Here is a 56833-nt window from a genome sequence, read left to right as displayed (position 1 = left end):
TTGCTGGATGATCTGGCCACCGCCCTGGTGCTGGGCCTGCCTTTCCTGGCCGGGCTTTACCTGCTAGCCCGCCCGCTCAACTGGCGTATCGGCCGCCCGCTGGCGCATCTGCTGCTGCTGGTGCTGACCGGGGTTGCGGTGTTCAGCGCGGTGGCGGAAATCTTTTTCTGGAACGAGTTCAACAGCCGCTTCAACGGCATTGCGGTTTACTACCTGATCTTCCCCAAGGAAGTGATCGGCAATATCCGCGAAAGCTTCGACCTGCGGATCTATCTGCCGCCGATCATCCTGGTAGCGGCGTTGATCTATCTGCTGATGCGCCCACGCCTGCGCGCAGCCCTGGCCATGCCGCCGGTGCGCGGAGAATGGAAAGCCGCCTTACGGGCCGGCGCGCTGGCAAGCCTGCTGGCCCTGCCCGCCATGGCACTGGGGCCATTCGAACCGGCGGTGGAGCGTAATGTGAACGAGCTGGCCGTGAACGGCATACACAGCCTGCTGCGTGCCGCGCTGACCAACGACAGCAAATACGATGGCGTTTATGCCGGCATGCCGGAAGCCGAAGCCCTGCCGCTGGTGAAGGCCATGGTGCGGCAAGACAACACCACGCCGCTGGTGCCGGCCGATGCACGCAGCCTGCTGCGCCGCGTGGATAACAGCCAAGGGCGCGATCTGGCGGCGGCCAAAAAGCTGAACGTGGTGCTGATCCTGGAAGAGAGCTTCGGCTCGGTCTATTTCGAGGATGTGTTCCAGGACAAGCAGCGCGATTACGCCCGCACGGTTTCACCCAACTGGCACCGGCTGGCCGAACAGGGTCTTCTGTTCACCAATATCTATGCCACCGGCGACCGCACAGTGCGTGCGCTGGAAGCCGTGTTCACCTCGTTTGCACCGATCCCCGGCATTTCCACGGCGCGCCGCGCAGGATCGGAAGACATGCATTCGCTGCCCTTTCAGTTGAAGGCGCAAGGCTATCGCTCGCAATTCCTGTATGGCGGCCCCACCAACTTCGACAATATGGGGCATTTCTGGCAGAGCATCGGCTTCGACAGCGTGCTGGGCCAGAACGACATCAAGGATCGCGGCTTCAAGACGATCTGGGGTGTGGCCGACGAATATCTGTTCAAGGAAGCGCTGGACCGGATCGACGCCATGGCCGGACAGCCGGGGCCGTTCCTGTTTTCCATGCTGACCGTGACCAACCACCGGCCTTTCCTTTATCCCGAGGGCCGCATCGCGCAGAAGCCATCGCCCAACGAACGCGATAATTCCGCCGCCTATGCCGATTGGGCGCTGGGGCAATTCATCGACGCGGCGCGCAGCAAACCCTGGTTCGACGATACGCTGTTCGTGATGATCGGCGACCATGGCCCGAAAGTATGGGGCGCGGCGCAGATTCCGGTGCAGGCCTTCCGCGTGCCGCTGCTGTTCCTGGCGCCCAAGCATCTGCCGGCGGCGCGCAATCCGATGCTGGGGTCCAGCCTGGATGTCACGCCCACCATCATGGGGCTGCTGGGCCTGAGCTTCGACAGCCCGTTCTTCGGCGTGGATCTGCGTCATGTGCCCGAAGGCGGCGGCCGCATCGCCATGGCGCATAATTTCGACGTGGCGGTGGGCGATGGCAAACATGCCGTGGTGCTTACGCCCAAGGGCGATCTGCGCGGCTACAGCATGCAGGTGGGCGCCCATCAGCTGGAGCCGGCCAAGGATGTGCCGGAGCTGATCCGCAAACAGGCCGTGGCGATGACGCAGACCGCGCATCGCATGTTCTACGCCCACCAATATCACGAAAAATAAACCAGCCGGTTAAATCTGCTTGGCGTGTTGCTCGGCCAGTTCCAGCAGGGCCGGAGCGCGTTGCGCCACATCGCCGATAATGGTTTCGGCCACCAGCAGGCGTTTGCGCGCCTCCTCATCCAGCAGATGGCTCATATCCAGCCGGTCGATGCGAGCAACGGTTTCCTTCAATTCCCACAGCGTGGCGAGAAACACCCGCTGCGCCCCCATCGGCAGGGTGGCGGCGATTTCCAGGGCCGGAAACACCCGCAGGATCACATCGATCTTCATCTTCAGCAGGCCGGCCACCAGGTTCGTATGGTACTCGGCCAGTTGGGCATGGGCCTTGGGATCGGCATGGGCCATGCGGTTTTCGATCAGCACCAACACGCCTTCGATCTCGGTGAGCGATTCCCGGTATTCGTAATAGGGTTCGAAAGAGGATTTGGTGATGCGCTCGATGGCGCCCTCGGCCTTCTTGGCCGCGCGTTTGGTCTGCCGGTCCATGGCCTGCAACAGGGCCTCGATCTCGGCCTTGCTGTATGTCTTTTCGCCTATCCGCGTCATGCTGGAAATCTATTCCGCCGCGCGGGTGAAATCCAGATCGGCGGCATTGGCGCCGCACACAAGAACCCCGACTTTTTCGCCCGCCGCCGGCCGATAGGCACCGTTCAGCAGCGCAGCCAGGGCGGTGGCGCCGCCTGGTTCGATCACCAGCCGCAACGCATCCCACAGCGCGCGCTGGGCGGCGGCAATGGCGCTATCGGGCAGCACCAGGCTTTGCGCCACATAACGCTGGGCCAGCGGAAACATCAGCGCCCCCACCTGCTTGGCGCCCAGCGAATCAGCGGCCAGCCCGCTCACCGCCACATCCACCGGCCGGCCGGCAGCCAGGGCCGCATGCAGGCTGGGGGCGTTTTCCGGTTCCACGGCGATCAGCTTCACCCGCCCGGCATACCAGGCAGCAATGCCGCCGATCAGCCCGCCGCCGCCCACCGCCACCAGCAGAGTATCGAGATCCGGCACCTGCTGTTCGAATTCCAACGCCACGCCGCCCTGGCCCAGCAGGGTTTCCGGCTGATCATAGGCATGCACCGGCAGCGCGCCGCTTTGCGCCATCCAGGCTTCGGAAGCCGCCAGCGCATCGGCATAACGCTCGCCCACCACCCGCAAATCGGCGCCGTATTCTTTGATCCGGCGCATCTTGATCGGCGAGGACACCGTGGGCACGAAAATCGTGGCCTTGATGCCCAGCCGCTTTGCCGCATAGGCCACGGCGGCGCCGTGATTGCCGCCCGAGGCAGCCACCACGCCGGCCGGGCCTATCGGGCGTCCCGGTTGATTGGCCAACAGATTGGCGAAGGCGCCGCGCGCCTTGAATGAGCCGGAATGCTGCAGGGCCTCCAGCTTCAGATCGAGGCGGCAGGATGATGGCAGGCCGAAATCCGCCGGATCGACCCGGATCACCGGGGTGCGGCGCAGATGGGCGCGGCTGCGGGCGGCGGTTTCGGCAATGGCGGCAGAATCTATCTGTGTCATGTCCCCACTTGAACGGAAGCCAAGACGCCGATCAAGGGCGGCGCCTGCGGCATTTCTGCCCGCCCGGGTATTGGACCCCAGCGCCCGAAGGCTATATCCTGGCGCCATGCGCGATTTCGTTCATATCCTGATCCCGTTTTTCATGGTGGCCACCTTCCTGGTGCTCTGCGTGGGAATCTTCGCGCTGTTTCGCGGCGGGCGGTTCAATCGCTCCTATTCCAACCTGCTGATGCGCTGGCGCATCCTGCTGCAATTCATCGCCATCATTCTGATCGCGATTGCCGGCCTGCTGCTGGGCCGCTGACCGGAGAGCATTGCCATGGTTAAGCTTGACCGCATCTATACGCGCGGCGGCGACAAGGGCCAGACCTCGCTGGGCGATGGCGAACGGGTGGCGAAATACGATATCCGCGTGGAAGCCTATGGCACCGCCGACGAAGCCAATGCCGCCCTGGGCCTGGCCCGCCTGCATACCAATACGCCAGCGCTTGCCGAACTGGACGCCATGCTGCTGCGGATCCAGAACGACCTGTTCGACCTGGGCGCCGACCTGGCCACACCGGAGCAGGAAAACCCGAAATATCCGCCCCTGCGCGTGGTGCAGGCCCAGGTGGACCGCCTGGAAACCGAGATCGACGCGATGAATGCCGCCATTCCGCCTCTCACGTCTTTCATCCTGCCCGGCGGCAGCCCGGCCGCCGCCTATCTGCATCTGGCCCGCACCCAGGCGCGCCGCGCCGAACGCCTGGCCGTGCAGCTGGCCGAGCGCGAAACCATCAATCCCGTTGTGGTGCGCTACCTCAACCGGCTGTCGGATCACCTGTTCGTGGCCGCCCGCCATGCCAACGGCAATGGCGCCGACGACGTGCTCTGGGTGCCCGGCAAGAACCGTTAACCGTCTCGGCAATTTCTGCCGAAACAGTGTTTCAGGCCTCCGCCCGGCAATTTCTGCCGACATGACCCGCCGGAAATATTTCAACTGAAACAATGCACTAAGTCGGATTTTCGACTTGGCACACCGCTTGCTAATCACTGGCCAAAGGATTTGGTTCTAGCCAGGAGACGAGCAATGTCCATCAGTGGTGCCCTGCAAACCGCGATCACCGGCCTCAACGGGCAGTCGACCGCCATCGGGTTCATTTCCGATAACGTGGCGAATGCGACCACCAACGGCTACAAGAAGGTGGAATCGCGCTTTTCCACGCTGGTCACGCAATCCAGCGCTCAGGCCAACACGCACTCGCCGGGCGGCGCGCTGAACCAGCCGTTCTTCGCCAACAACGCCCAGGGCGCCATCCAGCAGGTCAGCTCCACCACCTCGATCGCGGTCAGCGGCGGCGGTTTCATCCCGGTGTCGAAGAAGATCGGCATCGACGACACCACCGGCCTGCCGGAATTCGAAACCACCTCCTACTACACCCGCGTGGGCGATTTCATCCAGAACGAGGATGGCTATCTGGTCAACTCGTCGGGCTACTTCCTGCGCGGCTATGCATTGACCGAAGACACCGCCACCGGCGCGCTGACCATGTCTGGCACCGCCACCGAAGTGCGCGTCTCCAATCTGCTGGATAGCCCGGTGGCCACCAGCCAGATCGAATATTCCGCCAACCTGCCGGCCAACGTGCTGGACAATGCCGGCGCCCTGCCGGCAACGCTGGCGGCCAACTCAATCCAGGTATTTGACAGCCTGGGCAATGCCCGCACGCTGGACCTGGTGTGGAGCCGCACCGCCGCCAATAACTGGGAATTGACCATCAACACGCTGGATGATACCGGCGCCACCCTCACCTTCGGCCCCGCCGCCGTCACCTTCGGCGATCTGGGCGGTGTGGTGGGCGCGGGCGTGCCCGGCACCATCGGCACCATCACCAGCGGCGGCGGCCTCACCGCGCCGGCCACCCAGGCCGATGGCGAAAATGCCGCCATGACCTTCGCGGTGGATTTCTTCGCCGACGGCACCACCCAGAACCTGACCCTGGATCTGGGCGCGTTCAATACCACCATCGGCACCACGCAATTTGCCGGCACCAGCCTGGCGCTGAACGATTTCAGCCAGAACGGCGTGCCGCGCGGCAATTTCAAGAGCCTGGCGATCGATACCAATGGCCAGGTCTCGGTGACCTTCGATAACGGCAACGTGCGGCCCTTCTACCAGCTGCAGCTCGCCAAGTTCCGCGATCCGACCGAACTGGACCGCGTGGACGGCAACGCCTTCCTGGAAACCCCCGGCTCCGGCTCCGCCGTGATGACCGATGTGGGCGGCAGCGGCGTGGGCAACCTGGTTTCCGCCGCCATCGAACAGTCCAACGTGGATATCGCCGAGGAGTTCTCCAAGATGATCGTGGCGCAGCGTGCCTATTCGGCCAATGCCCGCCTGATCACCGTGGCCGACGAACTGCTGCAGGAAACCATCAACATCCGCCGGTAAGCCGGAACACCGGCGGCGCCTGAGGCGCCGCCGCGAAAGGAAAAGCCGCCATGTCGCTCTCCGCCGCCCTTTCCACCTCGGTCTCCGCGCTCGCTGCGTTCCAGACCCAGACCCGGCTGCTCTCGGCCAACGTGGGCAATGCGCAGAACGAGAATTATACCCGCAAGGTTGCCACGCTCACCACGCCTGGCATCGACGGCCTGCCGGGCGCGCCGCTGATCTCCACCATCACCCGCGTGGCGGCCAAGGATGTACAACAGGATCATTATAATGCCCTGTCCGATTACGGCCGGCTGAAGACCGCCACCGATCTGACCCAGGGCCTGGCCGATATCATCGACGCCACCAACACCGATGGCAGCCAGCCTGAACTGGCCGCCCTGCTGTCGCGCTTCGAGGATTCTTGGAAGACCCTGGAAGCCAACCCGGAAAGCGCCGCTGCGGCGGAAAACGCGATCCGTCGCGGCCAGGATCTGGTGCTGAAGATCAATCAGCTGAATGCCCGCCAGACCGAGCTGCGCACCCGCGCCGACGAGCAGGCCGAAGCTGCCGTGCAGACCATCAACACCGCTTCGGTGGAAATCCAGAAGCTGAACGTGCAGATCACCGCAGCATTGGGCGCCGGCCAGCCGACCGGCGACCTGGAGGATTTGCGCGACCAGCAGGTGCGCCGTATCGCCGACCTGGTGGATGTGCGCGTACTCACCAACGATCGCGGCGAATTGAGCGTCTACACCACCGGCGGCATCCAGATCTCCGGCACGGTGGCGCAGCAATTCACCTATAACCGTTCGTCCACCACCACGGCCGGCACCATCACCTATCAGGGTTCCACCAATTCGCTGAACTCCGGCATCCTGAATGGCAGCTTGCGGGCCGCGCTGGATTATCTGGACCCCACCGATGCGGCGCTGAACAGCACCGATCCCAATGTGGGCACGCTGGCGAAATACGCCAACCAGCTGGATGCCTTCGCCTATAATCTCGTCACCCTGGTGAACAACGCCTATGCCGGCGCGGAAAACCGCGTGCCCGCGCCCACACCGGCGGAAGGCACCGAGTTCTTCACCGCCTTCACCGCCGCCGAAACCGGCTTCGAGGCGCAATCGCTCACCATCAACGCCGATCTGCTGACCGGTGCCGCCAGCCTGAAGGTTCTGGCCGCCGGCCCGATTCAGCAGGCGATGCGCACCACCTTGATCACCGCCGCCGACATCAACCGTTCCGGCGTGACCGACAATACCGGCGGCGCGCAATCCAACGGCCTGGCGATCAACAACGTGAACCTGTTCGGCCTGGTGGACGGCATCATGGCCTACACGGCCCGCGCCACCGATGTGAACCAGGTGAACCGCGATTCCGCCGAACGCGTGGAACACACGCTGGATCAGAAATACCGCAACCTCACCGGTGTCGATATCGATACCGAACTCGCGACCCTGCAGGTGCTGCAGAACAATTATGCCGCCATGGCGAATGTTCTGAACGCCATCACCCGCATGTTCGACGAAGTCATCACGATCGGGAGGTAAACCATGGTTGCCGCAATCGGTTCCACCCAGCTCGCGCGCATCTTCGACCAGACGCGCCAGATTCGCCAATTGAACCTGCAACTGACCATGCAGCAGGGCCAGCTTTCCTCGGGCCGTTTTGCCAACGGCCTGATCGGCGTGGCCCCGCGCGCCCAGGAACTGGGCGACCTGAAGGCCGAGTTGAAGACCGTGGAAACCTACCAGAGCGGCGTGCTTTCGGCACAGAACCGTGTGCGCCTCTATGGCTTGTCGCTGGAGCAGATCATCAACACGGCGACCGACGCCAAGGATCTGATGATCAAGAATCGCGACAGCTTCTTCGCCTCCACCTCGGCGCCAGCGGCGCAGGCCAATGTGCTGCTCGATCGGATCGGCACCCTGCTGCAGACCAAGGACAACGACCGCTTCATCTATGGCGGCCGCAATTTCCAGATCAATCCGATCAACGGCCAGCTTTCGGCCAATGCGCTGCTGGGCCAGAACTATACCGCCGGCGCGGTGCCCGGCGCCTATACCAACATCACCGAAGCCGACCCGGTGGCCAACCAGGTGGAATATCTGAACTTCCCCTCCACCGACGATGGCGAGAATTTCCAGATCAAGGACAATTACTATTTCGACCGCACCGGCTATGCCCCGGTAGACGATCCGGCCACCCCGGACGTGGATGAAAGCACCACGGGCGCCGCCGAAACGGAATTCGTCGGCCTGTTCGTGGACGACAACGAACGGGTGGAATACGGCCAGACCGCCGCCGATCCGGCCTTCCAGCGCGTGGTGGATGCCATCGTGCGCTTCCGCTCGGCAATCCAGGATATCGGCGATAATCAGCTCTACACCCAGCGCGTGGACGATGCCATCGCCCATCTGGAAACCGCCATCGGCCAGTTGAAGAACGTCGCCTCGGCCAACGGCCATGTGGAACAGCGCCTGAAGGAAGTGCAGTTGCGCCACGACCGCAGCAAGGATGTGCTGAAAACCCGCATCGGCGGCATCGAGAATGTGGACGTGGCCGAAACCGCCACCCTGATCAAGTCGCTGCAGACCTCGCTGGAAGCCAGCTACACCATTACCCGCGACAGCCTGCAGCTCTCGCTGGTGAACTACCTGCGCTAAACCGTTGCCCGGATAACCCAGGCTCTGGCTTTGGCTCTGGCTTTGGCGCCGGCTCTGGCTCTGGCTCTGGCGGGGTTGATAAATAAGGCGGTTATCCTATAGTCCCGGGCCAATCGAAGGGTCCGGGGTCATGGATATCTATCTGCACAACACATTGTCGCGCACCAAAGAGAAATTCGTGCCGGTGCAAGCCGGCCGGGTGACGATGTATGTCTGCGGCCCCACCGTGTATAATTTCGCCCATATCGGCAATGCCCGCCCGGCCGTGGTGTTCGACGTGCTGCGCCGGTTTCTGGCCAGCGAATACGCCGAAGTGGTCTATGTGCGCAACGTCACCGACGTGGACGACAAGATCAACGCCGCCGCCAAGGCCGAGGGCGTGCCGATCGGCGTGATCACCGAGCGCTATCTCGCCGCCTATCATGCCGACATGCAGGCGCTGGGCGTGCCGCCGCCGGGCATCGAGCCGAAGGTGACCGGCCACATCCCGCAGATCATCGAGATGATCCAGCGGCTGATCGCCAATGGCCATGCCTACGAGGCGGAAAGCCATGTGCTGTTCAACGTGCCGTCCTATCCGGACTATGGCCGGCTTTCCGGCCGCAACCGCGACGAGATGATTGCCGGCGCCCGGGTGGACGTGGCGCCCTACAAGCGCGACGCAGCGGATTTCGTGCTGTGGAAACCCTCGCCCGAGGGTGTGCCGGGCTGGGACAGCCCCTGGGGTTTCGGCCGGCCGGGCTGGCATATCGAATGCTCGGCGATGATCGATGCCAATCTGGGTTCCGGCCCGGTCGACATCCATGGCGGCGGCCATGACCTGATCTTCCCGCATCATGAAAACGAGATTGCACAAAGCACCTGCGCCAATAGCGGCCGGCTGGGCGGCCAGCCCTTCTGCCGCTATTGGATGCATAACGGCTTCGTCAACGTGGATGCCGAGAAGATGTCGAAATCGCTGGGCAATGTGCTGCTGGTGCGCGACCTGCGCGACCAGGCGCCCGGCGAGGCGATCCGGCTTGCCCTGCTCTCGGCGCATTATCGTCAGCCGCTGGATTGGAGCGATGTCGGCCTGCGCGATGCCAAAGCGCAGCTCGACCGGCTGTATCGCGCATTGGAGACATTGCAGGATGTGCAGGCCGCAGACCTGCCGGCACCGGATTCATTCCGCGCCGCGCTGGCCGACGATCTGAACACGCCCAAGGCGCTGGCCGAACTGCATGCGCTGGCCAATGCCGTGAACAAGGCGATAGACCCGGATGAGCGCGGCCGCCTGAAAGGCCAGATGCTGGCCGCAGGCAAGCTGCTGGGCCTGCTGGAGCAAAATCCGGTCAGTTGGTTCAAGGGCGATGAGGATAGCGGCGAAGCCGTCGAGATCGAAGCCGCCATCGAACGCCGTAAGGCAGCCCGCGCGGCGAAGAACTGGGCCGAAAGCGACCGCATCCGCGATGAACTCGCGGCCCGCGGCATCCTGCTGGAAGACAAAGCCGGCATCACCACATGGCGGCGAGCGCCATGACGGCCACGAGCCAGAGCGTTGCCGAGGCCCAGGCCGAAATCATCGAGGATTTCGGCCTGTTCGACGATTGGATGGATCGCTATCGCTTCCTGATCGATCTGGGCCGCGCGCTGCCGCCTTATCCGGACGCGCTGCGTACCGATGAATGGCGGGTGAAAGGCTGTATCAACAAGGCCTGGCTGCATGGCGAGGCCCGCGATGGCAAAGTGTATTACCAGGCCAGCAGCGAAAGCGAGATCGTGGCCGGACTGATCGCCCTGCTGCTGAAGGTCTATTCCGGCCGCAGCCCGGCCGAGATCGTGAACAACCCGCCCGACTTCCTGGAAAAGATCGGCGTGTGGGAGAATATCACCTCCAACCGCATCAATGGCCTGAAGGGCATGATCGGCCTGATCCAGGGCGTGGCCAAGGCGGCGCTTTAAAGCGCGGCAATCAGGATTGTTTCGCCTCGATCTGGTCGATTGCCTTCACGGTGGCTTCAAACGGCAGCAGCACGGCATTGTGGCGCGCCTTGTGGTCGCGCACCGGGCTCAGCACTTCCAGGTCGGTGAAGGCGCCGCCGGCGAAATCCGGCCCGGGCGGCGGGGCGCCCTCCTTCAGCATGGCGCGCATGCGGGCCAGCAGATCGCGCAGGGTGGCGGCATCCTGGCCCACCACATGGCGACCGAAAATCGAGGCCGCAGCCTGGCCCAGCGCACAGGCTTTCACCAATTGGCCATAGCCCACCACCCGGCCGCCTTCCATCTTGATATCCACGGTGATCCGGCTGCCGCAGAGCGGACTGTGATGCGTCACCGTGGCATCGGGCGCCGGCAGGCGCTCGGTCTGGCCAATATGTGCCGCAAAATCAAGGATTTTTTCGTTATAGAGGGCATTCAGCATGGGGGCGCTCCGCCCCGCTGCGACAGGTTGCCGGGCAGGTGGGTTGCCGGGCGGGGATACCAACGATATATAACGGCCCGAATTCATAGGACAACAGGCGCCTGCCGGTTCCGGATTTTCCGGTCTGGCCCGGTTGCCGGGAGAAAGCCCCATGTTCGCCAAGCGCGTGAGTATCGAGCAGGTAGAGGAAGGCCATGAATTGGCCCCGAAATTCGATACGGATGGCCTGCTGCCCTGCGTGACCACCCAGGCCGATACCGGCGAGGTGCTGATGCTGGGCTACATGAATGCCGAGGCGCTGAAGCGCACCATCGCCACCGGCGAAGCGCATTATTACAGCCGCAGCCGCAAGACGCTGTGGCACAAGGGCGCCACCTCGGGCCTGGTGCAGCAGGTGGTGGAGATGCGCATCGACGACGACCAGGATGCAGTCTGGCTGCGCGTGCGCATTCCGGGCGACGCTTCCTGCCATGTCGGCTACCGTTCCTGCTTCTACCGTTCGGTGCCCACCGGCCAGGGCGAAACCGAAAGCCCGGTGGCGCTGAATTACGAAGAGCAGGAAAAGACCTTCGATCCGAAGGCGGTTTATGGCGACGCGCCCAACCCGACCATTCTCTGAAACCGCCAGCCCGGTTTTCCGATCTTCAAAATCCCAGCATCTCGCGGGGATAGAATAGCAGCCGGTCGCCGGGCCGGATGCCGGTCTGGTCCTGCGCCAGATCGAGCACGCCATCGCTGCCGGTAAGCGAACCGATCACGGCCGCACCATCCAGCGGATATTTACGGGCCAGCCAGCCGCCATCCGGCCCCGGATAAAGGCTGGCGCGCAGCCATTCGCGCCGGCCCGGCTTTTTCTCGAAATGGAAATCCGCCTGCACCGCAAAGCCCTGCAGCAGGGGCAATGCATAGCCGGCCAGCCTGGCCAGCAGGGGCCGTGCGAAAAACGCGAAGGTGAGCGCCGCCGCCGCCGGATTGCCAGGCAGCCCGAAATAGGCCGCGGAAGCGATCCGCCCCAGCGCCACTGGCCGCCCGGGCTTGATCGCCAGACGCCACAGATGCAGCGAACCCAGGGCGGTGATGGCCGCCTTCACGTGATCCTCCTCGCCCGCCGACACGCCGCCGGAGCTGATCACCGCATCATGCCCGCTGGCCGCTTCGGCAAGCGTGCTGCGCAAAGCCTCGGGCCGGTCTGGCTGGATGCCAAGATCGGTAACGGCGCAGCCCAGCCGCCTCAGCAGGCCGGCCAGCATGGGGCGGTTGGCATCGTATATCCCGCCGAGCGGCAGGCTGGCGCCGGCCTCGTGCACCTCATCGCCGGTAGACAGCAGCGCCACCCGCAACGGCTTGTAAACCCGCAGGCTGCCATGGCCGCAAGCCGCCACCAGGGCCAGTTCGGCCGGGCCGAGCCGGCGGCCTATGGCCAGGGCCTGCCTGCCGGCGGCGATATCCTCGCCCGCCAGGCGGCAATTGGCCCCCTTGGCGATGCCGGCGGGCAGCCATACCTGCCCGCCCTCCAGGCGGCAATCCTCCTGCATCAGCACGGTGTCGAGGCCAGCCGGCATCGGCGCCCCGGTGAAAATGCGCACGGCATGGCCGGCCGGCACCGGGCCGGTATAGGGCCGGCCGGCAGCCGCACGGCCCAGCAGGGTCAATCGCGTGGGCGCCCCTTGCGACAGATCGGCATAGCGCACGGCATAGCCATCCATGGCGGCATTGTTGGCCGGCGGCACATCCAGCCGTGCCAGCACCGGCTCGGCGAGCGCGCGGCCCAGGCAAGCGCCGAGCGGCAGGCTTTCGCTATCGACAACCGGCTCCAGGCGCGACAACAGATCGGCCAGGGCGGCATCCAGGCTTTGCAGCCCGCCGCCGTCATGGGCGAAGCAATCGTCGCTAAGCCGCGCCATGGCGGCTTCCCTGCCCATGCAAATGCGACCCCGGCCAAAGCGGCGCGCTGCGCATCCAGGTCTGGATGAAATCCGCGATGCCGGCGGCATCGTCGATATCCAGGCGCGGCGCCGTGCGGTGCGGCGGATCGGTATCGCACGCCACGGCTATGATTGCCGGATCGTCGGGCTGCAGCAGCGGCTGGCCGTTGGCCTGGCGCCAGATCTCGATCTTGGCATGGCCCTCGCGCTTGTAGCCCTCCACCAGCACCAGATCCACCGGGCTCATGCGGGCAAGCAGCGCCTCCAGCCCGGGCTCTGGTTGATCGCGCAATTCATGCAGGATGGCATAGCGCCGGGCCGAGGCGATCAGCACCTCGCTGGCGCCGGCGGCGCGATGGCGGTAGCTATCCTTGCCCGGCACATCCACATCGAAACCATGATGCGCATGTTTCAGCGTGGAAACCCGCATTCCGCGCGACACCAGCAATGGAATCAGCTTTTCCAGCAAGGTTGTCTTGCCGGCGCCGCTAAAACCCGTGATGCCCAAAACCCGCATCTCAATGCCTTTCATTGCCGCAAATAGGCCGCCGGACTGGATTTTTGTCTCTACCGCCATACTGTTACAGGATCGGCCCTGGACCACCAAGGGCCCTGGACTAGCAAGATTTTGAGCTTGGCTGGGCCTTGTAGCCGATACGGGAAGCATGCGGCAGGGCAAACAATTTTTCCCCTGGCCATGTAGGCCCCCCGGCGCGGTTTGGGTATTCTGGCCCTCCCCGCCCGGGCATTTCCATTCCGCCCGGATAAACGAACAATCTTCGAAGGATTTTGGTCATGACCGCCCCTTTCTCGCTGATGAAACTCCCCTATGCCGATGATGCGCTCAGCCCGGTGATCAACGCCGGCACGATCGGCTTCCATTACGGCAAGCATCACAACACCTATGTGGTGAACCTGAACAAATTCGCCGCCGATGACGCCTCGCTGCAGGGCAAGAGCCTGGAGCAGATTATCAAGGATGCCGCCGGCAAGGCCGACAAGGTGGGCGTGTTCAACAACGCAGCCCAGGTCTGGAACCATGATTTCTACTGGCTGTCGCTGAAGGCCAATGGCGGCGGCAAGCCCAGCGGCAAGATCGCCGATCTGATCAAGGACAGCTTCGGCGACTACGACAAGTTCAAGGCCGATTTCGCCGCCGCCGCCGTGGGCCAGTTCGGCTCGGGCTGGGCCTGGCTGTGCAAGGAAGGCGGCAAGCTGACCATCCGCAAGACCCCGAATGCCGAAACCCCGATCACCGTGGCCGGCGTCACCCCGCTGCTCACCATCGACGTGTGGGAGCATGCCTATTACCTGGATTGGCAGAACCGCCGCCCCGATTACGCCAATGCCGTGATCGACAAGCTGCTGAACTGGGACTTCGCGGAAAAGAATCTCGGCTGAGCGTCGCAGCCGACGCCGATGAAACGAAACGGCCGGGCATTGCCCGGCCGTTTTTGTTTCGGCAATCACACGGCACGCCAAAGAGCGCCTGCTGGATTTCAAAAAAACCGTCACCCTCGGGCTTGTCCCGGGGGGCCATCTTTCGGCACCCATGCTGGGTCCGGCATGGACCCTCGCAACGAGTGCGAGGGTGACGAAGGAAGGGGGACCGCTCCGCCAGGGCGTGCGTTCAATTCCCCCAGCCCGTCAGGGCGTGCGTTCAATCACCCAGCCCGTCAGGGCGTCCGCTCTATCATCGTGCCCACGCCATGGGCGGTGAACAATTCCAGCAGCAGCACATGCGGGATGCGGCCATCCAGGATATGCGCCGCCTGCACGCCGCCGCGCACGGCATCCAGGCATGTTTCCAGCTTGGGGATCATGCCGCCCGAGATGGTGCCATCGCCCATCAGCACCAGCGCTTCCTTGGTGGTAAGCGTGGGGATCAGGTGTTTTTCCTTGTTCAGCACGCCGGCCACATCGGTGAGCATCAGCAGCTTGCTGGCCCCCATGGCAGCAGCAATCGCGCCGGCAGCCGTATCGGCGTTGATGTTATAGGTCTCGCCATGGTCGCCAACGCCCACCGGCGCCACCACCGGAATGATGTTGGAATTCTGCAGCGTGCGCAGGATTTCCGGGTTGACCCGGGTGGGCTCGCCGACAAAACCGAGATCCAGCAGCTTCTCGATATTGGAACCGGGATCGCGCACCGAGCGCCGCAGCTTGCGGGCCTCGATCAACCGGCCATCCTTGCCCGACAGGCCGATGCCGGTGCCGCCGGCGCCGTTGATGGCGGTGACAACCTGCTTGTTGATGGACCCGGCCAGCACCATCTCCACCACCTCTACGGTGGCCTGATCGGTGACGCGCAAACCATCGATGAACTCGCTCTTGATCTTCAGGCGCTCCAGCATCGCGCCGATCTGCGGGCCGCCGCCATGCACCACGATGGGGTTGATGCCGACCTGCTTGATCAGCACCACATCGCGGGCGAATTCATTGGCCAGATGCTCGTCGCCCATGGCATGGCCGCCGTATTTGATCACCATGGTCTGGCCGGCGAAGCGGCGCATATAGGGCAGCGCCTCCGACAATACCTTGGCGGTATCCTGCAAATGCGCTTCGAGCGGCTTGGGGCCAGAGGTCTTCATCATGGGTAAACGTCCCGGATTTTCGTCTTATGGCGCGGGCGGTTATAGCCGATGGGGCCTTTCTAGGCCACCCCTGTCAGGCGAGCTCTGCGATTTCCGCCCGCAATTCAGGGATGCCCAGGCCGGCATAGCTGGAGGTGACCAGCACATCGGGATGGGCAGCCACCCGGCGCTTCACCCGCGCCTGCGTGGCGGCCAGCGTGGCGGCCAGTTCGGCCGGCTTGGTCTTGTCGGCCTTGGTCAGCACGATCTGGTAGACCACCGCCGCCTCGTCGAACACGCCCATCACATCCTCATCGGAATCCTTGATGCCATGCCTGCTATCCACCATCAGCAGCACGCGGCGCAGATTGGGCCGGCCCTTGAGGAAATCCAGCGTCAGGCGCGTCCAGTCGGCGGCAGCCTGCTTGCCCACCTTGGAATAACCATAGCCCGGCAGATCGACCAGCCAGAGCTTAGCCCCGAGTTCAAAGAAATTGAGCTGCTGGGTGCGGCCCGGCGTATTGGACACGCGCGCCAGGGTTTTGCGGCCGGTCAGCGCATTGACCAGGCTGGACTTGCCCACGTTGGACCGGCCGGCAAAAGCCACTTCCGGCAAACCCGGCGGCGGCAGCATCTCAACCGTGGCGGCGCCGGCCTTGAATTCGCAGGGACCGGCGAATAGCAGCCGGCCCCGCTCCATCTGCTCCGGCGAATACGTGCCGGCGTTTGCCATCTACTTCTTGCCGGAGGGCTTGGCGGCGTCGGGCTTGGCCGCGTCCGTATCCGCACCGCCGCCGATCTTCACGCCCATGCGGCGCATGATGATGATCTGCTGGATGATGCTGAGCGTGTTGTTCCACGACCAGTAGATCACCAGGCCGGAGGCGAAGGAGCCAAGCATGAAGGTGAAGATGATCGGCATCAGGCCGAAAATCTTGGCCTGCACCGGATCCGGCGGCTGCGGGTTCAGACGCATCTGCAGCCACATGGTGACACCCATGATGATCGGCCAGATGCCCAGCGAAACGATATGCAGCATGCCGCCCACGGCAAACACCGCCGGCACGTCATACGGCAACAGGCCGAACAGGTTGATCCACGAAGTGGGATCGGGCGCCGAAAGATCCTTGATCCAGCCGAAGAACGGCGCATGGCGCATTTCGATGGTGATGTAGAGCACCTTGTAGAGCGCGAAGAAGACCGGAATCTGCAGCAGGATCGGCAAGCAGCCGGCCGCCGGATTCACCTTTTCGCGCTTGTAGAGATCCATCAGCTCGCGCTGCATCTGCTCGCGATTCTCGCCATGGCGTTCGCGCAGCTTCTGCATCTCGGGCTGCAGCTTCTTCATCGCGCTCATCGCCACATAGGATTTGTAGGCCAGCGGGAAGAACAGCAGCTTCACCGCCACGGTGAAGAGCAGCATGGCGATGCCGATCGAGCCGACCACGCCATGGATCCAGTCGATGGCGAAGAAGATCGGCTTGGTGAGGAAATGGAACCAGCCCCAGTCGATGGCCAATTCGAAGCGCGGGATATTCTGCTGCTCTTCGTAGCGGTCGATCAGCTTGGTCTGCTTGGCGCCGGCATAAAGCAGGCCGGCCGATTGCGCCTTGGCGCCGGCGGCAACCGTAACGCCGCCGCCCAGCCAGTCGGTCTGATACCGATCCACGCCATTCACATTGCTGTGGCTGAAGCGTGCCTTCACATTCTGCTGCACGCCGGGCACCAGCGCGGCAAGCCAGTATTTGTCGGTAAGGCCGAGCCAGCCGCCCACGGAATCGACCTCGATCGACTTCTCCTTCACCATGTCGGAATAGCTGAGTTCCTTCAGCGTGGCCTTCTCGTCGGCCTTGGGGCGGAACACGCCGAGCGGACCTTCATGCAGGATATAGAGGCCATCGGTCTTGGGCGTGCCGTGGCGCGACAGCAGGCCATAGGGGAACAACGTCACCGGCTTGTCGGTCTTGTTCTCCACGCCCTGGGTGACGGTGAACAGGAAATCCCGATCCAGCGCAATCACGCGGGTGAAGATCAGGCCTTCGCCGTTATCCCAACTCAGCGTCACGCTATCATCGGGCTTCAGCGTGGTCTTGTCGGCGCTCCACTGGGTTTGCGGGCCAGGCAGTTTCACGCTGGCATCGGGCGCGGCGGTCCAGCCGAACTCGGCGTAATAGGCATGCGGTGTGCCGGCCGGAGAGAACAGCGTGATCGCCGGGCTCTTGGGATCGATGGTCTCACGATAATCGGGCAGAATCACATCATCGATGCGGCCGCCCACCAGGTTGATCGAACCGCGCAGGCGCTGGCCATCCACGGTGATGCGCGCGGTCTGCGCAAGGGCCGCATCGCGGCTCTGCGGCAGGGCCGCGCCGGCCTGGCCCGGCAAAGCCGGCAACTGGCTGAGGCCCGGCTGGGCCGCCTGACCCGGAGTCGGTGCCGTGCTGCCGGCCTGGCCGTTGGTCTGGCTCACCGTCTGCTGTTGGGCCTGCTGCTGGCGCTGGCGTTCCTGCTTGGGTGCTTCCACGAAAAACTGGAAGCCCAGCATGATGGCCACCGAAAGCGCGATGGCGATAATGAGATTCTTCTGATCCGACATCAGGATTAATCCGCCTTGTTGGGCAATGCCGGCACATCTTCCGGCAAAGCGGGAACAGGATCGAAGCCACTGCCCCCGAAGGGATTGCAGCGGGCCAGCCGCCAGGCAGCGAGCGCACCGCCACGCAGCGCACCATGCCGTTCCAGCGCCTCGAGCGCATAGCACGAGCAGGTCGGCTGGAAGCGGCAGTTATGCCCCACCCAGGGGGATAGAAACAACCGGTAGGCCTGCACCGGCAGCGCAAGAATGCGTGCGCCCGGTGTCATAATGCCACCCCGGTTACGATACAGCCCGTCATGATGAGGCCGATCATGATGAAGCCGGTCATGATGAAGCCGGTCATGATGCTGCCCCATCCCGCCACAGGCGCAGTTTGCGCAGGGCGCGCTCCAGATCGCCCCGCAACTCGGCATAGGGCCGAGCCGGCGTGGCCTGGCGCGCCACCAGCACATAGGCATGGCCGGGCATGGCATGGCGGGGCAGATATTCGGCCGCCAGCGCCTTCAGGCGGCGGCGGGCGCGATTACGCAGCACCGCATTGCCAACCTTGCGGGAGGCCGTGAAGCCGACAGGCATGGTTTTTTGATCGGATTCGGCTTGATCGGATTCAGCTTGATCGGATTCAGGGGCAGCCTGCAGCAGCAAGCCAGGCTGCACGGCGCGGCGTTCGGCGGATTGAACGCGCAGGTAATCGGCGCGGCGCAGAATACGCGCCAGACCGTTCACGATCTTGGGTGGTTTACCCGGCTTGCCAGGCTTTGCAGCCTGGTCACCGCCAGACCCCTGGTTCGGGCCCTGTTTCGGGCCCCGGTTTTCCCGGCGGCCGGCGGCAAGCATGGCTGAAGAATCAGGCCGAAAGCTTCTTGCGGCCGGCAGAACGACGAGCCGAAATCACCTTCTGACCACCCTTGGTGGCCATGCGGGCGCGGAAGCCATGACGGCGCTTGCGCACCAGCTTGCTGGGTTGATAGGTCCGTTTCACGACACCACTCCGTCCAAAGTCAGTCTAAACCGTGCAAAGCGCAGGTTTTCCGCCCCCGGCATTCCGGGAAATCGAGCAAAACCGCGCAAAAGCGCAAAAAAGGGCCTGATGGCAGGCCCCGCCGAATTTCGGCCCGGTGTATAGGGGTTTGCGGGCCAGGAGTCAACCGCATAGGTCGCCTCATGGGCAGACCGTATATAAGAGGCCACACCCAAGCGCAAACCGAGGCAAAATGGCGCGAATGCCATTGACGGGGCGGGCCACAGCCCCTATAACCCGCCCCGATTTCGGATTCCCCAGTATTATTGAGAGAAAGAGGTGCGTCATGGCTCGTCGTTGTGAAGTGACCGGCAAGGGCGTTCAGTTCGGTCATAATGTGAGCCACGCAAACAACAAGACCCTGCGTCGCTTCATGCCGAACCTGCATGCGGTGACCCTGATCTCCGAGGCGCTTGGCCGCGGCGTGAAGCTGCGTCTGTCGGCCCAGGGCCTGCGCTCGGTGGAGCATAACGGTGGCCTGGACAATTGGCTGGTGAAGACCGCCGATACCAAGCTGTCTGACGATGCCCGCAAGCTGAAGCGCCAGATCAAGAAGCTGATTGCCAAGCAGGCCGCCTAAAGCCTGACTTTCCGGTAAATAAACCACCCTAAGCCCGCCCCCCTTGAACAGGGGCGGGCTTTGTGTTTTCAAGGCTCCAGCCGGAAAATCAGCAGCAATGTGCGCTGCGAGCGGCTGTGATTGTCGTCCGACATCAAATACAGCCACGGCGCTCCATCGGGGCCGATCCGGACATCCATCGCTTCGAGATTGTCGTTGGCATAGGGCCGCATCCATTCGGCCAGCCGCTCGGGCTGCAATACGCCGCCGGCCTCGATGGCCTGCCCCGACACCCGGCTCAACCGCACCGCCCACCCCGCCAGCCAGCGAAAATCCCGCTCCAGCACCAGGATATCCCTGCGATTCCCTGGCAGTTTCACGGCATCGGTGGGCCGGAAATCCCCTGTCAGCGGCCAGGACAGCCGAGTCCATTCCCCCGCGCGGCGCAGCCAGAGCGGCGCAAAGCCGGCTTCACCGGGCAATGGCTGCTCGGCCAGCAGCAGCAAATCCGCCGCCTGGCCATTATTCGCGCCCAGCAAGACCACCGATTCCAGCCCGCCATTGCCAGGCAGCCGGGCGATATCGCCGGGCAACGGGATTTCCAACGGTGGCGCCCTGCCTTCCGGGCCGCCGGGGTAATACAGCAGCCGGTGGCGGCGCTCGAAACTGACCCAGGCAGCGCCGGATTCGTCGCGCCGCAGACCTTCCGCATCGGTGCTTTGCCGCCCCTCCAGCACCCGGCCATCCGGCCCCAGCAGCGGCCGCAGCGCCGCTATGCGCACCATGCCGGGCACACCATCGGGCCGCAGCGCGAATTCCATCCGCAGCCAATGGCCGCGATCCGATACCGCCCAGGCGCCGCCGCCATCGGCATCCACGCTCAGCCCGGAATAACCGCCGAAGCGTGAATCATCCGAGGCCAGGATCAACCCACCCAGATACCGCAAGGCCCCAAGCCGTGTATCCTCGGGCAGCCCAGGATTGAGTTCCAGCGCCGCCGAATTAACCGATAGAGTGTTGTTTTCATTCGCAGGCTGCGAAAAAGCCGCCGGACCATGGCAAAGCCCGGCCGATGCGAAAAGGCAAATTGCCCAAAACCGCATCATTGCTGTTAAACTGCGGGGATACCGAGGGAAAGCCGCCATCCGATCTCCGGCCGAATAAGAATGCAACATCGCAAGCCTAGCAATATCGCGCTACCGTTGTCCGCCTTCATGGCGTTGATTTTGCTGTCGCTGGCGATTGCCGTCGGCGTGCAGCTGACCCGCCAGCGCACCGACGATCTCGAACAGGCCAAACGCAGCGCCGAAAGCCTTGCGCGCGTGCTGGACGAACATGCCGCGCGCACCTTTTCAAGCGCCGATCTGTTTTTGCAATATTTCGCCGACACGCTCTCCGACGACGATTTGCATTCGTCCAGCGAATTGCGCAGCACCAGCCAGCATATGGGGCGACTGATCGACGACCTGCCGCAATTGCGCGGCTTTGTGATCACCGATGAAAACGGCGATGTGATGGCTGAAAGCACTGCCGATCCGCCGCATCGGCTGAACCTGTCTGATCGCCGCTATTTCAAAATTCACGCTGAGCGGCCGGATGCCGGCATGTTCATCGACGAACCGACCCAGAGCCGTTTCAGCGGCGCCTGGATCATTTCGCTCAGCCGACGGATCGAAAGAGCCGATGGCAGTTTCGCCGGCGTGGTGGCCGTGGGTGTCGATCCGGAATATTTCGCCAATCTCTATCGTCGCCTGCAGCCGCATGAGGATTCCATGCTGGGGCTGTACAACACCAACGGCACCAGGCTGATGCGCCACACCCTGCGCCAGCAGGATATCGGCACATCGGATGCCAATCTTTCGCTGTTCCGCACGTTTTTGCAGCAAGCCGGCAACGGCCGCTATTATAGCAGCGGCATTTCCGATGGCATCAAGCGGCATATTGCCTATCGCAGCGTGGCCGGCTATCCGCTGGTGGTGGTTGCCGGGGTTTCCGAAGCCAGCGCGCTGGCCCGCTGGCAACAGAATCTACGCACCGATCTGGTTGTGCTGCTGGTGGCCGCCCTGCTCAGCCTGGCGCTGGGATTGCTGCTGAACCGCCAGATGCGCGCCACACGGCGGGCGGAACAACGATTGTTCGATGCCATCGAGCGCGCACCCGATGCCTTCGTGCTCTACGACAAGAACGACCGGCTTATGCTGTTCAACCAGCGTGCCGCCGATTTCTATCCGGCGCTGAAAGGTCCGATCCCTCACGGCCGCAGCTATCAAGATCTGCTGCAACAGGATATCGCCGGCGGCCATGTGGCGATGGATGAGAAGGCTTTTGCCGATTGGATGTCGTTGCGCGACGATAAATTGCGCAAACAGCGCAGTGGCTTCACGGTGGAAACCGTACTGAAAAACGGTCGCTGGCTGCGCATCTCGGAAATGCCCACCGCGGATGGCGGTTTTGTCGGCGTGGCCGGCGATATCACCGCGTTGAAGCAGGCCGAAGCCCGCCTGCGCGATGCGCTTTCAGCCGTGGATGAAGGCTTCGCGCTCTATGATCCGCAGGGCCGCCTGGTACTGGCCAACAAGCTTTTCTACGATTTCACCGGACACGATCCGGCAATCGTGAAACCCGGCACCCATGGCATGGAGCTGCTTGCCATGATGGCCGAACGCGAATTCGCCCATCTATCGGCAGAAGAAGCCAAAGCCGCGCTTGATGCGGCACGCGAGGATTTTCTGCATCCCAGCGGCGTGCCGATGGATTTGCAATATCGGCCGGATTTCTGGCTGCGCATCACCCACCAACGCACCGCCGAAGGCGGCACAATGGCAACCTATGCCGATATCTCCGATATCAAGCGCACCGAACAGCGCCTGCTGGCCGCCATCGACAGCATGCCCGATGGCTTCGTGCTGTATGATGCCGATGGCGTATTGCAACTTGCCAATCGCCGCTTCTACGAAATATCCGGCTACGATCCCGCCCTCGTGAAGGTGGGCATGCATTTCGAGCAATTGCTTGCCGAGTTCCACCGGCTCAACCATGGTAAGAATCCGGTGGTGGATGTGGATGCCATGATCCGGCAATTGCGCGAAGGTGTGATCAACCCCGTATCCACGCCGTTGATCGCCGAATTGCGCCCTGGTTTCTGGATACAGATTTCCCGCCATAAATTGGCCGATGGCGGTGTGATCTCGCTGTTCAGCGATATTTCCGCGATCAAACGCGCCGAGCAGCAGTTGGTCGATGCCATCGAAAGCATTTCCGAAGGCTTTGTGCTGTACGATCGCCAAAACCGCCTGGTGCTGTGCAACAGCCGGTTCCGCGAATACCACCCGGAGCTGGTGCCCCTGCTGCGCCCGGGCATGTCGTTCGCCGATATCCTGCAGCCCGGCAACCGCAGCAGCGACGGCCCCGCCAGGCTGAATAACAATGGGCGTGCAAACGCCGAAGCCGCGATGATCGGCATGGGCAACAGCGAATTGCACCTGAACGATGGCCGCTGGCTGCGCACCACCGAACGCCGCACCTCCGATGGCGGTCTGGTTGGCGTCAGCACCGATATCACCGCGCTGAAGCAGCAGCAGACCATCCTGGAGCGCAATCTCTCCGATCTGGAAGTCGCCAAGCAGCAATTGGAGGAGCAGGCCTCGCGGCTGGGCGACCTGGCCGACCGCTATGCCTTGGAGAAAGAGCGTGCCGAGGCCGCAAATCGCGCGAAGTCCGACTTTCTGGCCATGATGAGCCACGAAATCCGCACGCCGCTGAATGGCGTGCTGGGCAGCATCGGCCTGCTGGGCGATACCGGGCTGGATGCCGAACAGCGCCGCCTGATGGCTGCCGCGCGCGAATCCGCCGAGCATCTGCTCACTCTGCTGAACGACATTCTCGATTTCTCCAAACTGGAGGCCGGCAAGGTGCGGCTGGATGAAATCGACTTCGACCTGCCGCGCCTGGTGGAAAGCGTTGCCTTCATGATGCGGCCGCGTGCGCTGACCCGCGGCATCGGTTTCGATGTAGCGATCTCGCCCGATGTACCGCGCTATCTGCGTGGCGACCCCAGCCGCATCCGGCAGATATTGTTCAACCTGGCCGGCAACGCCGTGAAATTCACCGATCGCGGCAGCGTGTTGATCCGGGTGACGGCAGATGCCGCCGATACGCATGGTATCCGGTCGATTACCATTGGCGTGGAGGATACCGGCATCGGCATCGCCGCCGACAAGCTGGCCGAACTCTTCACCCATTTCACTCAGGCCGACCGCTCGATCAGCCGGCGGTTCGGCGGCACCGGGCTTGGCCTGGCGATCAGCAAGCAGCTTGTGGAAATGATGGGCGGGCGGATCGGCGTCGAAAGCCAGGAATGGCACGGCAGCCGTTTCTGGTTCGCCCTGCCGCTGGCGGAGGGCACCGCGCCCGCCGAAACCGAAAGCGTTTCCACCGCCGATCTGCAACGCACCACGGGCGGCCGCGCGCTGCGGGTGCTGGTGGCCGAAGACAATCAGGTGAACCAGCTGGTGGTGGCTACCATGCTGCGCCGCCTGGGCCATCATGTGGATCTCGTCACCAACGGCGTGGAGGCCTGCGCCGCCGTGCAGAATGCGCCCTACGATGTGGTGCTGATGGACATGCAGATGCCGGAAATGGATGGCGTGGCGGCCACCAAGGCGATCCGGCGCCTGGGCGGCAGGCTGAGCCGGTTGCCCATCATCGCTCTGACCGCCAACGCCATGGAAGGCGACCGCGACATCTACATCAATGCCGGCATGAACGATTACGTGGCCAAGCCCATCGACATCACCGCGCTGGTGCGTGCGATCGGGCGGGCATTGGCCGGCCACTCCAGCGATGCGGCATCCAGCACCCCCGGTCATGCCGGCGATTCTGCGGCTGATGGCGGCATTGACGAAAGCAGCGAAGCCTTGAGCGACAAGGCACGTGCCGGCCTTACCGCCCTGCTGAGCCGGCTGCGCAAGAAAAACCAGAAAGGCTAGGGCGGAAACTTATTCCTGGCGTGCCGGCAGGCCCAGGCAGGCATCGATCAACGCGCCGTTCAGGATCAGCCGGCGATCGACTGCCTTGGTGAAATTGAGGCCGAACATGCGGGCCCCGGAAAAATCCACATCGGCCATGATCGCGCCATCGAAACGCGGATACACCATGCGACCGGTGCTTTCGCCCTGCGCGTTGTAAACTTCGGTGCCCACCACTTCGGCACCGCGAAAGCTGGCGCGCGACAGATCGGCGCTCTGAAACATGGTGCCGGCGCAAAGGCTGAGATCGAACCGCGCCGCGCGCAGGATGGCGCCGAGAAAATTGGTGAAGCCCAGTTGCGCGCGGGTGAAATCGGCGCCGGCCAGATCGGCATAGGCGAAATCCGCGCCACGCAGGTCGCAGCCTGAAAAATCCGCGCCGGTCATCTGCTGTTTGGTGAAGTCGGCGCGTGTGCCCTGCTCGCCTTCGCTGGCGATCCACAGGCTATGCTGCTGCAGCACCTGCTCAAGCTGCGGCGACAATTCCACGCCGTTGCGAATGATGGCGCCTTCCAGCTTGGCATTGCCCATGCGTGCCTTGCTGAGATCCACATTGCGCAGATTGGCGCCTTTCAGGTTGGCGCCATTGAAGTTGCAATGCTCCACCCGGGCACCGGTCAGGTTGGCGCCGGGCAATTCGGCATTGCTGAAATCGGCACCGCTGAGATCGGCACCGCTGAGATTGACCGACGACATCGAGGCCCCGGAAAAACTGGCCTCCCGCGCGGAGGATACCGACAAGTTGGCGCTTTCAAGCTGTGCGTTGGAAAAATCCGCGCCGTCGATCTGCGCCTCGCCCAGATTGATATTGCGGGTCGCCTCGCGGGTCTCGCCGGTTTCCTTGTTCACCTGCACAAGGCGGCCGGGGCGCATATCTGCGCCCTTGAACACGGTCTTCACCGCACGGACGGATTGGAGATTGGCGCCGCGCAGATCGGCGTTTTCAAGCGTGGCCGCAGAAATCTCGGCGCGCGTGAAATCCGCGTTGTAAAGATCGGTGCCCTTCATCCTGGCCCGGGCCAGCGAAGCGCGGATGAAGCGCGCGCCGGGCAGAATGGCATCGTCCAGAATCGCTTCGTTCAGCATCAGGCCGCAAAAATCCTCGCCCGAGCGCTGCATGCGCTTGCCGTCTTTTTTGCGCTGCACATACGCGGCATGCCGGTCGAGCATGACCGACAGCATGAAAGGTGGATCCTGGTAATCCATCATGGCGAAGCAAGGGGCTTAAGGGCCAAGAAAAGCAGTAACTATATATATACTTGTAGTGGCATGGCGCAATTGCCAAGGGGTTCATTCTGAAAAACTATTCTACAGTGTGGTTTCCCGTTCCCGCTGTATGAAAGCCGCCTGACAATCCATATGCTGGTTGCCCGGCTTATGGTTCCCGGGAGGCGAATAGCGCTGCTAGATCGGCATCCGGCCCACCTGCATGCTCAAGGTTTAGCCGGTTCTCGATATGGGTGAAATGCTCGCGCGAAAGCCGCAAGGCCGTAGCCAGGTCGCGCTGTCGCAGCGCCTGCACGATGCCGGCATGTTCATCCACCGCACAGACCGAGGATTGCGCCGGTTCGTAAACCGACACCATGAGCGACGAGCGGCTCAGCAACTCCCTCAAGAACCTGGATAATTCCGCATTGCCCAGGGAGTCGGTGAGCAGCAGGTGGAATGCCCCTGAAAGCCGGACCGACGCCGCGCGGTCGCCGCGCCCGGCAGCCTCGCGCTCTTGCGCCAGATGGGCATCGAGGGCCTGTAAAATACGGTCGTCCAGCCTGCGCAGCAGTTGCTCGATCACGCCGGCCTCGAAGACCCGATGCGCCTCGTAAATCATCCGTACATCGGCAACGCTGGGCCGGGGTACGAAACACCCGCGATTGGGGATGATTTCCAACCGCCGTTCAGCAGCCAGGCGATGCAGCAATTTACGGATACGCTCGCGCGAGACGCCGAAAATCGCCGCCAGTTTGTGTTCCGGCAATTTGGTGCCGGCCTTCAACCGCCCCTGCAGGATGGCGTCGGCTATCTCGCGATAAATCGCCTCATCTGCGCTCGCCATGTCAGAAGACCGTGACAAGCGCGCAATTTTTGTGCACACTTTTAATATAAAATGTGCACAAAAATTTCCAGGGATGGCCGATATGATGGGGCATATAATTCAAAATCCTTTATTCCTATATGGTTATACAAATTGTGCACATTTGGCACAAGCCTTGCGTAGCCCTCCTGGATCGCAAGCCGGCGGCAGACGGGCTCGCCCCGCCCTGCGAAAGGCGCCATTCTGACCAGGGGGACATAATGAACATCGCATCCTATTCGCAAGCCAAGCATTCTCGCCGCAGCTTTCTCAAAAGCGGTCTGACCGCCGGCGCCGCCATCGGCCTGGTCGGCATGCCGGGTCTGGTTCGCGCTCAGCCCAAGGAAATCGTTGTAGGCGGCCCCGCCGGCGCCGCCAAATATTTCAACGCCGATATCTTCCCGATCATCGAGAAGAAGCTGGGCGTGAAGATTCTCTATGAAGGCTCCAATTCGCTCACCAATCTGCAAAAGCTGCAGGCCGACAAAGCGGCGCCGAAAATGTCGGTGGTGGTGATGGACGATCCGGTGATGCTGGCCGCCGCCGATCAAGGCCTGATCGCCAAGATCGCACCGGCCGCCGTGCCCACCATGGGCAAGCTTGCGGCCACCACCATTCATCGCGATGGCTTGTGGGTGAATTACCAACAGCCCTGGGCCGGCATCGCTTTCAACAGCAGCCGCATGAAAACCCCGCCGGCAAGCTGGACCGCGCTGTGGGATGGCGCCAACAAGGGCCGTGTGATCGTGCCCTCGCTGAACAACACCGAAGGCTATTGGACCCTGCTGGTGGCCGCGCATCTGGAAACCGGCAAGCCGTTCAAGGATGCGCAATACGATATCGAGGCGGCGTTCAAGAAACTGAAAAGCCTGAAGCCCAACCTACTGAACATCTACACCAACGCCCCGCAGGCGATTAACCTGCTGGAGCAAGGCGAAGCCGCGATGATCGGCGGCCAGTTCTCGGCCTATACGCTGATCCGCAAGGCCGATGGTTCGCCGGTGGATTTGGCGATTCCGCAGGAAGGCGGTTTCGCCATGCCGTCTGGCCTCGCCAAGGTGTCCAATGGCCCCGGCGGCGATTTGGCCAATGCGGTGATCGACGCTTTCCTGAGCCCCGAGGTGCAGAGCGTGCTGGCAGCCAAGGCCTTCGTGGCGCCGGTCAATCCCGATGCCACCAAGCCGGCCGGCTTCCCCGATGCCGCCAAATTGTTTGCGCCGGATTGGGAGCATTTCGCCAAGGGCCGGCCGGCCTGGATCGAACGCTGGAACCGCGAGTTGCTGTGAGCGCGAAACCCGCCATGCAAGAGGAAACCGCACGCCCGGAAACCGCAAGGCTGCGTGTGCGCGCGGTTTCCAAACGCTTCGGTGCCGCCACCGTGCTGGACCGTGTGGACCTTGCGGTGGCGCCCGGCGAATTGGTGACCCTGCTCGGCCCTTCCGGCTGCGGCAAGACCACCTTGCTGCGGGCGATTGCCGGCCTGACCCTGCCCGATCAGGGCCAGGTGACGATTGCCGGCCGCGATGTCACCCGCATGCCGCCGCATAAGCGCAATATCGGCGTGGTGTTCCAGAATTACGCACTGTTTCCGCATCTCAATGTGCGCGACAATATCGGCTTCGGCCTGCACATCCAGGGCATGGCCAAGGCCGGCATGGCGGAAACCATCGAACGCTATCTCGGCCTGGTGCATCTGGCGCATCTGGCCGATAGGCCGATCTCGGCGCTTTCGGGCGGCCAGCAGCAACGCGTGGCGCTGGCCCGCGCATTGGCCGTGCAGCCCACCGTGGTGCTGTTCGACGAAGCCTTGAGCGCGCTGGATCGCAAGCTGCGCGAGGAAATGCAGGTGGAGTTGCGCCAGTTGCTGCGCGAGATCGGCGGCACGGCGATTTTCGTAACCCACGATCAAGACGAAGCGCTCACCATGTCTGATCGCATCGCGGTGATGCAGGGCGGACGGATCGAACAATATGCCGATCCGAAAACCATCTATGCCGAACCGGCTACGCTGTTTGCGATGTCGTTCATCGGATTGTCGACCCAGCTCAAGGGCCGCGTGACCGGTCAGGATGCCCAAGGCCTGATCGAAATCGACACCCAGGCTGGCCCGGTACGCGCACGGGCGAATTTCGCCATCGGCGCCAAAGTGGTGGTGGCGGTGCGGCCCGAGCATATTGGCATCGCGCCGCTTGGCAATGCCAACAGCGTCAGTGGCCGCCTGCGCATGGCGGTTTTCCATGGCGCGCATAGCATGTTGCATGTGGATGCCGCCAACGGCGCGCAGTTGCTGGCGCAGCTTGCCGGCGGTTCGCCGCAGCCCGAAGCCGGCGCCGCCGTAACCCTGCATTGGCCGGTGGACAAAACCTTCGTCTATCCCGATCCGGACGCAGCCTCATGAGCGGCAGACTGATCGGGCGCGAACGCATGCTGGGCTATGGCCTGCTGGTGCCGGCCATGCTGCCGCTATTGGGCCTGTTCATGCTGCCGTTGATGTTTCTGCTGCCGGTCAGCCTCACCGGTCCGCAGGGCGGCTTCGGCCTCACGGCCTATGGCAAGCTGCTGGGCGATGGCTATTACCTAGGCATCATCTGGAACTCGCTGAAATTCGCCAGCCTGACCACCGTCTTCGCTTTGCTGCTGGGCTATCCGGCGGCCTTCGGCCTGATCTATCTGCGCGGCCGCCTGCGCAGCCTGCTGCTGCTGACATTATTCCTGCCGCTATCCATCGGCGTGATCGTGAAGGCCTTTGCCTGGACCGTACTGCTGCGCTCCACCGGCGTGGTGAACAAGACACTGATGGCACTGCACATCATCGACGAGCCGATCCGGCTGATCTTCACCGAAACCGCGCTGATCGTAGGCGCGGTCAACATCTTCCTGCCATTCATGATCCTGCCGGTTTTTGCCGTGGTGGCGCAGATCGACCGCCGGCTGAACGAAGCCGCCGCCACGCTCGGCGCCCCGCCATTGCTGCGTTTCCTGCGTGTGACCTTGCCGCTCAGCCTGCCTGGCATCGTGGCCGGCACGGCACTGGTTTTTGCCCTGGCGGTATCGGCCTATGTGATCCCCACCCTGCTGATGGGCGAACGCTATCAAACCCTGCCGACACTGATCGCCAAGGCCTTCCTGCTCACCCGCGAACCGGCTTTCGGCGCGGCGGCCGGTGCCGTGCTGCTGGCGATTGCACTCACCGTGGTGATGCTCAGCGCCCGGCTGGGCCGGCCCAAATCGTGAGGATGCCATGACCGAACGCATCGCCATCGGCTTCTGCATCCTCTGCATCCTGCTGGCATCGGCCTTTCTGCTGGCGCCGCTGGCGGTGATCGTAGCCACCAGCTTTTCGCCCACGCCGGTTTTCGATTTGCCTCCGCTCTTCGATCCCGGTGGCGCCTTGTCGCTGCGCTGGTATGGCCGCATCGGCAATCTGGATGGTTTCTGGCCGGCCTTGCTGCTTACCTTGCAGGTAGCGGCGCTTTCCACCGCGATCTCGCTGATACTGGGCACCATGGCGGCGATCGGCATCATCCGCGGCAAGCTGCCGGGCGGCGAGATTTTCGGCGCTCTGCTGGTTTCGCCGTTGATGCTGCCCGGCCTGGTGATCGGCATCGCGCTGCTGCAATTCTTCCGCATGGCTGGCCTTACCGCCGCCTATCCGGCGCTGCTGCTGGCGCATCTGATCATCACCCTGCCCTATGTGGCGCGCACCATGCTGGCCGGCCTCACGCGGTTCGACTTCACGCTGATCGAGGCCGCGCGCATGCTGGGTTGCAGCTTTCCCGCCGCGATCATGAAGGTGATGGTGCCGGCCTTGGCGCCGTCTTTCTTCACCGCCTCGTTCTTCGCCTTCCTGGCGTCTTTCGACAATTACCCGATCTCGATCTTCCTCACCGATGCACGCACCAAGACGCTGCCGATCAAGATGCTGCAATATATCGAGGAAGCGCCCGATCCCACCCTGGCGGCCTTGTCCAGCCTGATCCTGGCGGCCACCCTGGCCCTGCTGCTGATCGGCGACCGCCTGGTGGGCCTCAACCGCATGGCCGGAACCGGAGACTGAGTGTGCGTATGCAGCCGCGTTCGAACGACAATAATGCTTCCCCCATGCAGCGCGACCTGATCGGCTATGGCGGCAAGCCGCCGGCCATACGCTGGCCCGGCAATGCATCGGTGGCGGTGTCTTTCGTGGTGAATTTCGAAGAAGGCGCCGAATTCACCGTCTCGGGCGGCGACGACCATAACGAGGCAATCTACGAAGTGGTGCATCGCCTGGATGGCGCCGATCCCTGCATCGAAAGCCATTTCGAATACGGCAGCCGCGCCGCCTGGTGGCGTGTCATGGATCTGCTCGACCGCTTTAACGCCAAGGCTACGGTGAGCGCCTGCGGCCTGGCCGTGCAGCGTTCGCCGCTGCTGGCACGCGACGCGGTGGCACGCGGCCACGAAGTATCGGCCCATGGTTGGCGTTGGCAAAGCCATGCCGACATGAGCGAGGCAGACGAACGCGATTGCATCAGCCGCACCATCCAGGCCATCGAGGCGGCCACCGGCCAGCGGCCGCGCGGTTGGCATACGCGCTCGGCCAGTTCGGCCAACACCCGCCGCCTGCTGGTGGAGGATGGCGGCTTTCTCTACGACAGCGACGCCTATAACGACGACATGCCGTATTTCGTGAACGTGAGCGGCAAGCGCCATCTGGTGCTGCCCTATGCGTTCGATACCAACGACATGCAGTTTCAAAACACCCAGCGTTTCGCCCGCGCCGGCGATTTCTCCGGCTATGTAACCGATGCCTATGATTGGCTGGCCCGCGAAGGCCAAACCGCGCCGCGCATGATGTCTATCGGCCTGCATCTGCGCATGATCGGACGGCCCGGACGCATCGCCGCGCTGGAGCAGATCCTGCGCCATATCACGGAATCCGGCAGCGCCTGGATCGCCACCCGGGCGCAGATCGCCCAGCATTGGCTGGATAACCAACCGGCTTCCTGATGCGTCTGCTGCTGCTGAATCCGAATACCAACGCGGCGATGACCGAGCGCGTGCTCAGCGCCGCCTGGCGGCTGGCGCCGCCCGGCATGGAATTGCAGGCAACCACGGCGCGGTTCGGCGCCGAAGTGATCGCCAGCCGCGCCGGCTATGCAATCGCCGGCCACGCCGCGTTGGATGCCTATGCGGCCAGCGGCAAGGATTGCGATGCGATTCTGCTGGCCTGTTTCGGCGACCCCGGTCTTGCCGCCTTGCGCGAGATTGCCCATTGCCCGGTGGTGGGCATGGCCGAAGCCGCCTGTTTTCAGGCCGCCCATGGCAAGCGGCGCTTTTCCATCATCACCGGCGGTGCGCGCTGGCCCGCCATGCTGCGCGAATATGTACAGACTCTGGGCCTGGGCAGTCAGCTTGCCAGCGTGCGCGCATTGGCCGCCGATGGCGCCGGCATCATGGCCGACCCAGCGGCAGCGCAGGCGGCCATTCTGCACGCAGCCAAGGCCGCTGGCATCGAAGATGGCGCCGAGGCCATCGTGCTGGGCGGCGCGGCCATGGCCGGCATGGTGAATGGATTGGCCACGCAGATCGCAATCCCGGTGATTGATGGCTTATCCGCAGCCATGCTGGCAGCCAGCTATGCCGCGCAAACAGCCGCAGCCGGGCTCATCGCCCTTGAGCCAACCGCCACCCATGGCCTGTCGCCTGCCCTGGCGGGCCTGTTGGCTAAAGGCTCGGCGAAGCCTTGAGGATCATCGTGGTGCGGCGCAGATGCTCTTCCAACGCGGCCACCGCACGATCGGCATCGCGGGCGATGGCGGCATCGAAAATCGCCTTGTGTTCGGCCGGCACATCGCGGGGTTCGGTGCCCAGGGGCAACGACAGCCGGCGATAGCGCTCGCTCTGTTCATACAAAGTCGCACGCATGCGCTGCAGCCAGCTATTGTCGCAAGCCGCCACCAGACTTGCATGATATTCGCCATGGGCCTGCGACCAGGTTTCGCTGAGATGCTGGCTCTTGCCCTCTTCCGTCTCGCTGAGGCGCGACAGGCGGTGCCATGCCGCCACCAGATTGGTTTCCCAGCTCAAATCACCGCGCTGGATCGACATACGCAGGCACAGCGTTTCCAGCGCGATACGCGCTTCGGTGATGTCGTCCAGTTCCTTCGGCGAAACCGGATTGACCGTGTAGCCGCGCTGCGGCTCGGACCGCACCAGCGATTCCGATTGCAACATCGACAGCGCCTCGCGCACCGCGCCCAGGCTCACATCCAGCTCTGCCGCCAGCGCTGCGATATTCAGCTTGGTGCCCGGCAATAGCCGGCAGGCCAGGATATCGGACCGGATCTGCAGATAGGCGCGATGCGACTTGGTCGCGCCATTGCCGCCCGCGCCATTCCCTCCCGGGATCGACTCGGTTTGCGGTTTCAATTCGGTAACTATCCCGACCATTTCCACCCGAAAAATATATTGCTTGGCCAGAAATCTATGTGTTAGCCTTAAAATATACAAAAAAGCCCGATCAGACAAGATCGTGTTGGAGGAAACGGCAATGAAAAACACCAAGCGCCCCGGCGTGACCGGAATTCATTCCCTGGACCGCTTCGTATTCAGCGTGCCCGATCTTGGCATCGCCAGGGATTACTTCACCGCTTTCGGCCTGGATGTGCGCGATATGGGCAACCATATCGACCTCTACACATTCGACCACCCGCACCGCTGGGGCAGCGTTTACCAGAGCGGCCAGCCGAAGCGGCTGGAATACCTTACGCTGGGCGTATTCCAGGAAGATTACGAGCCGCTGCAGCATCGCTTGCGCAAACTCGGCATCCCCAGCGCCGATCCGCATCCGCTGGTGGATAGCCAGGGTTTCTGGCTGCGCGACCCCGACGGCATCCTGCTGCAGATCGCGGTCGCCGAAAAATGCGCGCCCGACCAGAAAGGCGCCGCCTATGGGCCGCTCTACGTGGACAATCCGATCGGCATCCCGATCGGCCCCAAGCACAGCACCGTGCCCAAGGTGCGCCCGGTGCGCTTGACCCATGCGCTGTTCTTCTGCACCGACGTGCCGCGCTCGATGAAATTCTACCAGGATGCTCTGGGCCTCAGGCTGTCGGACCATTCCGGCGAAGTGATCGCCTTCATGCACGGCCCGCATTCCAGCGACCATCACCTGCTGGCTTTCGCCAAGGCCGATAGCCGCGGCCTGCACCATACCAGCTGGGTGGTGCGCGGCATCGACGAGATCGGCCTGGGTGCCGAACAGATGAAGGCAGCCGGCTATGATGTGGGCTGGGGCGTCGGCCGCCATGTCGTGGGCTCGAACTACTTCTGCTACATCCGCGACCCCTGGGGCAGCTTCACCGAATATTCCTACGATATCGACTTCATCGGCGCCGAAACCGAATGGCCGGCGCTGGATTATCCGCCGGAAGATGCCCTGTCGCTCTGGGGCCCCACGCCGCCGCCGGATTTCATCATCAATCACGAAAAGCACGCTTCATAACGAAGCCGGTTTTTCGCAACCCCGGTCACATTCACCACACAGTCAGGAAAGCAAGTATGCGACTCGTCAATTTCATCGATGCCGGCAAAACCCAATTGGGTGCACGCAATGGCGATACGCTGGTCAACCTCACCGCCGCCGGCCTGCCGGACAGTGTGGATGCGCTGCTGAAACAGGGCGATGCCGGCATGGCCAAGGCCCGCGAGGCCGCCGCCAAGGCCGCGGTGACGCTGCCTTTTGCCAAGGCCAAGCTGCTGGCCCCGGTGCTCAACCCCTCCAAGGCCATCGCAGTCGGCCTGAATTATGTCGACCACGCAGCCGAGAGCCCCTACGACGCGCCGAAATACCCGGTGCTGTTCCACCGCTTTCCATCTTCCTGGGTGGCGCATGACGAGCCGCTGGTGAAGCCGAAAGTGTCGGATGAATTCGATTACGAAGCCGAACTGGCCGTGATCATCGGCAAGACCGGTCGCCATATCCCGAAGGATAAGGCGCTGGATTACGTGGCCGGCTATTCGCTGTTCAACGACGGCTCGATCCGCGACTACCAGTTCAAGTCGCATCAATGGATGATCGGCAAGAATTTCGATGCCAGCGCCAGCTTCGGCCCCGAATTGGTGACCGCCGACGAATTGCCGCCGGGCGCCACCGGCCTGCGCATCCAGGCACGCCTGAACGGCAAGGTGATGCAGGATGCCAATACCAAGGACATGATCTTCGACGTTGTCACGCTGGTGAATACCTGCTCGGAGATTTTCGCCTTGCAGCCGGGCGATGTGATCATCTCCGGCACGCCTGCCGGCGTTGGCTTTGCCCGCAACCCGAAGGTTTTCATGAAGCAGGGCGACATCATCGAAGTGGAAGTGGACAAGATCGGCGTGCTGCGCAACGGCATCCGCAACGAATAATCGCTTACCCGCGATAAAATCGGCAAAAACAAAAACATCAAGGAGGAAACGATGCTGAATATCAAACGCCTCGCCGCCGCAGCGGCGGTAGCACTGGGCTGCGCCGGGTTGTTCTCGGCGCAGGCCGTGGCCCAGGGCTCCGGCCCGATCCGCATCGGCGGCACGCTGGCCCTGACCGGCCCGCTCTCGGCCACCGCGCTGGTGCATAAGCTGACCGGCGAAATCTATATCGAAGACCTCAACAGCCGCGGCGGCCTGCTCGGCCGCAAGGTGGAATGGATCGTCAAGGACGACCAGTCCAAGCCGGAAGTGGCCCGCACGCTGTATGAACAGCTGGTCACCTCCGACAAGGTGGACCTGCTGATGGGCCCCTACGCTACCGGCGCGATCCTCTCCTCCATCGGCGTGGCCCAGCGCTACAACAAGATGATCATTTCGCACACCATGGGCATTCCCGCCCTGGCGAAATACGACATGCATTTCCCCGGCTGGTCGGTCGGCCCCAAGCCGGAAGATACCGTGCCGGTAACGGTGTTCGAGGGCCTGGCGCAGTTGCCCAAGCCGCCCAAGACCATCGCCATCGTGACCAGCAAATTCCCCTCCGTGCATTTCCTCTCGGTGGGTGCGCGCGAAGTGGCCAAGAAACGCGGCCTGCAGGAAGTGCTGTTCCTGGAATGGGAATTCGGCAACCGCGATTTCGGCCCGATCGCCGCGCGCGTGAAGGATGCCAAGCCGGATCTGGTCTGGGTGGGCGATATCGGCCTGGAGGGCAACATGCTGCTCGAGGCGATGAAGAAGATCGACTATGTGCCGCCGCTCAACATCCATCTCTATCCCGCGCCCGGCCCGATGGCCAATTCTCCTGAAAGCCAGGGTGCAATGGCGCTCACCATCTTCGAAGAACATAAGCCCTTCACCGACAATCCGGTGGCGGCCAAGTTCGTGAAGACCTTCAACGAGCGCGCCAAGGCAGCCGGTCTGCCCTACACCGCCGTGGAAACCCAGGCCGCCGCCTCTTTCTCGGCCTGGCAGATTCTGGAAGCCGCCGTGCGCGCGACCAACAGCCTGGACGACCGCAAGATGGCCGACTGGCTGAAGGCCAACCAGGTCGACACCATCCAGGGCAAGCTGCGCTTCGATCGCGGCAACAATTACGGCGACGACCTGATGCGCGTGAAGCAGGTTCAGGACAAGAACTGGGTGACCGTGTGGCCGAAGGAATGGGCCGCCCCGGGCGCTACCATCAAAACCCGTTAAGTTGAAACGCGAGTAGGTACGATGACGCTCCCAAGCCTGAACCTTCTTGCCCAGTCGATTCTGTCGGGCATTTTCCTCGGCGGCATGTATGGGCTGATCGGTTTAGGCTTGGGGCTTTCCTGGGGCCTGCTGCGGCAGATCAATCTGGCGCATTTCGGCTATGTCTTCCTGTCCGGCTATCTCTGCTATCAGATGACCCAGTATTGGGGCATGGATCCGCTGCTTGCGCTGCTGATCCTGCCGCCGATCTTCTTCGGCATCGGCGTGGTGCAACAATGGGCGCTGGCGCGCTTTCGCATCACCCCATTCAATTCCCTGCTGGTCACCTTCGGCCTCACGGTGATGATCGAAAGCCTGATCCAGTGGATCTGGACTGCCGATTTCCGCAAGATGCAGACCCATTACAACGAATTGAAATTCTCCGTCGGCGGCATTTTCGTGCCGATCCCCGAATTGTTCACGCTGCTGCTGGCCGTGGGATTGGCCTTTGCCATCTGGGCCGCCATGCGTTTCACCGATCTGGGCAAGGCGATGCGCGCCATGGCCGAGGATGCGCCGATCGCGGCCGCCTTCGGCATCAACGAGCGCGGCCTGTCGCTGCTGCTGTCCGGCCTCTGCGTGGCACTGGCCGCCGTGGCCGGCATCTGCTTCGCCGTCATCTTCACCCTCACGCCCACGCAGATTTTCTCCTGGGTTGGGGTGGTGTTTGCCGCCGTGATGCTCGGCGGCCTGGGCAGCGCACTCGGCCCGCTGGTGGCCGGCATCATCATCGGCGTGAGCGAGGCCATTGCCATGGTGCTGTTTGCGCCGAGCTGGGCACCCATCGTGTCCTTCTCGCTGCTCATCATGATGTTGCTGTTCCGCCCCGGGAGGGCCTGAAATCATGGACCGTCGTATTCTCACGGCCATTGTCGCCGGCGGCATCGCTTTGGCCGTTTTGCCCTGGATCGGGCTGCCGGCCTTCTATGAATCCTTCCTCTATCTGCTATTCCACTGGATCATCCTTGCGGTGTCGTGGAACATCCTCTCGGGCTACACCGGCTATTTCTCCTTCGGCCATGGCGCTTTCTTCGGCGCCGGCATCTATGGCGCGGCCTATATGGCCGGCACATTGGGCTGGCCTTTTCTGGCCAGCCTGCCGGTTGCCGCGCTGGTAGCGGTGGCGCTGGGCCTTGCCTTGGGCGCCGTGGTGTTTCGCGTGGCCAGCGTGCGCGGCGAATTGTTTGCGCTGCTTACCCTGGCCATCACCTTCGTGATCGCCACCATCATCCTCAACACCCGCATCGATGGCGGCCCCGGCATCTACATGATGGGCGTGGACATCCCCAAACTGGGCCCCAACCAGGCTTCCTCGATCTACATGATGGGCTTGATCCTGGCGGTGATCTCGCTGCTGGTGGCCTACATGATCTACGTCTCGCGCTTCGGCGCCGGCCTGTTCGCCATCCATGACGATGAAGACGTGGCCGAGGTGATGGGCGTGCCCACCTATCGCTTCAAGCTCTACGCACTCGCCGTTTCCTGCGCCCTGGCCGGCCTGGCCGGCGGCGTGCATTCGGTGTTCGTCTCCTACATCACGGTGTCGGAAGTGTTTTCCATCACCGTGCCGCTGAGCGTGGTGCTGATGAGCATCCTGGGCGGCAGCCGGCATTGGTTCGGCCCCGCCGTTGGCGCCGTGGCGATCACCTGCCTGCTGTATTTCTTCACCTCCGGCGATGGCGCCGTGCTGGGCCGCGCGATTTTCGGCGGCATCCTGGTGGTGGTGATCCTGTTCATGCCCAACGGCATCCTGGGCCTGTTTTCGCTGCTGAAGCGTATGAAGCGGAAGCCCGCGACCGAGCATGTTGTGCCGCATGCCGCCCCCGCGCCGGAAAAGGCCGCCAAGATCGGCGCACCGATCCTGCGCGTGCGCGGCCTGTCGAAATCCTTCAAGGGCCTGAAGGCGCTCAACGACGTGACGCTGGAAGTGCGCGAGGGCGAAATCCTCGGCCTGATCGGCCCTAACGGCTCGGGCAAATCCACCTTCATCAATGTGGTGAGCGGCCATTATCGCAACGATGGCGGCAGCATCGAATTCATGGGCCGCGAGCTTTCCGGCCAGGAAGCGCATTTCTTCGCCCAGGCCGGCATCGCCCGCACCTATCAAATTCCACGCCCCTTCGTGAACAAGACCGTGCTGGAAAACATCGCCATGGCCGGCATGTTCGGCGCGGCCGCCCTATCGCGCGAAGCCGCCATGCATGAGGCGCACGAATTCGCCGATTTCGCCGGCCTGGGCGACCGCAAGGATGCCCTGCCCGACGACCTGAATCTGCATCAGCGCAAATTCCTGGAACTCGCCCGCGCGCTGGCCGCACGGCCCAAACTGCTGATGCTGGACGAAGTGCTGTCCGGCCTCACGCCCTCCGAAATCAACGGCGCCATCGACATGGTGCGCCGCATCCGCGCACAAGGCACCACCATCATTTTCGTGGAGCATGTGATGCGCGCGGTGATGGCGCTGACCGACCGTATCGTGGTGCTCAATCACGGCGTGCTGATCGCCGAAGGCCTGCCGGCCGAAGTGATGAGCGCGCCGGAAGTGAAAACCGCTTATCTGGGGAAAGCCCATGCTTGAGGTGCGCGATCTGCGGGTGGGCTATGGCGCCGCGCCTGCCTTGTGGGATGTGAATATCAACGTGGCCGGCGGCGAGCTGGTCTGCGTTGTCGGCCCCAATGGCGCCGGTAAAACCACCTTGATCAATGCCCTGGCCGGCCTGAACCGCGCCACCAGCGGCAGCATTCGATTGGGCGGACAGGATATCACCCGCCTGGCGTCGCATCTTTTCTGCCAGGCCGGCATCGCCATCGTGCCGGAAAGCCGCCGGCTGTTCACCAGCATGACGGTGATGGAGAATCTGGAGCTTGGCAGTTTCCTGCCCGGTCCGCGCAGCCATCGCGCCCGCACGCTGGAGCAGGTTTGCACGCTGTTTCCGCCCGTGCGCGAAAAGCTGAACATGCCGGCCGGCTCGCTGTCCGGCGGCCAGCAACAGATGGTGGCGATCGGCCGCGCGCTGATGGCGCAGCCCAAGCTGCTATTGCTGGACGAGCCGTCGCTGGGCCTGGCGCCCTCCATCGTGATGGACATGTTCGACGCCATCCGCCGCATCAATGCCGATGGACTTTCGGTGCTGCTGGTGGAGCAGAATGTCAGCATGGCGATGAATCTGGCCAGCCGCGCCTATGTGCTGGAAGAAGGCCGCATCGTGATGGAAGGCGATGCCAAGGATCTGCTGCAAAGCCCGGAAGTGCAGAAGGCCTATCTCGGGCTGGATTGAATTTCCGCCAGCAGCCGGTCGTTCAGCTTTGCCGCCAGATCGTTCTGCCGCAGCATCTGCCCATCCAGGCTGAGCACCGGCTGCACCAGCCGCAGGCTGTTCACCACGAATACCGACCGGGCCTTATGCAGCGCTGCTATCACCAGGCTTTGCTCGCGCACCGCCAGGCCCAGCGCGGGCGCCGTTTCCATGATCGCGCGGCGCGTGATGCCCGACAGCACGCCATCGCTCAGCGGCGGGGTAAGCAGCGCATCATTGGCCAGGGCAAAGATATTGCCGGCAGATGTGCAGGCCAGGCGGCCCTGACTATTCAGCAACAGGGCATCATCGCTGCCCTGTTTTAACGCCGCTTCCAGCGCCAGAATATTATCGAGATAGCCCAGCGTTTTGTGCCGAGATTGCGGCGAAGTCTGGTTGCGCCGGATATCCGACACGACCAGCCGCAGCGGACCGCCGGCATCCAGCCGCCAGGGCACCATGCTGGCAAACACCTCGGGCCGCGGCGCGGCAGGCATGCGCAGGCCCCGTTCGCCCGGCCCGCGGGTTACCGTAAGCCGGAGCGCCCAGCAGCCGACGCCGGCCACGCGCGCCAGGTCGGCCAGCGCCTGTTCCGGCCGGTCGTCCAACGGCATATTCAACGCAAGCGCGGAGTCTTTCAGGCGCTGCAGATGCTCCGCCTTGCGCCAGATGTTGGCATCATGCACCAGCATGGTTTCGAACAGGCCATCGCCAAGCAGCAGGCCGCGATCATTGAACGGCAAGGTGAAGCTGTCGCCCTCGAACCGCCTCCCCTCATGCCAAAGCATCGCCATACGGCATCACCTGCGCGACAGAGTGCGGAAATCCACCTGGCGGTGGTGATAATACACGAAGCCCTGCAGAGTCTTTTGCGCCACCAATTCCTGTGCCGCCTGCCAAAGCAGGATGATCGGCACATCGCGGTTGGCAATCTCCACCATGCGGCGGGTCATCGCCGTGTATTGCGCCGGATCGGTTTCCCAGCGCGCATCCTGCGCCAGCCGGGTGATTTCAGGATTATGGTAATTGCCGTAATTCCAGCGCGTATCGCCCTGGTAGAAGATGCGAAAAAAATAATCCGTATCGCGCAGCCAGGCCGCCGATCCTTCGAAATAGAACGGCACTTCCTTTTTGATCAGCGCATTGCCGATCTGGCCGGCCGGAATCTTCTCGATCCGCAGCCTGATGCCGATCCGCGCCAGGCTTTCCTGCACCAGCAAGGCGGCCGGTTCAGCCACGCTGGCAATGCCGGCATCGAAGGAAAGGCTGGTTTCAAAGCCGCCGGCCAGACCAGCTTCGGCAAGCAATTTTTTCGCCTTGTCGAGATCGGCTGCATAAGGATGCGGCGCCGGAAAACGCCCGCTTTTATCCTCGCCGCTACCGCCGAACAGGGGAAAACCCCGCCCCAGCAAAGCGGCCTCGAACATCTGCCGATAAGGCAAGGCGTAGGCTATCGCCTGGCGCACCCGCACATCGTCGAACGGCTTGATGCCGGCATTCATGGCTATGAACTGGAAGGCATTCACCTGCGGTGTCGATACAACGTTGAACTTGCCGCTCTGTTCCATATCCACGATATCGCGCGGCAGAATATCCATGGCGATATCCGCATCGTTGCGTTCCACAAGCGCGCGCCGCGTGGCAGCAGCCGGCACCTGCTGCATGATCACCCGGCGCATGGCAGGCAGCGGCCCGACGGTCCAGCCATCATGGCGCAGCAATTCCAGCCGCTGGCCGGGTTCGAAACCGGCAAGCTTGTAAGCGCCGCCGCCGGCATCGTTGCTTTTCAGCCATTCCACGCCCCAAGGATCATCGGCTGCCGCATGCGCGCGCACCCGCTTGGCATTGATGATCACCGGAAACGACAGCGCAAGATTAGGCAATGTATAGCGATCGGCACGCGGCAGGCTGATGCGGATGGTATGGGCATCCAGCACGCTGAATTGCGCCGGATCGGTGAGCGACCCGGTGGCCAGTTGGCTCTTCGCCACGGTAACGCTGACCGCACGATCCAGCGACCATTTCACATCTTCGGCGGTGACCGGCGCGCCGTCATGAAACGTCGCGCCTTTGCGTATCTTGAAGGTGAGGGTTTTCCCATCAGCCGATTGCTCCCAGCTTTCGGCCAGGGCGGGGATCAGCGTGTTGTAATCATACACCAGATTGCCATTGGGCAGTGCCATGGTGCCGAAGGTGATCAGGCGATCGTAGGTATTCCAGCTATAGCCGTTGACGCGCGGATTGCCGCCCAATCCCGCCGGGTCCAGCGTGTTGGGCAATGTCTCCTGCACCACACGCAAGGTTTGCGCGCGCGGAATATCGGTTTGCGCCTGCGCCGGCATGGCCGCAAGCATGAACAACCCAACGAACAAAAGCGATTGTACTTTACCGATATGCATGACCAATCCACCCAACTGCGTTTACCGAAGCGCCTGCATGGTGGTTTATGCGGCCAGGGATTGCAAGCGCCTGCATGCGGCGGAATCATATGCCTGCCGACAAGGCGAAAAGCCTTGCCAAAACCGCACCTTGCGTTAAACCCATGGCGCTGTCGCAGATGGATCGAAGCATGCGCCTTTTCCGTTCTCGTTCCGCCGGGGCCTGGTGGCTTTATGCCGCCCGCCGCCTGCTGGCCGCGCTGCCGATCCTGCTGGGCGTGACGATCTTCAGCTTCGTGCTGATGCGGATGCTGCCTGGCGACCCGGGCAGTTATTTCATTTCCGGGCCGAATGCCGGGCCGGCGGAAATCCAGGCGCTGCGCGAACATCTGGGGCTGGATCGCAGCCTGCCTGAACAAATGTTGATCTACGGCCGCGAATTGCTGCGTGGTGAACTTGGCTATTCGCTGGGCAGCGGCCAGCCGGTGGCGCGCGATCTGTGGATACGATTGCCGGCCTCGCTGGAACTCACGACCGTTGCCCTGCTGCTGGCCCTGCTGATATCGCTGCCGCTTGGCGTGGCTGCCGCCCTGCGCCCGCATTCATGGATCGATCATGCGGCACGGCTGCTTTCCACGCTCAGCATCGCCATGCCGGCTTTCGTGAGCGGCATCCTGCTGATCTACCTGTTCTACAGCAAGGCCGGCTGGGTGCCCGCGCCGGCCGGACGGATCGATCTTTTCATCGGCGAACCGCCGCGCATCACCGGCTTTCTGCTGCTCGACAGCCTGCTGGAGCGCAATGCCGAGCGGTTTTCCGCCGCGCTGGCGCAGATGATATTGCCCGCCGCCACCATGGCCTTGTTCGCGCTCGGCCCGATCACGCGCATCACCCGCGCCGGTATGCTGGCAAGCCTGGGCAGCGATTATATCCGCGCCGCCCGCGCATTGGGCCTGCCGCAAAGCCGCGTAGTTTACGGCTATGCCCTGCGCAATGCATTGATCCCGGTGGTTACCACCCTGGGCGTGGTGATCTCGTATATGCTGGGTGCCAATGTGCTGGTGGAAAAGGTATTCGCCTGGCCGGGCATCGGATCTTATGCGCTGGATGCCGCCATCACCAATGATTATGCCCCGGTGCAAGGCTTCATCCTTATCGTGGCGTTGTTATATGTGCTGTTGAATCTGGCAATCGACCTGCTTTACGGCCTGATCGATCCGCGCATGATCGATAGCGGCACGGGTGCGCCATGATGCGCGGCAATCCGCTGCTGGTTTTCGCTTGCATACTGCTGGCCGGGCTGATCCTGCTGGCGCTTTTCGGCGCGGCCTTGGCGCCATTCGATCCGCAAGCCAGCAATGTGGCGCGGGCCTTGCAGCCGCCATCGGCGTTGCATTGGTTCGGCACCGATCATCTGGGGCGGGATATTCTGTCCCGCGTGATGGTGGCCACGCGGATAGATCTGCTGATCGCCGCTTCCGCCGTTGGCATCGCCTTTCTGCTGGGCGGCCCGCTGGGCGTGCTGCTCGGCTATCGCGGCGGCATGCTGGATAATGCGGTCAGCCGGGTGGTGGACATGCTGATGGCCTTCCCGATGTTTGTGATGGCCATGGCTTTGGTGGCGGCATTCGGCAATTCGGTGGCGAATATCGTGTATGCCACCGCGCTGATCAATCTGCCTTTCTATATCCGCATCGCCCGCGCCGAAGCCGGCCGACAACGCCATAGCGGTTATGTGCTGGCGGCGCGGCTATCGGGCAACAACCATGGGCGCATCGTGCTGGCCGTGCTGCTGCCGAATATCCTGCCGATATTGCTGGTGCAGATGTCGCTCAACATGGGGTGGGCGATTTTGAATGCTGCCGGGCTTTCCTTCATCGGCCTGGGGGTGCGGCCGCCGATGGCGGAATGGGGCATCATGGTGGCCGAAGGGGCGGCGCAGATCGCCGGCGGCCGCTGGTGGCCGGCGCTGTTTCCCGGCCTGGCACTGGCGCTGGCGGTTTTGTGCTTCAACCTGCTGGGCGATGGCCTGCGCGACCTGCTCGATCCGAGGCAGCGCCGATGAATGCACCGCTGCTGGCAATCGAAAACCTTACCCTGAGCTTTGGCGCAAGCGCCGCGCTGAATGGCCTGACGCTTGCCATCCAGCCCGGCGAGATGCTGGGGCTGGTGGGTGAATCCGGCAGCGGAAAATCCGCCGCCGCCTTGGCTGTGTTGGGCCTGCTGCCGCAAGGCGGGCAGCTTACCGGCGATATCCGTTTTCACGGCAAGCAGGCGCGGCCAGAGCACCTGCGTGGGCGCGGCATAGCCATGATCTTCCAGGATGCGCGCGCGGCGCTGAACCCGGTGCGGTGCATCGGGCGGCAGATTGCCGATGTGCTGCATGCCCATCAGGGCTTGCGCGGCGCCGCTTTGCAGGCCGAGATCATACGCCTGCTGGCCGAGGTGCAGCTGACGGATACCGCCCGTCTGCTGCGAGCCTATCCGTATGAACTTTCCGGCGGCATGTGCCAGCGTGTGGGCATCGCGCTTGCGCTCGCCTGCAAACCCGATCTGCTGATTGCCGACGAACCCACCACCGCGCTGGACACCACCACGCAGGCAGCGATCATGCAATTGCTGCACGGCTTGATACAGCGCCATGGCATGGCGGTGCTGTTCATCACCCACGACCTGGCCCTGGCCGCCGCGCATTGCCGGCGCGTGGCCGTGATGCAGGCCGGCCGCGTGGTGGAATGCGCGGCAAGCCAAACGCTGTTTGCCGATCCGCAGCATGCCTATACGCAAAAACTGATCGCCGCCTTGCCGCATCGGATGGCAGCACAGCCCGCAGGCGAAGCCGTGCCGTTGCTGGATGTGCGGGCGCTGCGCAAGCTTTATCCGATGCGCGGCAAAGCCGAAATGCTGGCGGCGGTGGATGGCGTGGATTTGCAGATCGCGCAAGGCGAAGCCTTGGGCCTGGTGGGTGAATCCGGCTGCGGAAAATCCACCCTGGCGCTGCTGATCGCGCGTTTGCTGGATGCCAGTGCCGGCAGCATGAAATTCGAAGGCCAGGATATCGCCGCCATGCCCGCAGATGGCTTTGCCGGCACGGCCCAGCGCCGCCGCATCCAGATGGTGTTTCAGGATGCAGCCGGCAGTCTCAATCCGCGCCACACGGCTTTTGCCGCGATTGCCGATCCGCTGCGGCATCTGCTGGGCCTGCAGGGCAAGGCGCTGGATAGCCGCGTGCGGGAATGCGCGCGCCTGGCCGGCTTGCCGGAAAATCTGCTCAATCGCCTGCCGCATCAATTATCGGGCGGACAGAAAACCCGTATCGGCATCGCTCGCGCCATCGCCACCGAGCCGGCGCTGATCGTGCTGGACGAGCCCACCGCCGGCCTGGATGCGCCGGTGCAGGCGGAAATCCTGGCCCTGCTGGAAAATCTGCGCCTGCAGCTTGGCATGGCGCTGATGCTGATCTCGCATGATCTGAATGTGGTGCGGCAAAGCTGCGGTCGCGTGGCCGTTATGCAGCATGGCCGGATCGTGGAAACCGCGCCCACCGCACAGCTATTCAGCCAGCCGCAACATCCCCATAGCCGGGAATTGCTGCAAGCCCTGCCGCGGATCGAAGTTTAATGCGGCGCCGCATCGTCGGTGCGGCCGATCACCGGCGACGTTTGCGACACGGCTGCAAACGGCGTGCGATGCTGAGGCGCGGGCTGCTTGGCCAGACGCCACATCACCAGCGCGATGAATATCAGCGATAGCAGCACCAGATAGGCATGCAAGCCGCGCGGACCGGCGAATTGCATCACGAAAGACATCAGCATCGGGCCGATCGCCGAACCCGAAGCCCACACGAACAGCAAACTGGCCGATAGCGTGATGGCACTGTCGCGGGCGGATTTATCGTAGGCATGCGCCACGGCCAGGGCATAGATCGGCAGGCAGGCCGCGCCGATCACCGCAAAGGCGGCATATGCCAGATAAAGCGGCAACGGCGAGAATGCCAGCAGCATAATCGCCGCCACCATGCCCACCGCCGCGGTGCCCAGCATCACCTTGCGGCGATCCACGCGGTCAGACACAAAGCCCAGCGGCCATTGCATGCTCATGGCGCCGATCTGCACCATGGCGGTGAGAATGCTGATTTCGCTGGGGGACATTTCGCGCAGCACGCCATAAGCCGGCAGCATGCCGATCAACGCACCGCCCACCAGGCCCACATACAAGCAGCCGATGAGGCTGATCGGGCTGGTGGCCCAGATTTCGGCAAGCCGCACCTTCACTGCATCGGGGCGTTTGGGCGGCCGCGTGCGCGTGAAACCCACCGGGATCAGCGCCGCCGAATACAGCCCGCCCATCACGATGAAGGCCACGGTGCTGCTAGCGGCAGTGAAGGCCGGCCAGAGCTGGCCGGTGATCATCGCCAGGCGGTTGACGATATTATAAACCGCCAGCACGCGACCGCGATAACTGCGCGGGGTGCGGCCATTGATCCAGCTTTCGATCACGATGGACAGGCCCGCGCCGGCAAAGCCGCCGGCAAAACGCAGCATCAGCCAGGCGGTGGCATCGGTGAACAGCGCCAGCGCCAGCACGGTGCAGGATTGCGTGGCAGCGAGGATGGCAAAGGCGCGGATATGGCCCACGCGGCGGGTGAGCGTGCCGCCGACGAAACAGCCGGTGAGAAAACCCGCCGCATAGGAAGAGGCAACCGCGCCGATCATCGCGGGCGCCTGGCCCTGCAAGGCCATCTGCAGCGGCACCAGCACGTTCAGCGCGCTGCCGGCCAATTGCAACAGAATACCGCCGCACACCAGCGCTGCCAGCGAAAGGGCGGAAACCGGTGCGAATTTGTTGGCACTATGCATCGATCAACCGCAGTGTCGCGTAGAATCCTTCGCTACGGACCCTACGCGACTTGGCTGCGGGTGTCGATGCAGCGGGCGGTTTTTATGCCGCCAACTTACGCTCCAGCGCTTTGTGCGGCGCCACATAAGCCAGACCGGTGCTTTCGGCCAGGGCCGGATGGGTGATCTGGCCGGCATGCACATTCAGGCCATCGGCCAGATGCCTGTCGGCGAGGATGGCTTCCACGCCGCGATCGGCCAAGGCCAGACCGAAAGGCAACGTGGCGTTGTTGAGCGCATGGCTGGAAGTGAGCGGCACCGCGCCGGGCATGTTGGCCACGCAATAATGAATCACGCCATCCACCACATAGGTGGGTTCGGCATGGGTGGTGGCATGCGAGGTTTCGGCACAGCCGCCTTGATCGATGGCCACATCCACCAGCACGGCGCCGGGCTTCATCCGCTTCAGCATCGGCCGGGTGATCAGCTTGGGCGCATTGGCACCCGGCACCAGCACGGCGCCCACCACCACATCGGCGGAAAACACCTCGCGCTCCAGTCCTTCGAGGCTGGAATACGCGGTGCGCACGCGGCCGCCGAACAGATCGTCCAACTGGCGCAGGCGCGGCAACGAGCGATCGAGGATGCTCACCTCGGCACCCAGGCCCACGGCCATGCGCGCGGCATGAATGCCCACCACGCCGCCGCCCAGCACCGCCACCTTGGCCGGCGGCACACCGGGCACGCCGCCCAGCAGCAGGCCGGGGCCACCAGCAGGCTTGCGCAGCGCGGCACCGGCGGCTTCCAGCGCCAAGCGGCCGGCCACTTCGCTCATCGGCGCCAGCAGCGGCAGGCCGCCGCGCGGATCGGTAACGGTTTCATACGCCACCGCCGTGCAGCCGCTTTTCAACAATCCCTGGGTTTGCTCCGGATCGGGAGCCAGATGCAGATAGGTGAACAGGATCTGCCCGGGGCGCAATTGCGGCCATTCGCTGGGCTGCGGTTCCTTCACCTTAACAACCATGTCTGCCTTGGCGAAAATCTCTTCCGCCGTGGCAGCGATTTGGGCCCCGGCTGTGCGGTAGGCCTCGTCGGCGGCGCCAATGCCCGCGCCGGCACCGCTTTGGATCAGCACGGTATGGCCATGATGGACATATTCGCGCACCGCACCGGGCGTAAGCCCGACACGGTATTCCTGGGGTTTGATTTCTTTCGGCACGCCAACAAGCATGGTCCGCTCCTGTTTTTTGAAGGTGAAACGCCCGGAATCAGGCAGACCAAGCATAAGCAGGCCGGATGTTGCGTTCCGGGCGAAGGCAAAGTTTTTTTGTTTCATTTATGTGATTTCCTGCGTATAAGGCCGATTAAACGCAGGATTACAATGCCATGGAACTCGATCGCATAGATTACGCCCTTCTCGCCGCCCTGGCGCGCAATGCCCGGTTGAGCCATGTGGAGCTATCCAACGCAATCGGCCTGTCCACCACCGCCTGCGCCCGGCGCATGAAGGCGCTGGAGGAAGCCGGGATCATTGCCGGCTACCGGGCCGAACTGGGTCTGAAGCTGCTGGGCCTGTCCACCCTGGTGCTGGTGCGCATCACCCTGGAAAGCCAGAGCGAGGAGGCCTTGCAGGCCTTTGAAACCGCCGTGACGGCCTGTCCCTCGGTGGTGCGCTGCCTGCTGATGTCGGGCAGCGACGATTACCTGGTAACGGTGATCGCGCGCGACATCGAGGATTTCGAGCATATCCACAAAACCCAGCTATCGCGCCTGCCCAAGGTGGCCCGGCTGCAATCCAGCTTTGCCTTGCGCCAGGTGATCGACCGGCCGCTGCCGCCCTCGGTTTACGAACCCGCCCGACGGAAGCATTAACCGCAGCGGATGCATCAGCGATGATCCATCGCTGATTGTGCACAGTGTGACAATTCCCCTGGGCCATAGAATCCTCTGGACCATAGAAATTATCGCGCTGGATTGGTCAGAATCCGCTACACGCCGGCAAAACCGGCGTTATAGTCGGGCCATGGATTTCACCACGTCGCTTCCTGCGCCCCTCACTTCGCGCAGCAAAAACTTTTTGAGCATCTGGCATGGCTGGCGGCACGGCCGCATGCTGCCGGAGCGGCGAGATATCGACTTAGGCCAGCTTGGCGATCTGGCCGGCACCAGCCTGCTGCTGAATGTGCGCGGGCATGACGATATCCGCGCCGACTGGGTGGGCGACACCATCACCGCCCTGCTCGGCTACGATCTCACCGGCATGAATTATCTCGACCTCACCTCGCCGGAGAACCGCGCCTGGCGCGCCCATCTCACCATGGCGCAGATGGCCCAGCCTTGCAGCGTGGTGATCTACTACATGCTGCAACTCGCCCAGGGCGGCGTGATGCCGGTGGAATTCGTCTCCGGCCCGATGCGCGAGGATGGCGCCAGCAATGCCAGCCTGATCCTGTGCTGCGCGTCTGGCCTCACCGGCCTGCATGAAGGCCAGGGCAAAGCCGTGAACCCGGATTCGTATGAAGAAGGCGAAGGCATGCGCTTCATCGATATCGGCGCCGGCGTCCCGCCCATGGTGCCCAGCGTGCGCCAGGATGCGCGCCTGGTGCAGTAAGGGGCGCGAAGGCTGCACCGCATGAGCCTCGACTTCCTCCTTCTCGCCATCATCCTCACCGTCACGCCCGGCCCCGGCGTGATCTTCACGCTGGCCGCCGGCCTTTCGCGCGGCGGCAAGGCCGGCATCGTGGCCGCTTTCGGCTGCACGCTGGGGATCGTGCCGCATGTGCTGGCCGCCATCACCGGCCTGGCCGCCCTGCTGCATGCCAGCGCCCTGGCCTTCGAGATGGTGAAATATGCCGGCGCGGCCTATCTGCTCTGGATGGCCTGGGCGATGTGGCGGGACCGCAGCAGACTTTCGCTGGACGCGATAAACCAGCAGGCCGATGCCGCGCCCGCGCTGCGCATCATCATCGAGGCCGTTCTGATCAACCTGCTCAATCCCAAACTGACGATCTTCTTCTTCGCCTTCCTGCCGCAATTCATACGGCACGACAGGCCGGATATGCATGGCAGCGCGCTCGCGCAGATGCTGCTGCTCAGCGCGACATTCATGGCGCTCACTTTCGGCATTTTCGTGCTGTATGGTTTATTCGCGGCAAGGCTGCGCAGCCATGTGCTCAGCCGCCCCGCCATCCTGCTCTGGCTGCGCCGCAGCTTCGCCGCCGCCTTCGTGGCGATGGGCGTTAAGCTGGCGGTGGCGGAGAGATGAAATGGTCACCCCCCATTAAGCTTGAAGAGCCGTTTGATAGAGATTACTCAACCCTTCTTGAACTAGTCTCTAATTTGATTGAGGTGCCGGCAGGGCAAACAATACCTACTGGATCAGAATGGCTAAACGATGCTCAAGCGTTATCGATAAAGCTTTTTCAGCATCTTTACGCCATAGCCGCTCTAGCGAATGGCCAGACTTATTCTTTTAAGAAATTTTCCATTCTTTTTATCGATCATTCATCAATCAAAGTATTGGCACGAGCCGCCTTTGAAACATATTTGATTTTTAGCTACATATACGGAAACTCACATCCCTCAGTCTCTCGCTTTCGCCATAAGACATGGGAATTAGGGGGATTAATTGATCGCCAAAAATTCCCGGCCACCAACCCCACACATATAAAAATAGTAGAACAAGAGAAAGAAATTGTTCAAAAACTTCGAAATGATATATCCAAGGATACGAATTTCGTTAGCCTCAAACCGGATATTCAAAAAAAGATTTTACAGGGAAGTTGGCGAACTGGAAAAACATGGGCTGACTTAGCTGAAGACGCAGGAGTTCATAAGAAATATTTCAAACATATCTACAGATATCTATCCGAATACTCCCACTCTGGGTACGGTAGCGCACTACAGATTGCGCAATCCTCGTCATTTGAAGATCAAGTATTACTTACAAAATCGATCATCGGGATTGGCTGCGTAATCATGGCCCACTTCATCGCGACTTTTCCAAAAGTGTTTATAGAAGCAGCAAATGAAATTGAAAAGAATCCAATTGCAAAAGCCATCCATGAGAAATGGCATTTCACCACTTCAGACATGGCGCAATTGTATGGCGACCCAAACTAAAAAAATAAGGCTCAGTTTTTAAAGCTCGAGAACCGAAGCGATTAGTATCAAAAGATTAAAAAAACCCGGTGTTTCCACCGGGCTTTTTGCTGGGCCCTCGGATTGAATCCGAAGGTCGCGATCGTGTTTGCCTCGCGCCTTAAGCGCCCGGCATCGGCTCCGGTTCCAGGCCGGAGGGGCCGGATTTCTTGCCGCGGTTGGTGCTGGGCACGGCGGAGCGTGGGCCGCTATCGCCGGGCGTGGGGTGGGTGTCGTCCGGCCGCACGATATCCTCGCCGCGCAGCAGGGCCTTCACCTCGTCGCCCGAGAGGGTTTCGTATTCCAGCAAAGCCTGCGACACGCGCTCCAGATCGTCGCGGTGTTCGGTGAGGATGCGCTGGGCATTGCCCTCGGCCTCGTCGATGATGCGGCGCACTTCCTCGTCGATCAGCTTGGCGGTGGCATCCGACACATTCTTGCGCTGGGTGACGCTATGGCCGAGGAACACCTCTTCCTCGTTATCCGAATAGCGCAGGCGGCCGAGTTTGTCGGACATGCCCCATTCGGTGACCATGCGGCGCGCCAGGCCGGTGGCCTGCTGGATGTCGTTGGAGGCGCCGGTGGTAACGTTCTCGCGGCCGAACACGATTTCCTCGGCGATGCGGCCACCGAACATCATCGCCAGGCGCGATTCCAGTTCCAGCTTGGATACACTCAAACGATCCTTTTCCGGCAGCGACATCGTAACGCCCAGCGCACGGCCGCGCGGAATGATGGTCACCTTATGCAGCGGATCGCATTTCGGCATGAACAGCGAAACCAGGGCATGACCGGCCTCGTGATAGGCGGTGAGCTTCTTTTCTTCCTCGCCCATCACCATCGAGCGCCGCTCGGCGCCCATCATCACCTTGTCCTTGGCATTCTCGAAATCCGACATGGTGACCACGCGGCGATTCTTGCGCGCGGCCAGCAGGGCGGCTTCGTTGACCAGGTTGGCGAGATCGGCGCCCGAGAAACCGGGCGTGCCGCGCGCGATGATCTTGGCATCCACATCGGGCGCCAGCGGCACCTTGCGCATATGCACGCGCAGGATTTTCTCGCGGCCCAGAATATCCGGGTTGGGCACCACGATCTGGCGATCGAAGCGGCCCGGACGCAGCAGCGCGGGATCGAGCACATCGGGGCGGTTGGTGGCGGCGATCAGGATCACGCCCTCATTGGCCTCGAAGCCATCCATCTCCACCAGCAACTGGTTGAGGGTCTGCTCGCGCTCGTCGTTGCCGCCGCCCAGGCCGGCGCCGCGATGGCGACCGACCGCGTCGATTTCGTCGATGAAGATGATGCAAGGCGCGTTCTTCTTGGCCTGCTCGAACATGTCGCGCACGCGGCTGGCGCCGACGCCGACGAACATTTCCACGAAGTCGGAACCCGAGATGGTGAAGAACGGCACATTGGCCTCGCCGGCAATGGCGCGCGCCAGCAGGGTCTTACCCGTGCCCGGCGGGCCGACCAGCAAGCAGCCCTTCGGAATCTTGCCGCCGAGGCGCTGGAATTTCTGCGGGTCGCGCAGGAATTCCACGATTTCTTCCAGTTCGACCTTGGCTTCCTCGATGCCGGCCACATCCTCGAACGTGACGCGGCCATGGCGTTCGGTGAGCAGGCGGGCCTTGGATTTGCCGAAGCCCATCGCCTTGCCGCCGCCCGATTGCATCTGGCGCATGAAGAAAATCCACACGCCGATCAGCAGCAGCATGGGGAACCAGCTGATCAGGATATTCACCAGCGTGTTGCCCTCTTCCGGCGGCAGCGCCTGCACGCGCACGCCGCGCTCGGTGAGGCGGCCGACCAAGCCAGGATCGCTGGGCGCATAGGTGGAGAAGCTGCGGCCATCGCGGAAATGGCCCTTGATGGTGTGGCCCTGGATGGCAACATCGGTCACCTGGCCGTTGGTCACTTCGTTGAGGAAATCGGAATAGGCGACCGACGTGCCGCCTTCGCGCATGGATGGGCCCTGGAACAGGTTGAACAAGGCAACCACCAGCAGACCGATGATGACCCAAAGCGCAAGATTGCGGCCGAATATGTTCACGGAGCCCACACCTTTCCAAACAAAGCCGGGAACCGACCGGCCACAGCAGCAGTTTAGCCGATCCCTGGCGGACGGCCATAATCACTTGTCGATTATAAATATGGGCGGGCGGGCGCGAAACAAGGCAAGCGCCAGAAGATTCTGGCCGCCCGGGGGCGGGAAACCGTCACAAACTGTTTCGAAAACGCATAATCACAGCGTCGGCCTTACCAACAGGGCCTAAAACCGGCAGGCCGACCAGGGTTTTGCCGCGCCACAAAGCCGGCAGGCTGGGCCAGACCGCGCGGGGAATCTCCGCCTCCCGCGCCAGCAATGCAGGCGGCAGGGCCTTGCCCAGCATCGCCAGGCGATAGCCCGGCATCGGCCTGGATAAGGCCAGGTCGAACCGGCCATCCCATACTAAGCGCGGCCATACTAAGCTCGGCCATGCCGGATTCGGCAGGCCGCGCCCTGGCTGCAAAGACCCCAGCGGCAATGGCTCTGGCGGAAAGCGCGCCTCGCGATGCACCAGCAAGCGCCCCTGCCCCACCGGCAACAGCCGCCCCTGTGCCACCGGCAATAAGCGACAGCGATGCAATGTGGCCGGCTCGTCCAAATGGTTCAGCAGCCGCTGCAGGCTTTCCAGTCTGGGCGGTTCGGGCAATCCGCCCACCAGCCGCAGCAGGCGTGCCAATGCGCGCAGCCCGATCTCTTCCGGCGCGGCGCGCAAGGCAGCGGCATCCAGCCAGGCGAAACCGGCTTCATGCCAGGCGACGCTGCGGTGCAGGGCCTCGCTTGCCAGTTGCTCCAGCGCCTGCCTGGCGCGGGCCATATTGGCCGCCGTGGTGGCCAGATGGCGGGTCAGGCTGCCATCCTGATCCAACTGACCGAGTGCTGCGCGCACCTGCACGCGGGCAAAGGCGGTGTTGCGGTTGCTGGGATCCTCGATCCATGCCTGGCCGCGCGCCTGCAAAGCGGCAACCAGCCGCGCCTTGGGCTGATCCAGCAGCGGCCGCAGCAATTGCAGATCGGCGGTCAGCGGCCGGCTGGGCGCCATGGCGGCCAGGCCGTCGATGCCCGAACCGCGCAGGGCGCGCAGCAGCAGGGTTTCGGCCTGATCCTCGCGGTGATGAGCCAGCAGCAGATGGCGCACGCCATGGCCGGCGCACCATTCTGCCAGCAGGCCATAGCGCGCGGCGCGGGCAGCCGCCTGGATATCGGCTTTCGGTCTGGCGCCGCGCCGGGTGAGGATATGCGCGGCGATGCCGGCGGCCTTCAGCCAATCCGCCACCTGGCGCGCCTCGGCCGCCGATTGCTGGCGCAGGCGGTGATCCACGATCAACGCAGACAGCTTGATGCCGCGCGGCCTGGCCCATTGATCGGCCAGCAGCGTCAGGGCCAGCGAATCCGCGCCACCCGAACAAGCCACGGCGATGTGTTTCGGCACCGGCTTGCCCAGCAAGGGCGCCAGCGCACGGCCCAACTCGGCTGCGCCCAAGGGCGCATGCCGGGGCGCAGGCAGGGGCGCAGGCAGGGGCGCGCTCTGGCCTGGACTCAGGGTTGGGCTCTGCTTAACGGCAATTGGCCTTGGCACGTTCGCGCACCAGGGCTTCCTTCACATTGGCCGGCGCGCTGGGGAATTCCTTCGCCAACTGGCCATAGGCGGCGCAGGCCTCGGCGGTCTTTTTCATCGCCGTGAGGGTCATGCCCAGTTTCAACAGGCTGTCTGATGCCTTGGGGCCTTTCGGATAACCCTGATAGCCTTGCAGGAAGGCAGCGGCAGCCGGTTCGAATTGCTGGCGCACATAATAGGTTTCGCCCAGCCAGTATTGCGCATTGCCGGCCAGCGGATCGCTGCCATGGGCGGCCAGAAATTCCTTGAACGCGGTTTCGGCGGCGGGATAATCGGCCTGGGCCAGCAGCCGGAAGGCAAAATCATACCGTTCCTTCGGTGTGCCGGCGGGCAAACGGGTGGCCGGCGCTGCCGCAGCGGGCGGCGTGGCACGCGCCACATTGCCGCCTGCCGGCGCGGCGCCCCCGGCCTGACCCGCCAGCGGGCGGCCAGTCGAATCGGTGGGCAAGGTGCCCAGCACGCCTTCGCGGGTGGGGGCAGTGCCGGGCTGCGACGAGGTGGAACCGCGCACCAGTTGCTGCGGTTCGCCGCCTGCCGCGGCCTGGGTCGTCCCTGCTGCCGGGCCTGTCGCCTGGCCTGTCGCAGTGCCGGCAGCCGTGGCCGCAGCTTGGCCAGCAGCTTGGCCTGGCACAGGCCGCGCCTTTTCCAATTCGTTCAGGCGGAAATCGACATCCTCCACCAGCTTGTCCATGCGGCGCTGGGTCTGGCCGTTGCGGAATTCAACTTCCTCGAAACGGCCAACCAATTCGCGGATCTGGCCTTCCAACTGGTCGATGCGGCTGGACAAGCGGTTGGCGATGCTGGTGTCGGCCTCATCGCCGCCCTGGGTGAGGCTGCCGCCGCCCTGGTTCACACCGGGCGCGTTTTGCTGTGGCACGCTGCCGCCGCGAGAAACCTGACGCTGTAGAAAGCGGAGATCGTTTTCCAGGCGGTTGATGCGCTCGACAAGATACTGCGTGTCGGCCTGGGCTAGAACCTGGGCCTGGGCCAGAACCTGGGCCTGGGCGGGACCCAGCGGAGCCATGGCAAGCATTGCCAGCAGGCCGGCGCAAAGCGCCAGACTGGCCTGGGTCGAGCGGGACAAAAGCATCGGCATCACTATGGTCATGGGCGGACCTCGAAACGCTGGCGGAGCATCGCAGGAAGGCCGGCGCCGGACCTGCCCAAGCCATAACGGCCTGTCAGCGACGCCACCCTTCCACTTCGCGACGGGCCCGATGATGCGGGCCGATTCGCAATGGGGTATCTGCTGCAATGAATACCCGGTTTTTGCGGCAAAAGCATGGCCTGGGCGCATACTTCCCGTGGGCTGCCGATCCGCCCAGCCCAGAAGGCTGAACCGGCCGCAAAAAGAAAGCCCAAAAAAGAAAAGCAGAGCAGGAAAAAAGAAAACACCCGCCGCCACCAGCCAATCGGCGGGGCGAGCGGGTGTTTGAAAGAGAGCCGGAAGGTTGGTTGAAAACCTTCCGGCAGCCGAACTTAGTTCGACAGGACGGTCACGCCACGGCGGTTCTGAGCCCAGGCAGCCTCGTTCGAACCGAGAGCAACCGGACGCTCCTTGCCGTAGGAGATGGTGGTGACGCGAGCAGCCGGGATGCCCTGGTTGACCAGGTAGCTCTTCACGGCATTGGCGCGGCGCTCACCGAGCGCAAGGTTGTACTCGCGGGTGCCGCGTTCGTCGGCATGGCCCTCGATCACGACCTTGTACTGGCCATAGCGCTTCAGCCAGGCGGCCTGCTTGTCCAGCGTGGCCTTGCCGGCCGGCTTCACTTCGAACTTGTCATAGTCGAAGAAAACGCGATCGCCGACATTGACCTGGAAGTCCTGCACCGAGCCGGGCTGAATGGCAGAGGTGGTCGGGCCAGTGGCAGTCTGCGGAGCGGCCGGGCGAGCGGTGGTGGCGCCACCGGTACCGGTGGCCGCAGTGGGTTCCGGAGCCTTTTCGCAAGCCGCGAGGAACAGGCCAACCGCAGCAACGGCCACGAACTTGGTGCCGAAGGTGTTGAGGCGCATAATGTTTTACCCCTCCATAGGGTTTGGTTTGGTGATCAGTTACCTGTGCATTTCACTAATTGACGGCTCGCCACTCCGGCTGCCCATCACATCACCCGTGATGGCGGACCATTGTGACTACCCAATCCACTTGCGGCCTGTAGCGAGCCGCGCAACCGAACTTACTCAAATCTGCTTAAGCTTTGTTGCTGTTTCCGCTACACACCGCCGCGTTGGGCTCTCGCCGCGTATACCCGACATCCCGTTCAGCGC

At 63.0% G+C, this 56833-nt stretch carries 54 protein-coding genes (1 of these 54 running past the window's edge); 31 read left to right on the top strand and 23 right to left on the bottom strand.

The genetic code is table 11. The annotated features are described in order from the left end of the window. Positions 1-1794, top strand: the 3' portion of a protein-coding gene (locus tag KF827_RS00815; protein ID WP_290998285.1) for an LTA synthase family protein. 225 nt of this gene lie to the left of the window's left edge; the window shows 1794 of its 2019 coding nt (coding positions 226-2019); the start codon falls outside the window, past its left edge; its stop codon occupies positions 1792-1794. Between the two features lie 9 nt (positions 1795-1803). On the opposite strand, the gene KF827_RS00810 is transcribed toward KF827_RS00815, so the two are convergent. Together KF827_RS00810 and KF827_RS00805 are read right to left on the bottom strand one after the other, a co-directional pair. Further along, entirely contained in the window at positions 1804-2340 is a 537-nt protein-coding gene (locus KF827_RS00810) for a hypothetical protein (RefSeq protein WP_290998282.1), read from the bottom strand. A 9-nt stretch (positions 2341-2349) separates the two neighbouring features. Continuing rightward, positions 2350-3312 (bottom strand): threonine/serine dehydratase, encoded by a 963-nt coding sequence (locus tag KF827_RS00805; protein WP_290998279.1) that lies wholly within the window; start codon positions 3310-3312, stop codon positions 2350-2352. Positions 3313-3418: 106 nt separating this feature from the next. On the opposite strand from KF827_RS00805, the gene KF827_RS00800 reads away from it, so the two are divergent. From KF827_RS00800 to KF827_RS00770, 7 genes are all read left to right on the top strand, one after another. Further along, positions 3419-3616, top strand: a complete 198-nt coding sequence (locus KF827_RS00800; RefSeq protein ID WP_290998267.1) for a twin transmembrane helix small protein — start codon at positions 3419-3421, stop codon at positions 3614-3616. 15 nt (positions 3617-3631) lie between these two features. Beyond that, positions 3632-4207, top strand: a complete 576-nt coding sequence (locus KF827_RS00795) for a cob(I)yrinic acid a,c-diamide adenosyltransferase (RefSeq protein ID WP_290998263.1) — start codon at positions 3632-3634, stop codon at positions 4205-4207. Between the two features lie 174 nt (positions 4208-4381). Further along, positions 4382-5743, top strand: a complete 1362-nt coding sequence (locus KF827_RS00790) for a flagellar hook-basal body complex protein (RefSeq protein ID WP_290998259.1) — start codon at positions 4382-4384, stop codon at positions 5741-5743. A gap of 50 nt (positions 5744-5793) precedes the next feature. Beyond that, positions 5794-7275: a flagellar hook-associated protein FlgK gene (gene flgK / locus KF827_RS00785; RefSeq protein ID WP_290998256.1), complete on the top strand. Its 1482-nt coding sequence runs from the start codon at positions 5794-5796 to the stop codon at positions 7273-7275. Between the two features lie 3 nt (positions 7276-7278). Next, positions 7279-8391: a flagellin gene (locus KF827_RS00780; protein ID WP_290998253.1), complete on the top strand. Its 1113-nt coding sequence runs from the start codon at positions 7279-7281 to the stop codon at positions 8389-8391. Positions 8392-8521: 130 nt separating this feature from the next. Further along, complete coding sequence (cysS, locus tag KF827_RS00775) at positions 8522-9910, top strand: cysteine--tRNA ligase (RefSeq protein ID WP_290998250.1); 1389 nt, start codon at positions 8522-8524, stop codon at positions 9908-9910. After that, positions 9907-10332: a SufE family protein gene (locus KF827_RS00770; protein ID WP_290998247.1), complete on the top strand. Its 426-nt coding sequence runs from the start codon at positions 9907-9909 to the stop codon at positions 10330-10332. Before cysS ends, KF827_RS00770 begins: the two co-directional genes overlap by 4 nt. 10 nt (positions 10333-10342) lie before the next feature. Here KF827_RS00770 and KF827_RS00765 read toward each other — a convergent pair whose 3' ends face one another. Then, on the bottom strand, positions 10343-10792 hold the full coding sequence (locus KF827_RS00765; protein WP_290998244.1) for an iron-sulfur cluster assembly scaffold protein: 450 nt from the start codon (positions 10790-10792) through the stop codon (positions 10343-10345). 151 nt (positions 10793-10943) lie between these two features. Between KF827_RS00765 and hisI the strand changes: the two genes are divergently transcribed. Then, positions 10944-11411, top strand: coding sequence for a phosphoribosyl-AMP cyclohydrolase (hisI, locus tag KF827_RS00760; RefSeq protein WP_290998242.1), 468 nt, complete (start codon positions 10944-10946; stop codon positions 11409-11411). Positions 11412-11436: 25 nt separating this feature from the next. Here hisI and glp read toward each other — a convergent pair whose 3' ends face one another. Continuing rightward, positions 11437-12696, bottom strand: coding sequence for a gephyrin-like molybdotransferase Glp (glp, locus tag KF827_RS00755; protein WP_290998238.1), 1260 nt, complete (start codon positions 12694-12696; stop codon positions 11437-11439). Beyond that, complete coding sequence (gene mobB / locus KF827_RS00750; protein WP_290998235.1) at positions 12683-13234, bottom strand: molybdopterin-guanine dinucleotide biosynthesis protein B; 552 nt, start codon at positions 13232-13234, stop codon at positions 12683-12685. Before mobB ends, glp begins: the two co-directional genes overlap by 14 nt. Before the next feature lie 278 nt (positions 13235-13512). On the opposite strand from mobB, the gene KF827_RS00745 reads away from it, so the two are divergent. Then, positions 13513-14118: a superoxide dismutase gene (locus KF827_RS00745; protein ID WP_290998232.1), complete on the top strand. Its 606-nt coding sequence runs from the start codon at positions 13513-13515 to the stop codon at positions 14116-14118. Positions 14119-14393: 275 nt separating this feature from the next. Here the strand turns inward: KF827_RS00745 and argB are convergent, their stop codons facing one another. The 6 genes from argB to rpmH all read right to left on the bottom strand — a co-directional run bounded on the left by argB (position 14394) and on the right by rpmH (position 18868). Further along, positions 14394-15311: an acetylglutamate kinase gene (gene argB / locus KF827_RS00740; RefSeq protein ID WP_290998229.1), complete on the bottom strand. Its 918-nt coding sequence runs from the start codon at positions 15309-15311 to the stop codon at positions 14394-14396. Between the two features lie 73 nt (positions 15312-15384). Beyond that, the gene (gene yihA, locus KF827_RS00735) at positions 15385-16023 is read right to left on the bottom strand and encodes a ribosome biogenesis GTP-binding protein YihA/YsxC (protein ID WP_290998226.1); all 639 of its coding nucleotides are present in this window, start codon (positions 16021-16023) and stop codon (positions 15385-15387) included. Further along, positions 16024-17886 carry a membrane protein insertase YidC gene (gene yidC / locus KF827_RS00730; RefSeq protein ID WP_290998223.1) on the bottom strand — a complete coding sequence of 621 codons (1863 nt, stop codon included), beginning with the start codon at positions 17884-17886 and terminating at the stop codon, positions 16024-16026. Positions 17887-17891: 5 nt separating this feature from the next. Then, positions 17892-18152 carry a membrane protein insertion efficiency factor YidD gene (yidD, locus tag KF827_RS00725; protein WP_290998220.1) on the bottom strand — a complete coding sequence of 87 codons (261 nt, stop codon included), beginning with the start codon at positions 18150-18152 and terminating at the stop codon, positions 17892-17894. A gap of 73 nt (positions 18153-18225) precedes the next feature. Then, positions 18226-18723 carry a ribonuclease P protein component gene (locus tag KF827_RS00720; protein ID WP_290998216.1) on the bottom strand — a complete coding sequence of 166 codons (498 nt, stop codon included), beginning with the start codon at positions 18721-18723 and terminating at the stop codon, positions 18226-18228. A 10-nt stretch (positions 18724-18733) separates the two neighbouring features. After that, on the bottom strand, positions 18734-18868 hold the full coding sequence (gene rpmH, locus KF827_RS00715) for a 50S ribosomal protein L34 (protein WP_290998214.1): 135 nt from the start codon (positions 18866-18868) through the stop codon (positions 18734-18736). Between the two features lie 325 nt (positions 18869-19193). Between rpmH and rpmB the strand changes: the two genes are divergently transcribed. Further along, complete coding sequence (rpmB, locus tag KF827_RS00710; protein ID WP_290998211.1) at positions 19194-19487, top strand: 50S ribosomal protein L28; 294 nt, start codon at positions 19194-19196, stop codon at positions 19485-19487. Between the two features lie 68 nt (positions 19488-19555). On the opposite strand, the gene KF827_RS00705 is transcribed toward rpmB, so the two are convergent. After that, positions 19556-20413 carry an esterase-like activity of phytase family protein gene (locus KF827_RS00705; RefSeq protein ID WP_290998208.1) on the bottom strand — a complete coding sequence of 286 codons (858 nt, stop codon included), beginning with the start codon at positions 20411-20413 and terminating at the stop codon, positions 19556-19558. Positions 20414-20680: 267 nt separating this feature from the next. Between KF827_RS00705 and KF827_RS00700 the strand changes: the two genes are divergently transcribed. After that, entirely contained in the window at positions 20681-24454 is a 3774-nt protein-coding gene (locus tag KF827_RS00700) for a PAS-domain containing protein (RefSeq protein ID WP_290998203.1), read from the top strand. Positions 24455-24463: 9 nt separating this feature from the next. On the opposite strand, the gene KF827_RS00695 is transcribed toward KF827_RS00700, so the two are convergent. Continuing rightward, complete coding sequence (locus KF827_RS00695) at positions 24464-25675, bottom strand: pentapeptide repeat-containing protein (protein ID WP_290998200.1); 1212 nt, start codon at positions 25673-25675, stop codon at positions 24464-24466. 193 nt (positions 25676-25868) lie between these two features. Beyond that, positions 25869-26546: a GntR family transcriptional regulator gene (locus KF827_RS00690; protein WP_290998197.1), complete on the bottom strand. Its 678-nt coding sequence runs from the start codon at positions 26544-26546 to the stop codon at positions 25869-25871. A 239-nt stretch (positions 26547-26785) separates the two neighbouring features. Between KF827_RS00690 and KF827_RS00685 the strand changes: the two genes are divergently transcribed. The 6 genes from KF827_RS00685 to KF827_RS00660 are packed head-to-tail and all read left to right on the top strand — an operon-like array spanning position 26786 to position 32293. Next, positions 26786-27850 carry an extracellular solute-binding protein gene (locus KF827_RS00685; protein WP_290998187.1) on the top strand — a complete coding sequence of 355 codons (1065 nt, stop codon included), beginning with the start codon at positions 26786-26788 and terminating at the stop codon, positions 27848-27850. Between the two features lie 14 nt (positions 27851-27864). Next, the gene (locus tag KF827_RS00680) at positions 27865-28962 is read left to right on the top strand and encodes an ABC transporter ATP-binding protein (protein WP_290998183.1); all 1098 of its coding nucleotides are present in this window, start codon (positions 27865-27867) and stop codon (positions 28960-28962) included. After that, the gene (locus KF827_RS00675; RefSeq protein WP_290998180.1) at positions 28959-29798 is read left to right on the top strand and encodes an ABC transporter permease; all 840 of its coding nucleotides are present in this window, start codon (positions 28959-28961) and stop codon (positions 29796-29798) included. The genes KF827_RS00680 and KF827_RS00675 overlap by 4 nt, the downstream gene beginning before the upstream one ends. Positions 29799-29805: 7 nt before the next feature. Then, positions 29806-30621 (top strand): ABC transporter permease, encoded by an 816-nt coding sequence (locus tag KF827_RS00670; protein WP_290998177.1) that lies wholly within the window; start codon positions 29806-29808, stop codon positions 30619-30621. Between the two features lie 8 nt (positions 30622-30629). Continuing rightward, positions 30630-31553, top strand: coding sequence for a polysaccharide deacetylase family protein (locus KF827_RS00665; protein WP_290998173.1), 924 nt, complete (start codon positions 30630-30632; stop codon positions 31551-31553). Then, positions 31553-32293, top strand: a complete 741-nt coding sequence (locus tag KF827_RS00660) for an aspartate/glutamate racemase family protein (RefSeq protein WP_290998166.1) — start codon at positions 31553-31555, stop codon at positions 32291-32293. The genes KF827_RS00665 and KF827_RS00660 overlap by 1 nt, the downstream gene beginning before the upstream one ends. Here the strand turns inward: KF827_RS00660 and KF827_RS00655 are convergent. Then, complete coding sequence (locus tag KF827_RS00655; protein WP_290998154.1) at positions 32271-32975, bottom strand: GntR family transcriptional regulator; 705 nt, start codon at positions 32973-32975, stop codon at positions 32271-32273. The two genes, KF827_RS00660 and KF827_RS00655, sit on opposite strands and share 23 nt — an antisense overlap. 121 nt (positions 32976-33096) lie before the next feature. On the opposite strand from KF827_RS00655, the gene KF827_RS00650 reads away from it, so the two are divergent. Genes KF827_RS00650 through KF827_RS00625 form a run of 6 tightly spaced genes read left to right on the top strand, consistent with a single transcriptional unit; the run spans position 33097 to position 39532 of the window. Further along, on the top strand, positions 33097-34050 hold the full coding sequence (locus KF827_RS00650; protein ID WP_290998124.1) for a VOC family protein: 954 nt from the start codon (positions 33097-33099) through the stop codon (positions 34048-34050). 56 nt (positions 34051-34106) lie between these two features. Continuing rightward, positions 34107-34958: a fumarylacetoacetate hydrolase family protein gene (locus KF827_RS00645; RefSeq protein WP_290998121.1), complete on the top strand. Its 852-nt coding sequence runs from the start codon at positions 34107-34109 to the stop codon at positions 34956-34958. A gap of 51 nt (positions 34959-35009) precedes the next feature. Further along, positions 35010-36215, top strand: coding sequence for an amino acid ABC transporter substrate-binding protein (locus KF827_RS00640; protein ID WP_290998118.1), 1206 nt, complete (start codon positions 35010-35012; stop codon positions 36213-36215). Positions 36216-36236: 21 nt separating this feature from the next. After that, positions 36237-37094, top strand: coding sequence for a branched-chain amino acid ABC transporter permease (locus tag KF827_RS00635; protein WP_290998115.1), 858 nt, complete (start codon positions 36237-36239; stop codon positions 37092-37094). Between the two features lie 4 nt (positions 37095-37098). Next, positions 37099-38832, top strand: a complete 1734-nt coding sequence (locus KF827_RS00630; RefSeq protein ID WP_290998112.1) for a branched-chain amino acid ABC transporter ATP-binding protein/permease — start codon at positions 37099-37101, stop codon at positions 38830-38832. After that, on the top strand, positions 38825-39532 hold the full coding sequence (locus KF827_RS00625) for an ABC transporter ATP-binding protein (RefSeq protein WP_290998109.1): 708 nt from the start codon (positions 38825-38827) through the stop codon (positions 39530-39532). Before KF827_RS00630 ends, KF827_RS00625 begins: the two co-directional genes overlap by 8 nt. Here KF827_RS00625 and KF827_RS00620 read toward each other — a convergent pair. Beyond that, entirely contained in the window at positions 39514-40344 is an 831-nt protein-coding gene (locus KF827_RS00620; protein ID WP_290998106.1) for an aminotransferase class IV, read from the bottom strand. The two genes, KF827_RS00625 and KF827_RS00620, sit on opposite strands and share 19 nt — an antisense overlap. A 6-nt stretch (positions 40345-40350) precedes the next feature. Next, positions 40351-41949 (bottom strand): ABC transporter substrate-binding protein, encoded by a 1599-nt coding sequence (locus tag KF827_RS00615; protein ID WP_290998103.1) that lies wholly within the window; start codon positions 41947-41949, stop codon positions 40351-40353. Between the two features lie 170 nt (positions 41950-42119). Between KF827_RS00615 and KF827_RS00610 the strand changes: the two genes are divergently transcribed. The 3 genes from KF827_RS00610 to nikE are packed head-to-tail and all read left to right on the top strand — an operon-like array spanning position 42120 to position 45549. Next, on the top strand, positions 42120-43181 hold the full coding sequence (locus tag KF827_RS00610; RefSeq protein ID WP_290998100.1) for an ABC transporter permease: 1062 nt from the start codon (positions 42120-42122) through the stop codon (positions 43179-43181). After that, the gene (locus KF827_RS00605; protein WP_290998097.1) at positions 43178-43993 is read left to right on the top strand and encodes an ABC transporter permease; all 816 of its coding nucleotides are present in this window, start codon (positions 43178-43180) and stop codon (positions 43991-43993) included. Before KF827_RS00610 ends, KF827_RS00605 begins: the two co-directional genes overlap by 4 nt. Further along, a complete protein-coding gene (gene nikE, locus KF827_RS00600) occupies positions 43990-45549 on the top strand; it encodes an ABC transporter ATP-binding protein (RefSeq protein ID WP_290998094.1) in 1560 nt (519 codons plus the stop codon). The genes KF827_RS00605 and nikE overlap by 4 nt, the downstream gene beginning before the upstream one ends. Here nikE and KF827_RS00595 read toward each other — a convergent pair. Together KF827_RS00595 and ald are read right to left on the bottom strand one after the other, a co-directional pair. Next, entirely contained in the window at positions 45546-46787 is a 1242-nt protein-coding gene (locus KF827_RS00595) for an MFS transporter (RefSeq protein WP_290998089.1), read from the bottom strand. The two genes, nikE and KF827_RS00595, sit on opposite strands and share 4 nt — an antisense overlap. Positions 46788-46869: 82 nt before the next feature. Continuing rightward, on the bottom strand, positions 46870-47997 hold the full coding sequence (gene ald, locus KF827_RS00590) for an alanine dehydrogenase (protein WP_290998086.1): 1128 nt from the start codon (positions 47995-47997) through the stop codon (positions 46870-46872). A gap of 155 nt (positions 47998-48152) precedes the next feature. Between ald and KF827_RS00585 the strand changes: the two genes are divergently transcribed. The 4 genes from KF827_RS00585 (at position 48153) to KF827_RS00570 (ending at position 50888) form a co-directional block, all read left to right on the top strand. Continuing rightward, positions 48153-48638, top strand: a complete 486-nt coding sequence (locus tag KF827_RS00585; RefSeq protein ID WP_290998083.1) for an Lrp/AsnC family transcriptional regulator — start codon at positions 48153-48155, stop codon at positions 48636-48638. A 205-nt stretch (positions 48639-48843) separates the two neighbouring features. After that, complete coding sequence (locus KF827_RS00580) at positions 48844-49377, top strand: PAS domain-containing protein (RefSeq protein ID WP_290998080.1); 534 nt, start codon at positions 48844-48846, stop codon at positions 49375-49377. A 21-nt stretch (positions 49378-49398) separates the two neighbouring features. Beyond that, positions 49399-50031 carry a LysE family translocator gene (locus KF827_RS00575; protein ID WP_290998076.1) on the top strand — a complete coding sequence of 211 codons (633 nt, stop codon included), beginning with the start codon at positions 49399-49401 and terminating at the stop codon, positions 50029-50031. After that, a complete protein-coding gene (locus KF827_RS00570) occupies positions 50028-50888 on the top strand; it encodes a DUF5677 domain-containing protein (RefSeq protein ID WP_290998072.1) in 861 nt (286 codons plus the stop codon). The genes KF827_RS00575 and KF827_RS00570 overlap by 4 nt, the downstream gene beginning before the upstream one ends. Before the next feature lie 139 nt (positions 50889-51027). On the opposite strand, the gene ftsH is transcribed toward KF827_RS00570, so the two are convergent. The 4 genes from ftsH to pal all read right to left on the bottom strand — a co-directional run bounded on the left by ftsH (position 51028) and on the right by pal (position 56581). Beyond that, complete coding sequence (gene ftsH, locus KF827_RS00565; protein ID WP_290998069.1) at positions 51028-52956, bottom strand: ATP-dependent zinc metalloprotease FtsH; 1929 nt, start codon at positions 52954-52956, stop codon at positions 51028-51030. A gap of 166 nt (positions 52957-53122) precedes the next feature. Further along, positions 53123-54433 (bottom strand): tRNA lysidine(34) synthetase TilS, encoded by a 1311-nt coding sequence (tilS, locus tag KF827_RS00560; RefSeq protein ID WP_290998064.1) that lies wholly within the window; start codon positions 54431-54433, stop codon positions 53123-53125. A 73-nt stretch (positions 54434-54506) separates the two neighbouring features. Next, positions 54507-55676 carry a tol-pal system protein YbgF gene (gene ybgF / locus KF827_RS00555; RefSeq protein WP_290998061.1) on the bottom strand — a complete coding sequence of 390 codons (1170 nt, stop codon included), beginning with the start codon at positions 55674-55676 and terminating at the stop codon, positions 54507-54509. A gap of 371 nt (positions 55677-56047) precedes the next feature. Further along, entirely contained in the window at positions 56048-56581 is a 534-nt protein-coding gene (gene pal, locus KF827_RS00550) for a peptidoglycan-associated lipoprotein Pal (protein ID WP_290998049.1), read from the bottom strand. Positions 56582-56833: the final 252 nt, after the last annotated feature.

This window comes from Ferrovibrio sp. (assembly GCF_019636075.1).
Classification (GTDB): domain Bacteria; phylum Pseudomonadota; class Alphaproteobacteria; order Ferrovibrionales; family Ferrovibrionaceae; genus Ferrovibrio.
The sequence above is the reverse complement of the archived record's forward strand: the minus strand, read 5'-3'. Positions and strand labels throughout refer to the sequence as shown.

Excerpts from the sequence above, each read along its gene's own strand:
- KF827_RS00585 (WP_290998083.1), top strand. The coding sequence starts at position 48,153 with ATGGAACTCGATCGCATAGATTACGCCCTTCTCGCCGCCCTGGCGCGC.
- KF827_RS00700 (WP_290998203.1), top strand. The coding sequence starts at position 20,681 with ATGGCGTTGATTTTGCTGTCGCTGGCGATTGCCGTCGGCGTGCAGCTG.
- glp (WP_290998238.1), bottom strand. The coding sequence starts at position 12,696 with ATGGCGCGGCTTAGCGACGATTGCTTCGCCCATGACGGCGGCGGGCTG.
- rpmB (WP_290998211.1), top strand. The coding sequence starts at position 19,194 with ATGGCTCGTCGTTGTGAAGTGACCGGCAAGGGCGTTCAGTTCGGTCAT.
- KF827_RS00770 (WP_290998247.1), top strand. The coding sequence starts at position 9,907 with ATGACGGCCACGAGCCAGAGCGTTGCCGAGGCCCAGGCCGAAATCATC.
- KF827_RS00630 (WP_290998112.1), top strand. The coding sequence starts at position 37,099 with ATGGACCGTCGTATTCTCACGGCCATTGTCGCCGGCGGCATCGCTTTG.
- KF827_RS00605 (WP_290998097.1), top strand. The coding sequence starts at position 43,178 with ATGATGCGCGGCAATCCGCTGCTGGTTTTCGCTTGCATACTGCTGGCC.
- KF827_RS00615 (WP_290998103.1), bottom strand. The coding sequence starts at position 41,949 with ATGCATATCGGTAAAGTACAATCGCTTTTGTTCGTTGGGTTGTTCATG.
- KF827_RS00720 (WP_290998216.1), bottom strand. The coding sequence starts at position 18,723 with ATGCTTGCCGCCGGCCGCCGGGAAAACCGGGGCCCGAAACAGGGCCCG.
- KF827_RS00665 (WP_290998173.1), top strand. The coding sequence starts at position 30,630 with ATGCAGCCGCGTTCGAACGACAATAATGCTTCCCCCATGCAGCGCGAC.
- cysS (WP_290998250.1), top strand. The coding sequence starts at position 8,522 with ATGGATATCTATCTGCACAACACATTGTCGCGCACCAAAGAGAAATTC.
- KF827_RS00595 (WP_290998089.1), bottom strand. The coding sequence starts at position 46,787 with ATGCATAGTGCCAACAAATTCGCACCGGTTTCCGCCCTTTCGCTGGCA.
- mobB (WP_290998235.1), bottom strand. The coding sequence starts at position 13,234 with ATGCGGGTTTTGGGCATCACGGGTTTTAGCGGCGCCGGCAAGACAACC.
- KF827_RS00690 (WP_290998197.1), bottom strand. The coding sequence starts at position 26,546 with ATGGCGAGCGCAGATGAGGCGATTTATCGCGAGATAGCCGACGCCATC.
- KF827_RS00675 (WP_290998180.1), top strand. The coding sequence starts at position 28,959 with ATGAGCGGCAGACTGATCGGGCGCGAACGCATGCTGGGCTATGGCCTG.
- KF827_RS00610 (WP_290998100.1), top strand. The coding sequence starts at position 42,120 with ATGCGCCTTTTCCGTTCTCGTTCCGCCGGGGCCTGGTGGCTTTATGCC.
- KF827_RS00670 (WP_290998177.1), top strand. The coding sequence starts at position 29,806 with ATGACCGAACGCATCGCCATCGGCTTCTGCATCCTCTGCATCCTGCTG.
- KF827_RS00745 (WP_290998232.1), top strand. The coding sequence starts at position 13,513 with ATGACCGCCCCTTTCTCGCTGATGAAACTCCCCTATGCCGATGATGCG.
- ybgF (WP_290998061.1), bottom strand. The coding sequence starts at position 55,676 with ATGACCATAGTGATGCCGATGCTTTTGTCCCGCTCGACCCAGGCCAGT.
- nikE (WP_290998094.1), top strand. The coding sequence starts at position 43,990 with ATGAATGCACCGCTGCTGGCAATCGAAAACCTTACCCTGAGCTTTGGC.
- KF827_RS00650 (WP_290998124.1), top strand. The coding sequence starts at position 33,097 with ATGAAAAACACCAAGCGCCCCGGCGTGACCGGAATTCATTCCCTGGAC.
- KF827_RS00635 (WP_290998115.1), top strand. The coding sequence starts at position 36,237 with ATGACGCTCCCAAGCCTGAACCTTCTTGCCCAGTCGATTCTGTCGGGC.
- argB (WP_290998229.1), bottom strand. The coding sequence starts at position 15,311 with ATGATGAAGACCTCTGGCCCCAAGCCGCTCGAAGCGCATTTGCAGGAT.
- KF827_RS00645 (WP_290998121.1), top strand. The coding sequence starts at position 34,107 with ATGCGACTCGTCAATTTCATCGATGCCGGCAAAACCCAATTGGGTGCA.
- pal (WP_290998049.1), bottom strand. The coding sequence starts at position 56,581 with ATGCGCCTCAACACCTTCGGCACCAAGTTCGTGGCCGTTGCTGCGGTT.
- yidD (WP_290998220.1), bottom strand. The coding sequence starts at position 18,152 with ATGACACCGGGCGCACGCATTCTTGCGCTGCCGGTGCAGGCCTACCGG.
- KF827_RS00625 (WP_290998109.1), top strand. The coding sequence starts at position 38,825 with ATGCTTGAGGTGCGCGATCTGCGGGTGGGCTATGGCGCCGCGCCTGCC.
- KF827_RS00620 (WP_290998106.1), bottom strand. The coding sequence starts at position 40,344 with ATGGCGATGCTTTGGCATGAGGGGAGGCGGTTCGAGGGCGACAGCTTC.
- KF827_RS00570 (WP_290998072.1), top strand. The coding sequence starts at position 50,028 with ATGAAATGGTCACCCCCCATTAAGCTTGAAGAGCCGTTTGATAGAGAT.
- KF827_RS00790 (WP_290998259.1), top strand. The coding sequence starts at position 4,382 with ATGTCCATCAGTGGTGCCCTGCAAACCGCGATCACCGGCCTCAACGGG.
- KF827_RS00640 (WP_290998118.1), top strand. The coding sequence starts at position 35,010 with ATGCTGAATATCAAACGCCTCGCCGCCGCAGCGGCGGTAGCACTGGGC.
- ald (WP_290998086.1), bottom strand. The coding sequence starts at position 47,997 with ATGCTTGTTGGCGTGCCGAAAGAAATCAAACCCCAGGAATACCGTGTC.
- KF827_RS00695 (WP_290998200.1), bottom strand. The coding sequence starts at position 25,675 with ATGCTGTCGGTCATGCTCGACCGGCATGCCGCGTATGTGCAGCGCAAA.
- KF827_RS00575 (WP_290998076.1), top strand. The coding sequence starts at position 49,399 with ATGAGCCTCGACTTCCTCCTTCTCGCCATCATCCTCACCGTCACGCCC.
- KF827_RS00800 (WP_290998267.1), top strand. The coding sequence starts at position 3,419 with ATGCGCGATTTCGTTCATATCCTGATCCCGTTTTTCATGGTGGCCACC.
- hisI (WP_290998242.1), top strand. The coding sequence starts at position 10,944 with ATGTTCGCCAAGCGCGTGAGTATCGAGCAGGTAGAGGAAGGCCATGAA.
- KF827_RS00680 (WP_290998183.1), top strand. The coding sequence starts at position 27,865 with ATGCAAGAGGAAACCGCACGCCCGGAAACCGCAAGGCTGCGTGTGCGC.
- KF827_RS00805 (WP_290998279.1), bottom strand. The coding sequence starts at position 3,312 with ATGACACAGATAGATTCTGCCGCCATTGCCGAAACCGCCGCCCGCAGC.
- KF827_RS00765 (WP_290998244.1), bottom strand. The coding sequence starts at position 10,792 with ATGCTGAATGCCCTCTATAACGAAAAAATCCTTGATTTTGCGGCACAT.
- KF827_RS00685 (WP_290998187.1), top strand. The coding sequence starts at position 26,786 with ATGAACATCGCATCCTATTCGCAAGCCAAGCATTCTCGCCGCAGCTTT.
- flgK (WP_290998256.1), top strand. The coding sequence starts at position 5,794 with ATGTCGCTCTCCGCCGCCCTTTCCACCTCGGTCTCCGCGCTCGCTGCG.
- KF827_RS00780 (WP_290998253.1), top strand. The coding sequence starts at position 7,279 with ATGGTTGCCGCAATCGGTTCCACCCAGCTCGCGCGCATCTTCGACCAG.
- yihA (WP_290998226.1), bottom strand. The coding sequence starts at position 16,023 with ATGGCAAACGCCGGCACGTATTCGCCGGAGCAGATGGAGCGGGGCCGG.
- KF827_RS00810 (WP_290998282.1), bottom strand. The coding sequence starts at position 2,340 with ATGACGCGGATAGGCGAAAAGACATACAGCAAGGCCGAGATCGAGGCC.
- KF827_RS00795 (WP_290998263.1), top strand. The coding sequence starts at position 3,632 with ATGGTTAAGCTTGACCGCATCTATACGCGCGGCGGCGACAAGGGCCAG.
- yidC (WP_290998223.1), bottom strand. The coding sequence starts at position 17,886 with ATGTCGGATCAGAAGAATCTCATTATCGCCATCGCGCTTTCGGTGGCC.
- KF827_RS00660 (WP_290998166.1), top strand. The coding sequence starts at position 31,553 with ATGCGTCTGCTGCTGCTGAATCCGAATACCAACGCGGCGATGACCGAG.